The organism is Castellaniella caeni NBRC 101664 (assembly GCF_001592225.1).
In the GTDB taxonomy this organism is placed as follows: Bacteria; Pseudomonadota; Gammaproteobacteria; order Burkholderiales; family Burkholderiaceae_B; genus Castellaniella; species Castellaniella caeni.
On the sequence record NZ_BCWN01000016.1, the window covers coordinates 1 to 56,718 of the forward strand.

Genomic DNA, 56,718 nt, shown 5'->3' on the forward strand with positions numbered 1-56,718 from the left:
TCAACCGAACAGCACACTAGGCGTCCATCTTAACTGAAAGGCCCGGAAACCCCGCCCCCGAAGGGCCTGGATTTCCGGGCCTGAGCCGCATTTCTCGGGAAATCCCCTAGCTTTCAGAGGGCATTTCCCGCCATGGCGTGGGCGACCGCGACAATCAGAATGCCGGGACGATCGCGCCCTTGTACTTGCTCAGGATGAACTCGCGCACCTGCTCGGTGTGCAGGGCATCGACCAGCTTGCGGATGGCCGGATCGTCCTTGCGGTCTGCGCGCGTGACCACCAGGTTGGCATAGGGCGAATCCTTGTCTTCGAGGAACAGGGCGTCCTTGATGGGGTTCAGGCCCGCTTCGAGCGCGTAGTTGGTGTTGATGAGCGCCAGATCGACGTCGGGCAGCACGCGCGGCAGCGTGGCGGCTTCAAGTTCGCGGAACTTCAGGTGCTTGGGGTTCTCGACCACGTCGCGCGAGGTGGCGAGGATGTTGGTCGGGTCTTTCAGCTTCAGCAGGCCCTGCTTTTGCAGCAGCAGCAAGGCGCGCGCACCGTTGGACGGATCGTTGGGCAGGGCCACCAATGCGCCGTCCTTCAGGTCCTTGATGTCTTTGATTTTCTGTGAATACGCGCCGAAGGGTTCGACGTGCACGGCACCGACCGACACCAACTTGGTGTCATGTTCTTTGTTGAACGAATCCAGATAGGGCTTGTGCTGGAAGAAATTGGCATCGATCTGCTTGTCGGCCACCTGCAGGTTGGGCTGCACGTAGTCGGTGAACACCTTGATGTCCAGATCGACGCCTTCCTTGGCCAGCTGCGGCTTGACGAATTCGAGCAGCTCGGCGTGCGGCACCGGCGTGGCGGCCACGCTGAGCTTGACGGCATGCGCCGGGGCGGCAAACGCCAGGGGAAGGGCCAGCGCCAGCACTGGAACAAATTTCTTGAACATGAATGAACTCCTGTGAAATTCTGGAATCGTCGGCGGGCCTTCCCGCCGACGGCACATCATCAACGCCGATTGAGCCGGGCCACCCAGCGGTCGCCCACCACTTGAAACACCTGCACCATGATGACCAGGATGACCACGGTCACCGCCATCACGTCCGCCTGATACCGCTGGTAGCCGTAGCGCACGGCCAGATCGCCCAGGCCGCCGCCGCCGATCACCCCCGACATGGCCGAATAGCCCACCAGCGTGATGGCCGTGACGACCGTGGCCGCCAGAATGCCGGTCGTGGCTTCGGGCAGCAGCGCCCACAGCACCGTCTGGCGCGAGGTGGCCCCCATCGAGCGGCAGGCTTCGCTGACGCCCGGGTCGAGCTCGCGCAGCACGTTTTCCACCAGGCGGGCGAAAAACGGCGCGGCGCTCGCCACCAGCGGCGGGATCGAACCCTGCACGCCCAGCGCCGTGCCGACGATGAGGCGCGACATGGGAATCATGACGATGAGCAGAATGAGAAAGGGCACCGAGCGCAGCACGTTGACGATGAACGCCACGCTTTGGTAGGTGGCCTTGTTTTCCATCACCTGGCCGGGGCTGGTGAGAAACAACAGCACGCCTACCGGCAGGCCGATGAGCAGCGTGAACAGCAGGGAAAAGCCCGTCATCAGCAACGTGTCGATCGTGGCTTCGCCGATCATCCACCAGTCTACATTGGCCATCATGTCCGCAATACCTCGTAATGCACTCCGGCCTGATCCAGCGTGCCGCCCAGCGCGCCCAGGCTGTCTTGCGCGCCCTGCACCGCCACGATCAGCTGCCCGTAGGGCGTGTCCTTGATGCGCCCGACCGTACCCTGCAGGATACTGAGGTCGAGGTTCAGCTCGCGGCTCAGGTGGCTGAGCAAAGGCTTGGCCGTGGTGTCACCCCGGAAGCTCAGGCGCAGCAGGCGCCCCGGCACCCCTTCGGCCATCGCCCGCCAGCCTTCACCGCCGTCCATCCCGCTTTCCGACAGCAGCGAGCGGGTGGCATCGTGCCGCGGGTGCAGAAAGACTTCCAGCACCTGCCCGGCTTCGACGATGCGGCCCGCCTCGATGACGGCCACGCGGTCGCACACGGCGCGGATCACGTCCATGCTGTGCGTGATGAGCACGATGGTGAGCCCCAGGCGCTGGTTGATGTCGCCCAGCAGGCGCAGGATGGATTGTGTGGTTTCGGGGTCGAGCGCCGAAGTGGCCTCGTCGCACAAGAGCAGGCGCGGCTTGCTGGCCAGCGCCCGGGCGATGCCCACGCGCTGCTGCTGGCCACCCGAAAGCTGCCCCGGGTATTTGTGCGCGTGGTCGGCCAGCCCGACCAGGTTCAGCACCTCGCGCGCCCGCGCCATGCGCGCCGCCCGCGCCATGCCCGACAGGCGCAGCGGAAAACAGACGTTGTCCATGACGGTACGCGCGCGCAGCAGGTTGAAGTGCTGGAACACCATGCCCACCGAACGACGGTATTCACGCAGCTGCGCATCGGAATACGCGGTGATGTCGCGGCCATCGACGCGCACGCTGCCCTCGGTGGGGCGTTCGAGCAGGTTGAGCATGCGGATGAGCGTGCTTTTGCCCGCCCCCGAGCGCCCGATGATGCCGAACACCTCGCCTTCGCGGATGTTCAGATTGACATCGGCCAGCGCATTGACCGTGCGGCCCGCCGATGCATAAGTTTTACGGATGTTCTCGAGATCGATCAAGATGTCAAATCACTTAAAAAACACGATCCCGGATCATCAGGATGCAGGGCATGAATTTACCATGCGAATTATCCGGGTTAACCCCGTAGCATATAACGAAAACTTATAAATCACCATGCAGCCGGTCACCCAGGCCCGACTGGCGCTGCGTGCGCACTTGCACGGCCTGCTCGAACAGGCCGGGCCGGCCGTCGAGCAGTACGAACTGCTGGCTGGCGCGGGTGACGGCGGTGTAGACCAGTTCCTTGCTCAGCAGGCCGCCCGCCTGATCCGACAGCCCCCGGTCGGGCATGTGCAGCAGCACCCGGGCAAACTCCGAGCCCTGCGACTGGTGCACGCTCAGGGCGTAGGCCGCCTGACTTTGCGTCTCCAGCTGATCCGGCACGATCCAGCGGATGCCGTCCATGTCGGCAAAGGCCACGCGCAGGCCCTTGCGCGGATGATCCAGCAGCATGCCCAGGTCGCCATTCATGAGCCCGAGGTCGTAGAGGTTGCGCGTGACCAGCACGGGCAGGCCGGCAAAGCGGTTCTCCTGCCCGACCAGCCCCTGGCGCCGCAATTGGCGGATGACGCGCTCGTTCAGACCTTCGATACCGTCCGGCCCCTGGCGCAGGGGGGTGAGCAGCTGCTGGCGCCCCTGGCGCCGCAGCAGGGCGTGCGCCCAGGCGTCGATACCGCCCGCGTCGGCCTGCGCCGCGGGCCGCGTGGCGCGCATCTCGTCCAGCAGCCGGGCGATGCCCGCCTCGCCGTCGATGAGTTCACGCGTGATCCAGCCCGGCGCCTGCGCCACCCGCCGCAGCTGTGCGGGATGCGCCTGAAACGCCTGCCGCACGGCGGGCACGTCCTGCCGGTTGATCGCCTGGGCCAGCGCGGCGATGCCGGGGGCATCTTTGGAGCGCCAGTTTTTGCGCAGCTTGACAGTCTGCTGCGCAAGCGCGGAGCCCGGCTGCGCGGCGGGGGGCAGCGCCAGGCCGGTGGCCGCGCGGATGAAGTCGCAGGTCGGCGCGTCGTAGGCGGCCTGATCCGCCGCGCGGCACAGCTCGGCCATGACGGCGCCCGCCTCGACCGAGGCCAGCTGGTCTTTGTCGCCGACCAGAATCAGGCGACACGCATCGGGCAGCGCGTCGAGCAACGCCACCATCAGATCGATGTCCACCATCGAGGCCTCATCCACCACGATCAGGTCGGCCACCAGCCGATGCCGCGCGTCGTGGCGGAAATGGCGGCTGTCGCGCCGCGTGCCCAGCAGCCGGTGCAAGGTCTTCACCCGCCGGGGCAGCGCCGCCTTCAGCGCATCGGCCAGCGGCAAGTCGTCGATGGCGCGGCCAATGGACGTTTCCAGACGATTGGCGGCCTTGCCCGTCGGGGCGGCCAGCTCGATGAGCAGCGGGCGGCCCGCCGCGCACGCCTGCTGCTGCAGCAGCGCCAGCAGCTTGACCACGGTGGTGGTCTTGCCCGTGCCGGGGCCGCCGGTGACGATGCCAAAGCCGCTGCGCCCGGCCAGCGCGCACGCCACGCGCTGCCAGTCGGGCTGTTCTGTCGAGCGCTCGAACAGGACGTCCAGCCAGGGCAGCAGGCCGTCGGCCCGCAGGTATTCCCGGGCCAGGCGCGCCCGGATGTGCCCGGCCAGCCGCGTTTCCAGGCGCCAGTAGCGCAACAGGTACAGGCGCCGCCCCTCCAGCACCAGCGGGCGGGTGCCGTCGGCGGCCAGCAGCGGGTTGTCCGCCAGCAAGTCGGCCAGCGGCGCGCCGCAGTAGGCCTGCACGAGCGCCGCGCTGTCGGTGGCATCCAGCGCCAGACAGAGATGCCCCTGCGCCAGCTGGCGACTCACCAACCCGGCCAGGCGGCACTGGGCTGGCGTGGCCACGGGAAACTCGCGCTGCAAAAAGGCTTCGAGCGCCCGATCGATGGCCCGCGCCACCGGCGGTGCGTCCTGGGTCGGGCCAAACGGCAATTCGAGTTCGATCATGTGCTTGCTCCATCAAACAGCGCGTCCACGGCGGTCAGCACGTCGAGATCCGCCAGCAGCGGCACGATGCCGCGACTCTCGCTGTCGATGCCGCGCAGAAAAAAGAACAGGCTGCCGCCCAGGTGGCGCGCAGGGTCGTAGCCGGGCAACCGCTCGCGCAGCAAGCGGTGCAACGCCACCTGATACAGCAGGCCCTGCAGATCGTAGCGATGGTCGAGCATGGCGCGCCGCATGGCGGGCAGGTCGTAGGCGGCGGCGTGCTCGCCCAGGTGGTTGGATTTGTAGTCCAGCACGTAATAGCGCTCGCCCACGCGAAACAGCAGATCGATGAAGCCCTTGAGCATGCCATTGAGGCGCTGCGCGGGCAGTTCCTGGCGCGCGCCGGGCAGCAGCCGGGCCGCGCAGGCTTCGAGGGGCTGCAAGGCGGTCTGGCGCAGGCGCAGCCAGAATTCCGTTTCGGCCCGGCTGCCCTGCGCCTGCGCCAGCGCGCACGTCGTCCCGCCCAGCGGCAGGGGCGTGGTCAGCAGCCTGGGCAGCCATGCGGCCAGCGTGTCCTGGTAGGCCGACCAGGGCTCGGCGCGGCACATCCGGCGCGCCAACCGCTCGGCCTCGGGCACCGTGCTCGCGCGCGCAAACCCCAGGGCGCAGGCCTTCTCCAGCAGGCCGTGCAGCAGGTTGCCGGCCTCGGGCCCGCGGGGAAAACGGTGGATCGAGCCGTCGGCGTCGGGCAGCGGCCCCTGGTCGCCGGCATCGCCGCGCTCCAGTAGCCGCTCGCTGGCCGGGGTGAAGCCGCCTCGTTCAGCCTGGCTGATCAGGCGCGAATAGCTGGTGACGATCCAGGTCGGCGGCACGCGCGGCATCCGCGTGCCGGGCGGCGCCAGGGGCGGCAAATCCATCTCGGCGGCGCGGGGCGCGGGGGCCTGCGGGGCCGTCATTTCCAGGCGGATGGCGTCTTCGGCCCCCTGACACAACTGTTCGAGCCGCGCCTGCACGGCGTCCAGCTCGACGTGTTGCGCGCCCAGCAGCAGCCGCCCCAAGGGGCTGGTCTCCAGCTGATGCGCCGCGCTGCGCCCGTGGGCGCAGGGCAGCACGCCCAGCCAGCACGCATGCACGGCCCGCGTCACGCCGACGTAGAGCAGGCGCATTTCCTCGGCGGCCTCGGCCTCCCAGTCCGGGCCTTGCGCCAGGCAGGTGAACGGCAGCATCACCAGGGGGAATTCCAGCCCCTTGGCGCCGTGCAGGGTCATGATGATGACGCGATCCTGCTCGTTTTCCAGGCGCAGCAGCAGTTCGGCGTGATCTTCGCCACCGGGGCGCTGGCTGGCGATGGCCGCCTCGAGATAGGCCAGCAGGGCCTGCATGCCATCGAGCCCCACACTGGCCTGCTGCAGCAGCTCGGCCAGGTGAAAGAGATCGGTGAGCACCCGTTCGTCGCGCTGGCGCCGAGGCAGGTCGAGCCGCTGCACGCAACGGTGCAGCATGGGCAGCACGCCCAGCCGCTGCCAGGTTTCCTGCAACTGGCGGAATGCCAGCAGGTGCTGCTGCCAGCGGTCTTCCTGCGTGACCTCCGCCACGAGCGCCTCCGGCGCATAGGCCATCAGATCGCTTGCCAGGGCCGCCCGCACCCGGCCCGCCTCTTGCGGGTGTGCAATGGCATCGAGCAAGCGAAACAGGTCAATGGCGGTCGGGCTGTCGTAGACGCTGCTTTTCTCGGAGAGAAACACGGCGTCCACCCCGACCCGCTTGAGCGCCGCCTTCAGTTGGTCGGCCTGGGCGCCCGTGCGCACCAGGCAGGCAATCTGGCGCGGCTCCAGCGCGGCCTGTCGGCCATCCGCGTGGCGCAGCAGCGCGCGCCCTGCCCGGGCCTCATCCAGCAAGGCCGCCACGCGGGCGGCAAATTGCCCGGCCAGGGCCGCCTCGGCCTGCGTCTTGGTATAGACCGCGCCGTCCGCTGGATAGCTGATCGTAAGCGCCGCCATGGGCTGACCGTCGGCCAGCAGCTGCCAGTCGCGGCCCCGCGCTTCGATGGGCCGATACTGGATGCTGTCCGTGCCGAACACGCCACCGTCGGCCAGCGCCAGGGGCGACTGCAGGAACAGGTGGTTGCAGGCCCGCACCATGTCGCGCGCCGAGCGGTAGTTGGTCTGCAGGGTATAGCGCGCCGCCGCAGCCTGGCTGGCGGCCGCGTAGGTCTGGATGTCGGCCCCGCGAAAGCCGTAGATGGCCTGCTTGGGGTCGCCGATCATGAGCCAGGCATGCGCATCGGGGTCGCGCTGCCCGTAGATGTGCTGAAAAATCGCATACTGATGCGGGTCGGTGTCCTGAAATTCGTCGATGAGGGCGGCGGGATACGCGTCGAAAAGCTGCTGTGCCAGCACTGGACGGCCCTGGCGCGCCTCGCGCCGCAGGGCGTGCGCCAGGGACACCACCATGGTGTCGTAGGTGATCTGGGCCCGATCCCGCAGGCGCCGCGCTTCTTCGGCGGCAATCCAGCCAGCGGCGTGCCGCAGCAGTTCGTCCAGAGGCAGCTCAGGCACCGCCTCCTGCTTGTCCAGGCAACGCGCCAGGGCGGCCAGGCAGCCCGCCAGCGCCTCGGGGATCGCCTGCGCGCGCCCCTTGAGCCATTTCAGGCCATCCGGCGTGTAGGCTCGCAGGCCCTCCTTGCACTTGCCTTCGTCGAGAAACACCGCCAGCGCCTCGGCGCTTTTCTTGCTGAGCTGTCGGCTGCCCAGGTTGCCAAGCTCGACCTGAGCCGCCAGCCAGTCGGTGAGCCTGCCCTGCTGCTCGGCGAGCAGCGCGCGCGCCTCGTCGAGCGCGGCCTCGGCGGCCTGCAAGGCGGGGTCGATCTGCGTGAGTCGTGCCGGAAACGGCACCGCCACGCCGCTTGCATCCGTATCGGTCACGTCCGCCGCGCCCTCGTCCGCCATGGCCCGCAGGGCTTTGGCCAAGCCTGCGGGACTGCTGATCTGGGCGTGCGCCAATTGGCGGCAAACCGCCGTCGGCAGCGGCTGGATGAAGCAGCGCCAGTAATCTTTGAGCACGGTGTCGCGCAAGGCGGCGGCCTCGGCCTGAAGCTCCTGCTCGAACGCCATGCCCGCCGCGAAGGCAAAGCGCTTGAGTGCCCGCTGGCAGAAACTATGGATGGTGTAGATGGCGGCGAGATCCATCTCCTGGGCGGCCTGGCGGCAGCGCCGGGCGCAGAGAGCCAGGTCGGCCTGCGCGGCGCTGTCGGCCAGCAGCGCCCGCAGAAAACCGTCTTGCACCGTGTCGATCAAGGCCTGCACGGCCTGCGGCCCGGCGTCGAGCTGTTGCTGGCTGGCCTGCTGAAATACGTCGGCGGCCTGCGCCAGGCGTTCGCGGATGCGCTCGCGCAGCTCTTGCGTGGCGGCGCGGGTGAAGGTGAGCACCAGGATGTCGCGCGGGCTGAGGGCCTGGCCGCGCCCGCCAAAGGTGGCGATGCGGCCATGGCCCAGCACCAGGCGCACGTAGAGCGCCGCCAGGGTATAGGTTTTCCCGGTGCCCGCGCTGGCCTCGATGAGGCAGCTGCCCCGCAACGGCAGCCGCAGGGCATCGAGCAAAGTGAAGTCGCTCATGCGGGGTCTCCCTCAAGGGCCTGCGCCATCGGGCGCCACAGGTACTCGGCAAACCAGGCCTGCGCCGCCTGATCGTCCTCGTCGCGCGGCCAGTGCGCCCGCACGGCGGCGGCCAGCGCCGCCGCATCCTCCGGCACCTCCGCGGCATCTTCCGCGGCCAGCCGCAGGGCGGTAGTGTCCAGCCGCAGGGGCTGGCACCACGCCATCCGGTAGAGCAGGCACAGGCGGTTCAGCGATTGCAGCGCCCTGTCGCGGGCGAGCACCTTGAAGACGATCTGCCGGTCGCGGGACACCAGCACCGTGCGCGCGGCGATCCCCGCCGCGTTGGCCAGCAGATGCGGCACCCAGGCCGCCGCCAGCTTGTCATGGCGCAAGGCCTTGGCATCCTGGACATTGCTGGCCGTGGTGTACACCAGCAACGGCTGCCCCGGCGCTTCCCAGAGTTGATCCAGAACGCCGTCGAGCGTCAGCGGCACGCCGTCCGCCTGCGGGCGCAGTGCGACGGCGCGCGCAGCCAGCCGCCGCGCACCCTGCACGTGCTGCCGCCAGCGGCGATGAATGGAGGCCGCCGCGCTTTGCTCGCGCGCGAGAATGGCGGCGGCAAAGCCCCCCGGCGGCAGCGCGCCATTGCGCGCCCAGCGGCTGGCAGCCTGCTCGTCCCCGTGCAACAAGGCGTCGAGCAGGGCATCGCGCAGCTGCCAGCGCTGCAGGGCATCCAGACCGAAGGGCTCATCATTGTCTTCCTGCGCCTGCGGGTCTACCACCAACGCCGCCAGTCGATCCCGATAGAACACATCGGCGGGCGATTTGAGCAGGCGCACCAGCGCGGCGCCCTCCAGGGCCGTTGGCGCGTCAGCGACAGCGGCGGCGGGCACGTCGGCGGCAGCCCCGCCGCGCGTCACCGAAACAGATGCGGGGGCCAACACCGCTGCTGTGGAATCGTCCGCCGCGCGCACCTCGGCGGGCACGTGCAGCTGCCGCCACTCGCGGCCCCAGGTGCGCGGCGGCGGCTCTGTGGCTGTGTGCGCACCATGCGCCTCGTCCCGCCCAGGCTGCTCAAAGTAGCGGCGGCTGAAGGGTGCCAGCGGCCAGGCGCGCGTCAAAGCGGCGCTGGCTGGCAGCGGGCGGCCCTCGTCGTCCGTCCGGCCCGAGACCCAGTGGCGATCCAGGTGATCGCGCAGCTGGCCCACCAGCGTGCAGGCGGGCTTGTCGCTGTTGCGGTTGATGTCGCGCCCCACCCAGCTGATGGTGAGGCTGTCGCGCACGCTCATGAGCGCTTCGAGAAACAGGTATTGGTCGTCGTCCCGCCGGTTGCGGTCGCCCGGGCGATAGTCGGCGGCCATCAGGTCGAAATCGGGGGCCTGCTGCTCGCGCGGATAGTCGCCTTCGTTCATGCCCAGCAGAAAGACGTGGCGAAACGGCAGCGCCCGCATGGGCATGAGCGTGCAGAAGGTGATGCCGCTGAACGACAGTTGCTGCGTCATGCCGCCTTGCGCCACGAGATCGAGCCAGGCTTCGCGCGCCTGGGCGAGCGGCAGCGTCTCGGTGAAACCGGCCAGGGCGCAATCCTCCTGCCACTGCAGCAGCGCCTCGCGCAAGCGGCCCAGCAGCAGGCGGTCGTCATCGCTGACGGCGAGAAACAGGGACTCCAGCCAATGGGCGAAGACCTGCCCCCAGGCGTCCGGCGTGCGCTCGGGCAAGAGCGCGTCGCGGCACTGGCCCAGCGCGTCAATGAAGGCCGCCAGCTGCCCCAGCAGCACGCCCTGGTTGGCGCTGACCTCATCGAGCGCAACGCAGGAGAAGATGTCCGCGTCACCCGCGCAATAGCCCGCCAGCAGCTGATCCAGCCCGGCCTGCCAGGTGTTGTGGCCGCGCCAGGCGTCGTTCGGCGCAGGCGTCAACCGCAGTATCTGGCGCTTGTGTGCCGCATCCCGCCCCCAGCGGACGTGGCTGGCCGTGGCCCAATTGAGCAAGGCATCGAGGTCGTCCTCGGCAAACCCGGCGCACGCGCGAATGGCCGGCAGCTGCAACAGCGCAAAAACCTCGCTCAGGCTCAGGCGCTGGCGGGGCAGATCGAGCAGGTATTCCAGCGCCTGGTACAAAGGCACGTCCCGGTCGTGCCGGTCGCTGATGGAAAAGGCCAGGCGCCGGGCGTCCTGCGCGGGATAGCGGCTGAAGACGGCTTCGATGTGAGGCGCATAGCGGTCGATGTCCGGGGTCATCACCACGATGTCGCCATAGCGCAGGCTGGCGTCGGCGGCGAACAGATCGAGCAATTGGTCGTGCAGCACCTCGACCTCGCGCTGGCGGCTGTAGGCGGGGCAAAAATACAGGCCGGGATGATCCGGCAGCGGCTGACCGGTCAGTGGCGGACGGTTCTCCAGCATCGCCTGCTGCAGCGCGCAGACGAGGGAATCGGCCCGCGTCACCGCGCTGGCGGGCGCATACGGGTTGATTTCCTGCGTATGAGCCAGCTGCAGCTCGGTGGGCTCGAACGTGCTCATGAGCCGAAGAAAATCGCGCCCCCGCGCGCCCCAGTGTTCCAGCAGGGCATTGCCCGCCTCGAAGGCCTCGAGATCGGCCACCCCGCGGTCGGCCCAGTATTCTTCGCAGGGGCTGAGGATCATGAGCAGCACCTGGCAGTGGCGCGACAGCGCGTAGAGGGCTTCCAGCAGCTGGGCCGGCATCGAGTTGATGCCAAAGAGAAACACGCGCTCGGGCAGGCCCGCCGGGGTGTCGCCGTCCAGCCGCCGCAAAAAGGCCCGGTGCAGGTGGGCGCGCGAGCGCGTGCGGTCGGCGGGCGGCAGGCTGGCCACCAGGGCGCGCCACAAGGTGGCCTGCCAGGCTTCGTCGCGCCCCAGCCCCCGGGCCTCGCCGGTTTCCCAGGCCTGTATCCAGTCGGCGCGGTACAGCTGGTACTGATCGTAGAGATCAGCCATTTTGCGCGCCAGCTGGAAGCGCTTGGTGTGATCGGCGTCCTGGCTGAGAAACTGGCGCGGGCGCTCGAAGCCGGCCTCGTCCAACAGCGTGGGCAGCAGGCGCAGCACGCGCCACTGCAGGCTGTCTTTGTCGAAAGGCGAGCGCTCGGCCAGCGACGCGGGATCGAGCACCTGGCGGTAGAGTTCCCACAGAAAACTGGCCGGCATGGGATAGCGCACCCCGGCGCTGACGCCCAGCGCCTGGGCCTGCCGCAGCTTGAGCCAATCGGCCATGCCATTGGATTGCACCAGGATGACGTCGTCTTCCAGCGGCGCCAACGGCACCGCCCGCCGATGCTCGATCATCAGCGTGGCTAAGGTTTCAAGGTGGTTGGCATGGATGATGCAAAAACCGGGCTGCATGGCGGATACGGGAAAGGGAAAAGGCGGAAACCAGCGGGTGCGGGACATAGTACCCAAACCACAGGCTGCGTCGGGCCTCCAGCGGGCTACGCTATACTCAAAAAGGTAGCGCGCCAAGCCCCCCCTTGGCCATCAGCCGCCGTCCCTGGCGGCACCCCTTGCGTCCATAACGGACTCACACTTCGTACCCCGCCCGATCTTCACGCTTCTCGATACGGACTTCTCTATGGAATGGCTTTGGGATCCCACCGTCTGGGCCGGCCTGCTGACCCTGGTGGTGCTGGAAATCGTTCTCGGCATCGACAATCTGATCTTCATCGCGATTCTGGCCGACAAGCTGCCGCCCGCGCAGCGCGACCGCGCCCGTCTCATCGGTCTGTCGCTCGCGCTCGTCATGCGTCTGGGGCTGCTGTCCATCGTCTCGTGGCTGGTGACGCTTACCACGCCCCTGTTTGCCCTGGGCCCGCTGTCCTTCTCGGGCCGCGACCTGATCCTGCTGCTGGGCGGCCTCTTCCTGCTCGTCAAGGCCACGTCCGAGCTGCACGAACGCCTGGAGGGCGGCAGCCACGAAGCGGGCCAGCACAGCGCCTTTGCCAGCTTTGCCGTGGTGGTGACGCAGATCGTGGTGCTGGACGCGGTGTTTTCGCTGGACGCCGTCATCACCGCCGTGGGGATGGTGGACGAGCTGCTCATCATGATGGCCGCCGTGGTGATCTCGATGGGCATGATGATGTGGGCCTCCAGGCCGCTGACGCGCTTCGTGAACGCCCACCCGACGGTCGTCGTGCTGTGCCTGAGCTTTCTGCTGATGATCGGCTTCAGCCTGAGCGCCGAGGGCCTGGGCTTCAAGATACCCAAGGGCTACCTGTACGCCGCCATCGGTTTTTCGATTCTCATCGAGTTCTTCAACCAGGTGGCCAGCCGCAGCCTGCAACGGAAAGAAGCGCACCTGCCGCTGCGCGAGCGCACGGCCCGCACCGTGCTGCGCCTGATGGGCAAAAAGGCGCACGCGCCGGATGCCGCAGCGCCGCTTCCGGCCACGCCCGAGGCGGGCGACATCACGTTCGGCGCGGAAGAGCGCAGCATGGTGAGCGGCGTACTGACGCTGGGCACACGCAGCGTGCAATCGATCATGACGCCGCGCCCGCAGATTTCCTGGGTGAACCTGGACGATACCGCCGAGACCATCCTGCGGCAGCTGCGCACCATGCCGCACAGCTTTCTGCCCGCCTGCCGTGGCCAGCTGGATCAAATCGTGGGCGTGGTGCGCGCCAAAGATCTCATGGCCTGTCTGATGGACGGCAGCGACCTCGCCGGCCCGCTGCTGCGCGAACCGGTGATTCTGCCGGACACGACCAGGGTGCTGGATGTGCTGGACACCCTGCGCAGGCCCGACGGGCAGCTGGTGCTGATCGCCGACGAGTACGGCACCATCGAAGGTCTGATCACGCCCATCGACATTCTCGAAGCCATCGCGGGCGAGTTCCCCGACGAGGACGAGCAAAAGACCATCCAGCAGCTGGCGCCGGGGCACTGGCGCGTGGACGGCGCCGCCGACCTCTACCACCTGGCCCAGGCGCTGGACACCGAGGCGCTGCCCACGGGCGACCCCAACTACACCTCGATTGCCGGGCTGCTGCTGGCGCAGTTTGGTGCCCTGCCCGAGGTGGGGGCCACCATCGAACGATATGGCCTGCGCTTCGAGGTGCTGGAAATCAGCCAGCGGCGCATCTCGATGCTGGACGTGACCCGTGTGGACTGATCACGCCGCACCCGCCCGACGGACGGCGGCGTACGGGTGCCACGGACAGCCAAGCGCCCCGGCGCTCGTTCAGGCATGCGCCAGCGCGTCGGCCACGACGGCGGACAACGGTGTCGTCGGACGGCCAATCAGCCGGGAGAGCTGGTGGCCCTCGTCAAACAGCCCGCCAGCGGCCGCACCGACGTCCCAGGAGGCGATCGCCGCGGCGAACCCCGCGGGCAGGCCGAACTCCCGCAGCTTGGCGGCATACTCGGCCTCGCTCAGGTTCTGATAACGGATGGCCTTGCCCGTCTGGCGGGCAATTTCAGCAGCCAGATCGGCCAGCGTATAGGCCGCGTCGCCGGCCAACTCGTAGGTCTTGCCCTCGTGGCCGGGCTGCGTCAGGACGGCCAGGGCCGCCGCGGCGTAATCCGCCCGCGCCGCCGAGGCGATGCGCCCCTGGCCCGCCGCGCCCAACACGGCGCCTTGCGCCAGCACCCCTTGCAGCGCGCCCAGGTAATTTTCGGTATACCAGCCGTTGCGCAAAACGGTGTGCGCAATGCCGGACGCCCGGAGCATCTGCTCGGTCTGCACGTGCTCGACGGCGAGCGAGGCCAGCGGCGAGGTGTCGGCCCGCAAGAGGCTGGTATAGACGATGCGGCGCACCCCCGCCTGCCGGGCCGCCTCAATGAGGTTGCGGTGCTGCCCGACGCGCTGGCCCACCTCGCTGGCGGAAATCATCATCAGGGTATCGACCCCGGCCAGCGCCGGGCCCAGGGTGTCGGGCCGGGTGTAATCCGCCTCGCGCGCGGCAACGCCCAGGTCGGCCGCCTTGGCCGGTGTGCGTGCCAGGGCGATGATTTCGCTGGCCGGGCGGGCGGCCTTCAGGCCGCCGATCAGGATGCGCCCCAGGTGGCCGGTGGCGCCGCTGACTGCAATGGTCATGATGTGTGTTCCTTATTGAAGGTTGAATGGATCGACGAACACACTATAAAATAGCTGCTTATTAATTGTAAGTACGCACATCAAGGTAAGTATGAAATCAGCCTCTTCCCCGGCGGCGCCCGGCACACCGCTGTCCGAACACCTGCTGCGCGGCAACCTGCTGGCCGCCGCCTGTCCCTCGCGCGACGTGCTGCGCCACGTCACCAGCCGCTGGGGCGTGCTGGTGCTGATGGTGCTGGAAACCGGCACCCACCGCTTCAGCGCGCTGCGCCGCGCCATCGGCGGCGTCAGCGAACGCATGCTGGCTCAGACCCTGCAATGGCTGGAAGAAGACGGCCTGGTGCGGCGCACCGCTTACAATGAAGTGCCGCCGCGCGTGGAATACGCCCTCACGCCCCTGGGGCGCGAGGCCGCCGGGCACGTCCGCCGCCTGGCCGACTGGATCGAGGTCAAGCTGCCCGACATCCTGGCCGCCAGGCCGGACGCCGCCGACACCCAAGCTCACTGATACGACCACACTACCCATGAATCCGACCATCTACCACAACCCGTCGTGCGGCACCTCCCGCAACACCCTGGCCATGATGCGCGCCTCGGGCGAAACGCCCGATGTCGTCGAATACCTGAAAACCCCGCCCAGCCACGCACAGCTGCGCGACCTGATCCAGCGCATGGGCAGCACGCCGCGCGCGCTGCTGCGGCGCAAAGAGGCCATCTACGGCACGCTCGGGCTGGACGACCCCAGCCTCACCGACGCCCAGCTGATCGACGCCATGCTGGCGCACCCCATCCTCATCGAACGCCCCATTGTGGTCACCGACAAGGGCGTGCGGCTGTGCCGCCCCGCCGAGCAAGTACTCGAACTGCTGGCGCAGCCGGTGGCCTCCTTTACCAAAGAAAACGGCGACATCGTGCGGCACACTGCGGCACGCTGACATCCCACCCCGACACAGCCCCCGGTTGCCACGTCCCCTGCGGCCATCCGGGGTGCGGCCGACATCCGCCCCAACACGCACCGTACACCCCCACATGATGGCACTGCTTCTCTTCGTACTCACCCTGACGCTGGTGATCTGGCAACCGCGCGGCCTGGGCATCGGCTGGAGCGCCCTGGGCGGCGCCCTGCTGGCCCTGCTGCTGGGGGTCGTGCAATGGGCGGACGTGGCCGTCGTCTGGCACATCGTCTGGGACGCCACCTTCACCTTCGTGGCGCTCATCATCATTTCGCTGATTCTGGATGAGGCGGGATTTTTTGCCTGGGCCGCCTTGCACGTGGCCCGCTGGGGTCGCGGCCATGGCACCCGGCTCTTCGCCCTCATCATCGTGCTGGGCGCCGTGATTGCGGCATTTTTTGCCAACGACGGCGCGGCGCTGCTGCTCACCCCCATCATGATCGCCATCCTGGCCCGGCTGCACTTCGCACCCAAGACTGTGCTGGCCTTCATCATCGCCAGCGGCTTCGTGGCCGACACCACCAGCCTGCCGCTCATCATCTCCAATCTGGTGAACATCGTCAGCGCCAATTACTTCGGCATCGGCTTCGACCGCTACGCGGCGGTCATGGTGCCGGTGAACCTGATCTCGCTGGCGGCCACCCTGGGGGTGCTCTGGGTGGCCTTCCGGCGCCAGCTGCCACGGCACTACTCGATGAAAACGCTGCAGGCGCCCCGCTCCGCCATCCGCGACGCGCTGGTCTTTCGCGCCGCACCGCCGCTGCTGGCCGTGCTGTTGCTGGCGTATTTCGTGACGGCGCCGCTGGGCGTGCCGGTATCGCTGGTCACGGGCACCGCGGCCCTGCTGCTGATGGCGATTGCCGGGCGCTGGTGGCACGCCGGGCGCGGCGCCGTCGTCTCGGTCGGCACGGCGCTACGCCACGCGCCCTGGCAGATCGTGCTGTTTTCGATCGGCATGTACCTGGTGGTCTACGGGCTGGGCAAGGCCGGGCTCACCGCGCTGGGCGCGGACGCCCTCGTCTGGCTGTCCCGGCAAGGCGATTTCATCGCCACCGTGGGCACGGGCTTTTTGTCGGCCATCGTGGCCTCGGTCATGAACAATATGCCCTCCACCCTGGTGGGAGCGCTGGCCATCCACCACGCCCAGGTGGCGCCGCATACGCAAGAGCTGATGGTCTACGCCAACGTCATCGGCAACGATCTGGGCCCCAAGCTCACCCCCATCGGCAGCCTCGCCACCCTGCTGTGGCTGCACGTGCTGGCCAGCAAGGGTTACCGCATCGGCTGGGGGCAATACATGAAGATCGGCCTGCTCATCACGCCACCCGTGCTGCTGGCAACGCTGGCCGCCCTGTATCTGTGGCTGCCCAGGATGTAGAACAGACGGGTCGCTCAGACCGCGACGGCACCACTATCATTATTTCCCCGCTTGCAGTTGAACAGCAATGGGTGTGTTGGCGGCAACCACTGGTTTCAAGGTCGTTCTCCTACTGTTGTGTGGATCGGGGCTCGCCGGCAAAGACGACCGACTGGCATTTCAGGTGCACCATTTCCAGCCCATCCATCAGGAAAAAACCGGCTTCCCAAGGGTTCTTGAGTACGAAGGCCGTGCGCACTTGCTCATAGAGCGGCAGAGTCGGCGGCACCTGGAAGGCCTGCATTTCAAGGATGGTGTAGTTCCAGTCGATGGCCTGCTCGAAGGTGAACTTGGCGCGCTCATCGATGATGAAGAAACAGTGCGGATCGCGCCTGAGCTGGTGCAGTTTGAACGTGTCTGGCACGGATATCAGAAACACGTCGTCGATTTCGGTGTTGAGAAAAGCCAGCACTGTCGTGTGCGGCTGATTGGCGGCCAGCGTGGTGAGAATGCCTACCTTGTTGTGATGTTCACGCGCTTGCACCGGCCCCAACTGCCGCAACGGCGTGATGGGCAAAGTGCATTCCGGGCGGGCGTCCGGCGGAAACGCATACCCCGGCTCACGGTGCTGCTCGACGACCTGCAGGCCATGGATCAGCATGTACTCTACCGGCTGCAGCGTGACCCAGCCCTCGTCGGTGGCCACGACGCGTCCCTTGTACGAGGTGCGGTAGACCCGCAGCTCGGCATCCAATTCGTCCACCCCGGTGCGGTTGTCCAGATGCAGGGTGACCAGCGACCCCATGGCGAGGGCGTGACCCTTGGGGATGAACACCCGCAGGACGTTGTCCGCGCGAGGATACACCACTCCCACGTGGTGCACGAGCCCTTGCAGCTGGTAGGACGCGAGCACCCCCAGCAGCTGCTCACCCAGGTAATTTTTCAGAGCCATCCGCCCCTCCGGCGCGTTGCACATGTGTGCAGATTCTACAGGCCGACGCCACGGCTCAGGGAAAAGGCAGAAAATGTCTCTTGCGGAGGTACGCATCATGCACCACACCTGGAAAACCGACACCCGGCCATCCGACATCACGCCCGAGGCCGTCTGGCGCGAGCGGCGGCGGTTTCTGCGGCAGGCGGCCCTCGCGCCGCTGGCGCTGGGGGTGATGTCCCGCGCCGGGGCCGCCTCGAACGACGCCCCGTCAGGCCCCGTGCTCGCGGCGCGCAAAAACGCCCGCTGGTCGGTGGACGACCCCCCCAACAGCTGGCGCGACATCACCACCTACAACAATTTCTACGAATTCGGCACCGGCAAGGGCGATCCGGCCCGCTACGCCGACAAGCTGCGCCTGACGCCCTGGACGGTGCGGGTCGATGGCGCCGTGCGTCGGCCGCTTACCCTGGACATCGACGCGCTGCGCAAGCTGGCGCCGCAGGAAGAGCGCATCTACCGCCTGCGCTGCGTCGAGGCATGGTCGATGGTGATCCCCTGGATCGGCTACCCGCTGGCGCAGCTGCTCAAACAGGCCGAGCCCACCGAAGACGCACGCTACGCGGTCTTCACCAGCGTCGTGCAGGCGGATGTGATGCCCGGCGTGCAAGAAGGCATCCTCGACTGGCCTTACGTTGAAGGCCTGCGCCTGGACGAGGCCATGCACCCGCTCACCCTGCTCACCTTCGGGCTCTACGGCCACGAACTGCCCGCGCAGGACGGCGCCCCCATGCGCGTCATCATCCCCTGGAAATACGGCTTCAAATCGGGCAAGTCGCTGGTACGCATCCACTTGCAGGCGACGCAGCCCACCACCAGCTGGATGCGCGCCGCGCCGCAGGAATACGGTTTCTACGCCAACGTCAATCCCGCCGTACCCCACCCGCGCTGGAGTCAGGCCACCGAGCGGCGCATCGGTTCGGGCTTTTTCGCCGCCCGCATCCCCACCCTGCCCTTCAACGGCTACGCACAGGATGTGGCCGGGCTCTACCAGGGCATGGATCTGGTGCGCAACTTCTAAGGCGGCGTTCATGCGCGGTACAGCCCCCGATGCCCCCGCCCACCTGGACAGCCAGGACGACCGCCGCGCGCAACCCAAACCGCCCAGGCCGCCCCAGCCACTCCGCCACGGCCAGCGGCTGCTGGGCCTGGGCTTGCACGCCCTGGGGCTCTTCCCTCTGATCCGCTGGATCGTGCTGGGCTACAGCGCGGGCCTGAGCGCCAACCCGCAAGAATTCCTCACGCGCTCGTCGGGCACCTGGGCGCTGGTGCTGCTCTGGGCCACCCTGTCGATCACTCCCCTGCGACGGATCGGCGGCTGGAACACGCTGGTGCGCCAACGCCGCAAACTGGGCCTGTACGCCTTCTTCTACACCGTGCTGCACGTGATTGCCTGGGGGCTCTGGGATCGCGGCGGCGTGCCGCGGGCGATGTGGGCCGACCTCTGGCAGCGCGACTTCATCGGCATCGGCGCCGTGGCCACGCTGTGCCTCATCCCACTGGCCCTCACCTCGACACACGGCTGGATGCGGCGCCTGGGTCCCTGGTGGGGCCGCCTGCACGCGCTGATCTATCCGGCGGCCATCCTCTCGGTCTGGCACTTTTTCTGGATGCGTGCCGGGAAGAACGACTACTTCGAGCCACGGCTGTACGCCGTGACGCTGGCGCTGTTGCTGGGACTGCGGTTGTGGTGGTGGACCAGTCGCCGCTTCAGGCGGGCACCTGGCCGCACCGCCCGCGGCAGTGGCGGACTGGGCTGACGACCGGTGTACGGACACGGCATCGGGCGCTGGCGCCGCCTTGGCTACAGCAACCGGAACAGGCCACGCGCCAGACCGTAGCCGATGCCGCCCACCAACAGCGCCCAGACGATGGCCCCGATGAAATTGAAGAGGGCAAACCGCCGCCAGGACACGCCGCTTGCGCCCATGGCGATGGGGCCTGCCATGCGCAGTCCATACAAAAAACGGATCACCAGAATCAGCCGTGCATCGTAGCGCCGCAGCAAGGCCTGGGCGCGCGCCACACGCGGCTGCAGCGCCGGAAAACGCGCGACCAGCCGTGTGCCGTAGCGGTGCCCGAGAAAAAAGAAACACTGATCGCCCAGCGAGCCGAACACCGCGGCCAGCGCCACGACGACGGGCAGCTGCAGATAGCCCCGGGCAGCCGCCGCCGACGCGGCCAGCAGCACCGTCTCGCCTTCCAGAAACGTGCCGACGGCCACCGCCCAGTAGCCATAGGCATGGATGAGGTCGGCGACATCCATGGGGCGGGCGGATCAGGCCGCGGCAGCGCGGCAGGAGGCCCCCACCCGCTGGCGGCTGATCAGCAGCGCGATCAGCGCGGCGACCAGACCCGTGACGCCCGACACCACGAAGGCCGTCAGGTAGCTGCCGGTCACGTCGCGCACGACGCCGCCCATCCAGGCCGCCGTGGCGGCGCCGAGTTGATGGCCGGCAACGATCCAGCCGAACACCACCGGCGCCTCGCGCTCGCCAAAGACATCGGTGGCCAGGCGCAGCGTGGGCGGCACGGTGGCGATCCAGTCCAGGCCATAAAACACGGCAAAAATGGCCAGGCTGTAGAACGAAAAATCGGTATAGGGCAGCACGATCAACGAGAGGCCGCGCAGGCCGTAATAAACGAAGAGCAGCTTGCGCGGATCGTAGCGGTCGGTGAGCCAGCCCGAGGCCGTGGTGCCGACCAGGTCGAACACCCCCATCAGCGCGAGCAGGCCCGCCGCCTGGACAGGAAGGATGCCGTGATCGCCGCACAGCGCGATCATGTGCGTGCCGACCAGGCCGTTGGTGGTGAAACCGCAGACCCAGAAGGTGGCAAACAGAAACCAGAAGGCGGGGACGCGGCTGGCGCGCCCGAGCGTACCAAAAGTGGCGGCCAGCAGGCCGACGCCCGGCGCGGCGGCCACGGGCGGCCTGGCCGGGTCGCCGCCATAAGGCAGCAGGCCCATGTCGGCGGGCTGGTCGGGCACCAGCCGCCAGACCAGCGGCACCATGAACACCATGGCGGCGGCCACGACCCAGACGACGCGCCGCCAGTCTCCCGACGACGCCAGGCTGGCGAGCACGGGCAGGAAGACGAGATTGCCGGTGGCCGTGCTGGCCGTGAGGATGCCCATGGCCAGGCCTCGATGCCTGACGAACCAGCGATTGGCGACGGTGGCGGCAAGCACGGCGGCCACGGCCCCCGAGCCGATACCCGAAAAGAACCCCCACAAGGCGATGAGATGCCAGGCCTGGGTCATGTAGGCGCTGGCGGCGGACGAGGCCGCCATGACGGCCAGCGCCGTCAGCAGCACGCGGCGCAGGCCGAAATGATCCATGGCCGCCGCGGCAAAGGGGCCCGCCATCCCGTAGAAGAAGATGCCGATGGCCGCAGCCAGCGAGGTCGTGGCCCGGCTCCAGCCGAAGGATTGCTCCAGCGGATCCAGCAGCACGCTGGGCGTGGCGCGCAGCCCCGCCGAGAACAGCAGGCAGAGAAAGATGACGGCAACCACCACGAAGGCGTAGCGCTGGCCCAGACGGGAAAAAAGAGTCGTACTCGCGAAACGCGCGGAAAATCGCATGATGGGGAACCGCCGATAGACGCAGACAGGTGTCAGGGCCGTGTGTTGAAGGGTGCCGTCTATATTACCCACGAAATGCCCGCGACGAGACACCCGCGCCATCCGCTCGTGCGGCACACGCGCCCAGGCCGCAAGCGCCGCCGCATGCGAACAAACACGGATACCCAAGACGCGTTCTGCGTCTCAGAATAGTCTTCGACCGACGCTTGGCAGATGCGGGGGGCGGAAACGACAATGCCCAGGCAAGCAGCCTGGGCATCTGAAAGGGGCTGGTGGGTCGTGCGCGGCTCGAACGCGCGACCAACGGATTAAAAGTCCGGTGCTCTACCGACTGAGCTAACGACCCAACCTAAGCCCTAAATTCTGACATCATATAGACCAATCGTCAAGCAATACAAGAACGGAGACCGTATCGCCATGCCTGATACTCACGATTCCGCGGCACTGCGGCTGCACATTCTGTCCGATTTGCACCTGAGCGTGCAGGGTCTGGCGCTGCCTGCCATCCAGGCCGACGTCACCATCCTGGCCGGCGACATCGCCCGCCCCCAGGCGGCCATGCAGTGGGCCAGCCAGATCGACCGCCCGGTGCTGTACGTACCGGGCAACCACGAATTCTACGGCGGCAGCATCCCCGGCGTGCGCGCGCAGCTGGCCGATGCCGCCCGCCAGCACGGCATCCGGCTGCTCGACCAGCAGGCCGCCGTCATCCAGGGCGTGCGCTTTCTGGGCACCACACTCTGGACGGACTTTGAACTCTTCGGCACCGAACAACGGCAAAAGGCCATGGAACAGACCGGCGCCTTCATGCGCGACTTCCAGGTCATCAAGAACGGCGACGGCACAGTCTTCTCGCCGCAAGATTCCATCGATCTGTTTCGCGCCCAATACGACTGGCTGGACGCCATGCTCGACGAACCCTTCGACGGCCCCACGGTGGTCATCACCCACCACGCCCCCAGCCTGCGCAGCGTACACCCGCGCTTTGAAGACTCGCTCGTCAGCGCCGGTTTCGTGTCCGACTGCACGGGCCTCATGGGGCGCGCCAGCCTGTGGATACACGGCCACACGCACGACAGCTTCGACTACACCGTGCGCGGCACGCGCGTGCTGTGCAATCCGCGCGGCTACTGCCGCGACGGGGTCAACGAGAACCCGATGTTCAACCCCGGGTTCTGCGTGGACGTGCCCATCGCCGTGTCATCGAGCCCTTGAAATACGCACTTCGGCGCCACGGCGTTTTACTTCAAGGCCCTCGGACGGCAGGATTTTCAGCCCTTCGAGCCCCTTGATGTAGCTGGAACCCTGCATCTGCATGACGCGAATCTTGTTGCGCATCACCACGGGGTTGTGCTCGGGCATGCCGAACATCCAGACTTCTTCGAGGATGCGGGCGGAATTGATCTCGCCCGTGTGCTGGGCCACGGGCCCCAGGCACAGCATGTGGCCTTCGCGGCCAAACACGGGGATGGCGTCCAGCCCCGGCTGCAGCGTCCAACGGGTGCCGCCTTCGTAGCGCCAGCCGGTGGCGAGATCCCACCAGGCATCGCCCTTGGGCAGATAGACCTCGGTGCTGCCGCCCGCCTGCATCACGGGTGCCACCAGCAAGGCGGGGCCCAAGAGATACTGGGTGTCCCAGACATGGGCGTCGGGGTCGGCCGGATACGCCTGGGCCATCGAGCGCTGCACGGGCAGGCCGGTGCGCACGGCGTCGTCGATGATGCCTGCCACGTAGGGCAGCAGGCGATAGCGCCACTGCAGCCAGTGCTTGACCAACGCGCGGGTGGCGTCATCAAAGGCATCGGGCATCAGGTCGGGATGTCCCTGGAAGCTGAAATTGGCCGAAAACACGCACATGGCCAGCCAGCGCAGGTACAGCTCGGGGTTCATGCCACTGGCGGGTTGCCCGGCATTGCCCAGGCGATGCGTCTGCACCGCCACGCCGCTGTTGCCCACCGACAGCGCGGCACGCAGGGTGTCGGCATAGCCTTGCCAGCTGTTTTCCACTGCGGGCCCCTGCTGCCAGGCGAAGCGCTGCACGCCGGGGAACAGATCGCGGCTGAGCATGACGCCCTCTTGGGGCGTACGTGGCGCCGCCACGGCATCGAACAATGCGCGGCGCGCCAGATGCGGATACGCCGTGCGCAGGGTGGCGCCGGTTTCGCCGCCACGCGCCTCGACGTCGTCCGGAAAATCGAACTGAGCCTGACAGATGGGGGCATCGAGCCCTTCTTCGAGCGCCTGCTGATGGCGTTCGGTGAACAGGCGGGCCGCGTCTTTGTGGGTGAGATCGAGCAGGCCGAAAGGCTGGCCGCCCGAGGCCGGGGTGCCGGGACACACCCAGACGTCGCCCTCGGCATCGCACAGCAGCCAGCCGCGGTCTTCCCATTCGTCGAAGAGCGGCGTGCCCTGCAAGACGCCCGGGATGCAGCTGCCCGCCAGGTGCACGTCGAGCGCCTGAGCGGCCTGGCTGAAGGCACGCCAGTTGGGCACACGCGCGGCCCATTCGAAGACCGGCTTGTCGGCCTGAAAGCCGACGATGGCCGGGTCGGCCAGCTGCAGAACGTCGAGCGCCAGGCCCTGCTCGCGCAGACTGCGGATCTGTCGCAGGCTGTCTTCGGTGCTTTGACCCGGCGCCTGGTCGAGCCACACCCCCATGGGCCAGAGGTTGGGCTGCCCGGCGCGCCCGGTGAGGGCCGTGTATTGATTGAGGATTTCGCCGGGCTCGCCCACGAACAGGAACAGGTCGAGCCCCGCGCCGCGCGCCTGCACGACGTAAGCCCCGGCTTCTTCGAGCCCGTGCTCGACCCGATCCAGCGTGTTGACGCAGGCACCCCAGCCACGCGGGCTCCAGGCCAGCGGCAGGCAGCGATCCGCGGGGACGTCGGACACCAGGCGCGCGGCGCGGCGATCGAGGTCGCCCTGCGTTTCACCCAGGCCGAAAATGCCTTCGTCTTCGCCCAGCGACCAGCGCAGCTGCCAGCACGCGTCGTCTTCGGTCGAGGACGCGGGACGCGCCGACAGATGGATCTGCGCGATGCAGTGATCCTGGCGCAGCAAGCGCAAGGTGGGTTCGGGGCCGCCAACGGCCAGACAGGTGTCACCGTGGGTCAGGTGCCAGTGGCCGGGGGCGGGCGACTGGCATTCGAACTCGCCCACGGCCTCGTCGCGCGCCAGCAGCATCTGCGCGTGACGCTGCAGGCGCAGGCTGGGCTTGGCGGGTTGCAGCCACGTGCGTGGGCCGCAGCGCAGGCGAAAGACGCCCGGCGCATGGGCTTCGATGCGCAGGCACCATTCGTCCGAATGGTAGGCCCATTCGACGCAGGACGACGTCGTGGTGACCGGGCCAGTCTCGAAAAGTTGGTCCGCCAATTCGATGGTGGGCGACACAGCGTGATCCTCTGGGCGACTTGCCCACATGAGTCTTGTAAAAGGTATTATTCTGACGGATTTACGCCATAAAATAAAATCGGATTTTCAGCGCAGACGAATCCGTCGCTGCAATTCGCGCTCGATGGGCCAGGGTTCTGCCGCCAAACGGGCGGCAATCAGGTCGCCCGCCAGCGCCGACCACGTCAGGCCGCGCGAACCGTACGCGCAGGCCAGCCACAAGCCAGGGTGCCGCGGCACGGCATCGATCACCGGCAGATGATCCCGGGTGGCCGCGCGCCAGCCCGCCCAGCCGTCGGGGGCCGCCCGCCCCAGCCAGGGCAGCGCCCCGTCCGGCAGCCAGCGCCCCAGCTGCGCCAATATGTCTTGATGCCCCGCCGCGTCGGCCACGCTCTCGGCCACGTGCGGGCGATACGTGCTGCCCGCCACCGCCCAGCCGTGGCGCGGCGGCAGGCAATAGCCCTTGCCCGACAGTACACAACGAGGCACCGCATCCGCGCCGTCCGGCACGGGGTACAGGCTGACCTGCCCGGCCAGTGGCGTCAGACCCACCAGCACGGGCCAGTCTGACAGCAGGCCGCTGGCCGCCAGCAGCGCCGGGGCATGGCGGGCGTTGGCCAGCACCAGTTGATCCGCCTGGCCAAGCTCGCCACCCTGTGCGTCCAGCAGCTGCCACGCCCCAGAGGGCAGCGCCCGCAGCCGTTCGACGCGCGCCGCGCGGCGCACGATGCCGTCGCCCGACAGCAGCGCCGCCACCAGTTCGCCCGGACAGACCCGCAAGGCTTGCGCAAACCACAGGCCGCCGCGCGCCAGCCCCAGGCCGGCCCGGGCACTGGCCTGGGCGGCGTCCAGCCACTGCACCCACCCGGCCGGAAACCGCAATCGCGCCAGAGCCCGCTGTTGCGCATGGGCCTGTGCATCGTCCTGCGCGCAGACCAGGGCGCCGCAGGCCTCGGGGCGGGCGTCGGCCAGCAGATCGCGCCAACGGGCGCGGGCGCGCTGCAGCCCGACCCGGCTCAGGCGCGAACGCGTATCGTCGTCCGGACTCAAGGCGGGCACCAGGGCCGCCGCGCCACGTTGACGAAACGCGCGCGGCACATCCAGCGCGCAGGCCGGGTCCCAGACCTCGATGGCGTGGCCGCGCAAGGCCAGTGCCTGAGCAATGCCCGCCCCGGCCACCCCGCCGCCCACGATGGCGATCCGCTGCGGCTGGCCGGACGGCGGCGGCGTCCCCAACCCCGGGCGCAGCACGGCCACCGTCATGTCCCGCTTGTCGGCGAAGCCCGGCGCCCGGCTGACGAGAAAACCGGCATCGCGCAAGTCGCGGCGCACCTGCCCCGCAGCGCACCAGCTGGCCGCCGTGGCACCCACCGCCGCCAGGCGCCGCAGCTGGCCAAAGAGCGCGGGCGACCACATGTCGGGATTGACGCGCGGCGCAAAGCCATCGAGCAGAAAGGCATCGACGCAGGCCTGGGCCTGGCGCGCCGTACGGCGCACGTCGCCAAACAGCAGCGTCAGGCTCAGGCGCCCGTCGGCCAGATCGAGGCGGTGCACGCCCGGCAGCAGGGGCGGCCAGGCCGCCGCCAGCGCATCGGCCAGGGGCTGCAGCGCGTCGGGCAACCGCCGCCAGCAGCGGCGCAGATCATCCAGCGAAAACGGATGCGCCTCGAACGCCAGATAGTGCAGGTGCTGGCTACGCCGGGGGTCGTCTTGCCAGGCCTGCCAGGCGGCCAGAAAATTCTGTCCCAGGCCAAAGCCGGTTTCGCACAGGGTGAAGGCCGCGCGCCCCCGCCAGCGGGCCGGCAGGCCGTTGCCCTGCAAAAAGACGTGGCGCGCCTGGGCCAGCGCCCCCGCCGCCCCATGGTAGATATCGCCATAGCGCGCGCTGCGGGGCACGCCCCGCGCGTCTTCGCTCCAGACGGCGGGTTCGAGAACTTCATAGGGACCAGACATGCGGGGACACTCGCTAGCAGCTCACGTACAATGAAACAAACGCCGCGCGGGCCGGCTGATGGCCTCATAGGCGCAGCACAGGAACGATACCGTCATGTTGAACCCGCACCTTCTGTCGGCCGACTATCTCGACGCAGCCGTCACAGCCGCCCACGCCGCGGCAGCCATTTTACAAACTCACGCCCTGCACCGTTCCGACCTCGTCATCGACACCAAACAGCGCAACGATCTGGTCTCGCAAGCCGACCGCGAAGCCGAGGCAGCCATCATCGACATCCTGCAGGCGCGCACGCCCAGCGTGGGCATCATCGCCGAAGAATCCGGCGGCCAGGCGGGCGCGCAGGCTACCTGGTGCATCGACCCGCTCGACGGCACCACCAACTTTCTCAGCGGCATCCCGCACTACGCGGTCTCGATCGCCCTCATCGGCCACGCTGGCTGCCAGCCCGATGGCCGCGCGCCGCTGCCACAAGACACGCCGCTCATCGGGGTCATCTACGACCCCAACCGCGAAGAGCTCTTCTCGTCGCTGTACGGCATCGGCGCCTGGCTCAACGGGCGGCGCATCCAGTGCTCGACCACGCGCACCCTCGACGACGCCGTGCTGGCCACGGGGTTTCCCTTCCGCGATTTTTCCTTCGAGCCGCAATACATGCCGGGGTTCCTGGACGCGATGCACCAGACGCGCGGCGTGCGGCGCTTTGGCTCGGCGGCCCTCGATCTGGCCTGGACGGCTTGCGGGCGTTACGATGGCTACTGGGAAATGGGCCTGGCCCCCTGGGACGTCGCCGCAGGCACGGCGCTGGTGCGCGCGGCGGGCGGGGTCTGCGAAGACCTGTACCACCAGGCCCCCTGGCCCCGAGGCGGCTACGTCATCGCAGCCAACGCGCACATCGCCTCGGCCCTCGACGCCATGATCACGAGGCACTTATGAAACAGGCTCTGCTCGATACCCTGGGCCACTGGTTGCCCGACATGACCGACATCCGGCGCTCGATCCACGCCTGGCCAGAACTGGCGTTCCAAGAGGTACGTACCGCCGACACCGTGGCGCGCCTGCTCGAATCCTGGGGCATCGCGGTGCATCGCGGCCTGGGCACGACCGGCGTGGTCGGCAGCATCGTCGGGCGCGGGCCGGGGCGCGCGGTCGGCCTGCGCGCCGACATGGACGCCCTGCCCATGCCCGAAGCCAACACCTTCGCCCACGCCAGCCAGAACCCCGGCGTCATGCATGCCTGCGGCCACGACGGCCACACCACCATGCTGCTGGCCGCCGCCCGCTACCTGGCCGAACAGCGCGATTTCAACGGCACGGTGCACGTGCTCTTCCAGCCCGCCGAAGAAGGCGGCGGCGGGGCCCGGCGCATGATCGAAGACGGCCTCTTCACGCAGTTTCCCATGGATGCCGTCTTCGGCATGCACAACTGGCCGGGGCTGCCGGTGGGCACCTTCGGGCTCACCGAAGGCCCCATCATGGCCTCCAGCAACCGCTTCAACATCACCCTGCAGGGCAAGGGCGCGCACGGCGCCATGCCGCACCTGGGGGTCGATCCGGTCGTGGCGGCCGCGCAGCTCACCCTGGCCTTCCAGACCATTCTCACGCGCAACAAAGACCCGCTGGACGCCGGCGTCATCAGCGTGACGCAAATCCACACGGGCTCGGCCGACAACGTCATCCCCGACCAGGCGGTGCTGCGCGGCACCGTGCGCACACTCGACGACGCCGTGCTCGATCTCATCGAGGCGCGCATGCGCGCACTCAGCACGCAGCTGGCCGCAGCCATGGGCTGCACGGCCGACTTCCACTTCAGCCGCGAATACCCGGCCACGCTCAACCATCCCGCCGAGACCGCGCTGTGCACCGAAGTATTGACGGGGCTGGTGGGGACCGAACACGTACAAACGGCGGTACGCCCCTCGATGGGCGCCGAAGACTTCGCCTTCATGCTGCAGCAGCGGCCCGGCTGCTACGTCTGGATCGGCAACGGCACTGGAGATCACCGCACGCCGGGCCACGGTGCGGGCCCCTGCACGCTGCACAACAGCAGCTACGACTTCAACGACGCACTCATTCCACTGGGCGCGGCCTACTGGGTCTTGCTGGCACAGCGAGCCCTGCAAGCCGACTAAGCCGGCCACGCGCACCGGACAGCGCCGCCGGGGCGGTCGGCCAACAGCCGCCTCGCGCTGACGGGTAAAATACCCGGATTCGCCGGGCGCCCCTCACCAGAGGTGCCCTTGATTTTTAATCGTCCTGCGCCAAGCCTCATGCCCACCACGCTACCCACCCACAATCATCCGGCCGTCCTGCGCGTCATGCCCATGCCCGCCGATGCCAACATCCACGGCGACGTGTTCGGCGGCTGGATCATGTCCCAGGTCGACATCGCCGGCTCGATTCCCGCCGCGCGCCGCGCGGGGGGGCGCGTGGCCACGGTGGCCGTCAACGCCTTCACCTTCAAGCAGCCCGTCTTCGTCGGCGACCTGCTCAGCTTCTACGCCGAAATCATCCAGACGGGGCGCACGTCCATCACGGTGGCGGTCGAGGTCTACGCCGAACGCCAGCGTCTCGAAGCCGACGTCGTGAAAGTGACCGAAGCCACCCTCACCTACGTCGCCACCGACGAAAACCGCCACAGCCGCCCGCTGCCCCCGATCTGAAGAGGCCGTGCCCATGGCTGAACCCACCATCGAGCAGACCAACCCGGACGCGCCCGCCGCCGTGGTCATCCCGCGGCGGCTCGACCCCGAAGACGCACAGCTTGCGCTGCAAGAACTGCAGTCCATCCTGAAGCGCCAAGAAGTTGTCGAAGCGTTGGCCGAACGGCAGAACGAAACCGACGACGAAGACGCGTCCAATCTGCTCGAAGGCATGCTGCAGCGCCAGCACGAAGAAGAAATCCGGCAGATCGTCAACGCGCTGCACCCGGCCGACATCGCCTTCATCCTCGAATCGCTGCCCGTGGCGCACCGGCAGGCCGTCTGGCGGCTGGTCAGCCAGGAATACGACGCCGACGTGCTGCTCGAGGTCGAGGACTGGGTGCGCGAGTCGCTGATCCAGTCGATGGATCACGAAGACCTGATCGCGGCCACCGGCACCATGGATGCCGACGAGATCGCCGATCTGGCGCCCGACCTGCCCGCCGACGTCATCGCCGAGGTGCAGAAGGGCCTCACCGACGCCGAGCGCGCGCAGCTGGTCGCGGCCATGGGCTACCCCGAAGACACGGTCGGGGCCATCATGGATTTCGACATGGTGCGCGTGCGCGAAGACGTCACGCTCGAAGTGGTGCTGCGCTATTTGCGCCGCCTGCACGAACTGCCCGACCACACCGACCAGATTTTCGTGGTGGATCGCGCCGACCAGCTGCGCGGCACGCTGTCGCTGTCGCGCCTGCTGGTCAGCGAGCCCGACACGCTGGTCAACGCGGTGATGGAACCCGACGTCCTCAGCCTCAACCCCATGGATTCCGACGCGGACGCGGCGGGGGCCTTCGAGCGCTACGACCTGGTGTCGGCGCCGGTGGTGGACGAACAGGGCCGCCTGATCGGCCGCGTCACCATCGACGAGGTGGTGGACGTGCTGCAGGAAGACTCGCAAGAGCAAGAGCTGTCGCGCGCGGGCTTGCAGGAAGAAGACATCTTCGCCCCGGTGCTGGCCGCCCTGCGCAACCGCGCCCCATGGCTGCTGGTGAACCTGTGCACGGCCTCGATCGCCTCGCTGGTGGCCTCACGCTTCGAGGACACCGTCAGCCACATCGTGATCCTGGCGTTTCTGATGTCCATCGTCGCCGGGATCGGCGGCAATTCGGGCAACCAGACGATGACGATGATCATCCGCGCCATGGCCACGGGCCGGGTCACCGGCGCCAACATCTGGCAGCTGGTCAAGCGCGAACTGCAGGTGACGTTTCTGGTCGGCGCCTGCGGCAGCCTGGTGGCCGCCACCTTCGCCTGGGTGATTTCCGATTCTTACGCCATCGCCGCCGTGATGATGGCCGCCATGGTGGGCAATATGCTCATCGGCGCCGCCCTGGGTGTGCTCATCCCGCTGCTGCGCGACCGCTTCGGCAAAGACCCGGCGGTCGGCTCGTCGGTGCTGCTGACCTTCGCCACCGATTCGCTGGGCTTTTTCCTTTTCCTGGGGCTGGCAACCGTGTTCCTGCTGTAGATGGCGATCAGCGGTAAGACGCCAGCAACTGATCGATGACCGGATCCATTTTTGACTTCGTGCCGGCCCATTTGTTCAACGCAAAGCCGCCCTTGCCTTTCAAGTGATACTGAGCATACGCCACCTGTCTGCCATCCTGTCGAATCCAGAGCTCGGCATCTACCAGATAGGTTACAAAATCCCAGGAGCGCCGGGCGGTATACGTCATCACATACTCACAGTGCTCCATGACGTCTCCCGAAAAGACCTCTGTAGTGATGCCATGCCGATCAAACCCAGAACGCACAACGTCTACAAAATCGCTCACCTGCACTTTCGGATTCAACTGAATGCAGACGTGCCGCAAATTTGCTGCTCGATCTACCGGCGTGACCGTGATTGCAGTACATGCCGTCAGGCTGGCGACGGCACATCCGGCCACAAGAAGGTGCATATTGGCCATTGAAACTCCTTTTTAGACAATGAGAGAAAGACGGACGATGGGCGTAGCCAACCTGGCCAGGCAGCAGGCGATGGAGAGGCCTTGCGCCAGCTGGTGCTGCACGGCATGAGTGCGGCTATAGGGGGGGTGCGGCTGCACGGCAAGGTTGGCCATGTCCCAGACGCTGTGGCCTTGCCGCTTCAGCAGGGCTTCACGCACCGTCCAGAGCGTCCAGAAGGCATCGGCCTGGGCGGGGGTGCCGTGCAGAGATTCCAGGTGCACAGTCTCCGCCTGCGAAAAGTACTGCCGGGCGATGGTCATGAGGCCCGCGCGCGGACGCAGCAGCTCGATGTCGCAGCCGACGGGCTGCTGGTCGGGGCCCAGCAGCACGGCGATGAAGCCGCCGCTGTGGCTGATGCTGAAAGCGGGCATGGTCGGGCTCGCGGGCAGCGGCTTGCCCGATGGCCCCACAGGCAAAGCGGGCAGCCGACCCTGGCCCAGCAGGCACGCCAGCAGCACGCGACCAGCCAACCAGGCCGCGCGCCGCGCCGCGGGCTGCTGCGGCGCCTGCGCCAGCAACGCCGCGGACAAGTGTTCGCGCGCCAATGCCTCCGACGCGCAGGCGTCGATGCGTGCCAGTACAAGACGGGCTGGCACGCCGGGGCGGCCAGCATGCTCAGACCCCGGCGCAGGCACGATCCCGGCAACGGACAACGAGGGCGCGAACACCGGCATCCGTCTATGCCCCTCGGCGAATGACCAGCGAAGTATTGATGCCGCCAAAGGCAAAGTTGTTGCTCTGAAAAAATTCGGTCTGAACCGGGCGCGCTTCGCTCACGATGTGGTCAAGCGCAGCGCATTCCGGGTCGGGCTGGCGGAGGTTGAGCGTGGGGGCGAACCAGCCCTCGCGCATCATCTCCAGCCCCAGCCAGACTTCCAGCGCACCGCAAGCGCCCAGGGTGTGGCCAAAGTAGCTCTTCAGGGAAGAAATCGGCGTGTCGGCGCCAAAGACATTAGCCGTGGCGCGGCTCTCGGCCACGTCGCCCCGGCTGGTGGCCGTACCATGCGCGCTGATATAGCCGATGTCGGGCGCGGCCAGGCCGCTCATATCCAGCGACTGCTGCAGGCATGCCTGCATGGTTTCCCAATTGGGCTGCGTGATGTGCGTGGCATCGCAGTTGGTGGCGAAACCCAGCACCTCGCCGTAGATGTGCGCGCCGCGCGCCTTGGCGTGATCCATGTTTTCCAGCACCAGCGTGCCCGCACCCTCGCCGATCACCAGGCCGTCGCGCTGCGTATCGAACGGCGCGGGCGTGAGCTGTGGCGCATCGTTGCGCTGGCTGGTGGCAAACAGAGTGTCGAACACCGCCACTTCAGTCGGGCACAGCTCTTCGGCGCCGCCCGCCACCATCACCGTCTGCAGGCCGTGGCGGATGGCCTCGAAGGCATAGCCGATGCCCTGGCTGCCCGAAGTGCAGGCGCTGGACGTGGGAATGACGCGCCCGCGCAGGCCGAAGAACAGGCCGACATTGACCGCTGCCGTATGCGGCATCATCTGCACGTACGTGGTGCCGGTGATGTTGCGCGTGTGCTTTTCCACCAGCATGACGGCAAAGTCGCTGATCGGGCCCGTGCTGCCGGTAGACGAGCCATAGGCGATACCCGTGGCACCGTTGGTGAGCACCGGATCGTCCACCAGGCCAGCCATGGTCAAGGCATGCTCGGTGGCCCGGGTGGCCAACAGGGACACCCGCCCCATCGAGCGGATCTTCTTGCGCGTGTAGTGCCCAGGCAGCGCAAAATCCACCACTGGCGCCCCCAGGCGTGACCCCAGGCCATCGTAGACATCCCACTCAGGCATCCGGCGCACGGCATTGCGGCCCTCGCGGATGCGCGCCGAGATGCTGGCCCAGTCTTCGCCAAACGCGGTCACCCCGCCCATCCCCGTAATCGCCACGCGGTTCATGCCATCCCCCCATTGATTGAAATGACTTGCCGCGTGACGTAGGCGGCAATGTCGGACATCAGATACGCGGCCAGGCCGGCCACTTCGTCAGCCGTGCCCATGCGCTGTGCCGGAATCAGGCCCATAGCCTGCTTGAGCGCCTCAGGTTCGATTTGCACCATGGCCGTGTCGATGAGGCCCGGCGCAATGCAGTTGACGGTGATGCGCCGCTTAGCCAGCTCGATGGCCAGCGCCTTGGTGGCGCCGATGAGCCCCGCCTTGGCCGCGCTGTAGTTGACCTGCCCGCGATTTCCCATCAGGCCGGACACGGACGACAAGGTCAGGATCCGGCCTCCCTGGCGCAGGCCGATCATGGGCATGACGCACGGCTGCACCACGTTGAAAAAGCCATCCAGGTTGGTCTGTATGACCTGATCCCAGTCGCCATCCGTCAACGCCGGAAAAGCGGCATCGCGTGCCAGGCCTGCATTGCAGACCACGCCATACCAGGCGCCGTGCGCATCCATGTCGCGCTCCAGCGCCGCGCGGCAGGCGGCGCGGTCGGCCTGATCAAACTGGATCAGACGCCCCTGCCCACCCGCCTCGCGGAGGCGCGCCAGCGTGACGGTAGCCCCGGCCAGATCACGGTGATAGTGCACGCCCACCCGAAAACCATCGGCTGCCAGACGGCAGGCAATGGCCTGGCCGATCCCCTTGCTGGCCCCCGTGACCAGCACCGAACGCAGTTGCGTCATGATGAACCTCTTTCAAACAGCGCCGCCAGCTCGTGGGCGGCAACCTGACAGGTGCTGAGTCGCGCCTGGGCCAGAAGCACGTCTCCCTGGCGAATATCGGCCTCGAAGCCGCCAATGCGCTCATCGCGCGCCAGCAGCGTGACGTGCACGTCCAGCACGACTCCCGCAGCAAATGCGGGCACCTTGGCGGAAAAGCGCCGCGCCCCCAGCAGCATGCCCAGAGCGATGTCCTGGGCGCCGGCCTGACGCTGATGCCAGCCCGACCACACAGCCACGGCCTGCGCCATGATTTCCAGGCCGAACCAGGCGGGTACGGCACCCGCCGCGTTCAGGAACGGCGCCAGCACCCCGGTGCGGCTGACCGTCACGCGGCAATGGCAGGTCTCGGCATCCACCGCCCGCAGTTCGTCGAGCAGCAGCATGGGCGCCCGGTGCGGCAGGTAATGATGTACCGGCAGAAAATCGCTCATGCGGCCGCCCCCAGAATCAGGCTGGTATTGTTGCCGCCAAAGGCAAAGGCGTTCGACATGACGAGCGGTCGCCGCAGGCGGCCCGGCGCCTGCAACAGGCCAAAGGGCGGCAGGCGCGCATCGAGCGGACTGTGACTGAAGTCCTGCGCGGGCAAGGCCAGCGGCTGCGTCAGCAGCAGCCAGCACAAGGTGGCTTCGCAGGCCCCCGCCGCGCCCAGGGTGTGGCCCAGCAGATGCTTGACCGAGCTGCAGGGCACCTGCTCGCCGAACACCTGCGCCACGGCCTGCGCCTCGACTTGGTCGTTGGCCTGCGTGGCCGTGCCGTGCAGATTAATGTAGGCGACGTCCGCGGCCCGCACGTCGGCATCCTGCAGCGCCATCCGCATGGCCCGCACAGCCCCGGCACCCTCCGGGTGCGGTGCCGACATGTGCCAGGCATCGCTGGATTCACCCACACCCAGCAGCGCCAATGGCTGCGGTTCGCGCGTGAGCAGCAGCAGGGCCGCGCCTTCGCCGATGTTGATGCCCCGGCGGTCGCGGGCAAACGGCTGGCAGCGCTCGGGCGACAACAGCTCCAGGCTGTCGAAGCCGTTGATCGGCATGCGGCTCAAGGTGTCGGCCCCGCCCACGAGGGCGGCATCAGCCAGGCCCGCGGCAATCAGGCGGCGGCCACTGATGATGGCTCGAGCGCTGGACGAACAGGCCGTCGAAACGGTGTACGCCGGGCCCGTGAGTCCCAGAAAACTGGCCAGAAAACGCGCTGGGTCACCCAGTTCCTGTTGTTCGTAGTGATAGCCGTCCGGCCCGGCAGCGGGCCCTTCGCCGCCCGCCGCGCCCTGGACGCGGCTGTAGTGTCGATCGGATTCGTCCAGCCCGGACGTGCTGGTGCCCAGGACGACGGCCACCCGATCCGGGCCAAAACGCAGCACATCGGCATCGACCTGGGCGCGCACCTGTTCCAGCGCCAGCAGCAGCAAGCGGTTGTTGCGCGAGTCGTGGCGGGCCCAGGCCACAGGAGTCGACGGCAGCTCGCCCCCCACTGCGCCCAACATGGCGCGGCGGCCGCCCTGCAGCCAACCGTCACGCAGCTGCATGCCGGGCGCGCGGCCCGCGGCCAGATGGGTGGCGGTTTCTCGCAGATCGCGCCCCAAGGCGCTGCAAAGCCCCGCGGCAGCACAATAAATCATCACAGCATTATCTCAATCAATCGTCCAGGTTCTGGATGTGAATGTCGTAGCCAAAGGCGCGCTGCTGCACCTGTACGGGCCGACGTCCGCCGGGGGCTGCATCATAGTCGATGCGCGTGACAATCTCGCCCCGCTCGTCCAGCAGCCGACGCTGCAGGCCTGCGTCCACCAGCTGCCAGCCCGTCGGCAGGACGGCCTGCCAGGCAGCCACCGGCCAGTAGCTCAACATGATGTCGGAGAGCACCTGCGCCGCGGGCGGCAGGCCCGGCGCCGCAACGTGCTGGCGCGCCTGCAGGCCGTGCGCATCATACTGAAGCGTGAAGAGCCGTATGCCCACCATCGAAAGCCCCACGAGCGACAGGCGGCGGGCATCCGCATCGAGCACGACCGTGAGCGCATGTTCACGCCCGCGATAGCGGCTGGTGAGCAGTTGATGGGCCTGAACGGCGGGTGTCAGCCCCGGCTGCGGCAGGAACACACGCACGCCGGGCCGCAGCCAGGCGCTGGGCCGCGCGCCATCGGGCACGCTGGCGCAAGACGACAGCACCAGCAGACACAGCAGAGCGAGCAGGCGTTTCAACATGAGGGTTCCGTCACGGGAGGGTCTGAATCGGGCAGTGCCAGGGGGGCCAGCAGAAAGGCCGTCAGAATGCCAACGCTGAGCACGATGCCAAAACTGCTGATGGCCCGCGTGCTGCTGAAAACCAGCACGCCCAGCGTCAGCAACGTGGTCAGCATGGCCAGCAGCACGGCAAACAGCGAGGTTCTGGGCGTGCCCCTGGGGTTGCCGAAGAAAATGGTGTAGTTGATGCCGATGCCCAGCACCAGCACCAGGGCCAGTAGCGAGAACAGATTGGCACTGCGCCCGAAAAGCGTCAGGGCGCCCAGCCCCAGAGCCAGCGACAGCAGTGAGGGCACGCTGGTGCGCAGGCCACGGCGCCAGCCCAGCCGGGCCACCGACACGGCACAGACCACGCCCAGGGCCAGGATCAGCAGTCCGCCGAGCATCCGCCGGTAACGGGCAAAGAGCTGATCGAAAGCCGCCTTGCGATCGATCCAGTGGATGCCGTCAGCGGGCTGCGCCAGCGCCGCCAGCGCGGTCGTCTGGCTGACGCCCGCCACAGGCACGAGTACGGCGCTGCGGCCATCGGGCAGACTCAACCACAGCAGGCGCCAACCCTGGCTGGCCGGGCTTGCCAGCCAGGCCTGCGGCTCCAGCGGCACCAGGCGGGTGTCGGCCGGGGGCAGATCCAGGCCAACGGCGGTCAGCGCCTGCCGCACCCCGGCGGCAGCCGCCCGCAGCAGGCGCTGATCCTCCACCTGGCGCTGCAGGGAATGCAGGGGTAAGGCGCGGTACGATCGCAACCAGCCCGCCGCCTGCGCCCGGGCCAGCCGAGGCACGAACGCATCCAGGCGTTCGAGCGCCTGCTGAGGCGAGCGCCCCACGATCAGAAACCACTTCTGATCCATACTCTGCCCCGTCAGCCCGGTGATGCGCCGATCCTGCGCCTGGATGCGGGCGGGCGGTTCCTGCAGCTGGGCGATGTCGTCGCTGAAAGGCAGGCGACCGAGCGCCAAGGCTGCCAGCCCGGCTAGCAGCAGGGGGACGCCCACGCGCACCAAGCGCCGGGTGCGCCAGAGCCGCAGCCAAGCGTCCAGCTGTGACAGGCAGGGCACTGGCGCGGCGCGCAGGGAATGAGTCAGCAGCGGATGCCAGAGCACGACCGTGAGACAGGCCGCACACAGCCCCGCCGCCGCGAAGATCGCCAGCTGGCGGATGCCGGGGAACGGTGCCAGGGTCAGCAGCAGGTACGCCACGGCGCTGGTGCCCAGCGCCATGAACAGCGCCGGGCGCACGCGCCCCATGCTGCGCCAGGGCGATTCCTCATAAGGCCGCGCGCGGCGCTCGACCAGGTAATACAGGGCGTAGTCCACCGAAATCCCCACCACGCTCAGACTCATCGCCAGGGTCATCAGGTGTACTTCGCCAAACAGGGCCACCGTGAGCGCCGTCCCCCACAGGGCACCCATGCCCACCGACAGGACGCACAGCAGCAGCGGCAAGAGGCTGCGAAAGGCCACCAAGATCAGCAGCACCACGCCGAGTATCGTCACACTGCCGATCACCGTCACGTCGTGCCCGGCCTGACGCGCCGCGTGCGCGCTGTAGAACAAGCTGCCACGCGAGAGCACGCTGGCCTGGGGATGGGCCGCCAGGAAGGCGGCTTCTTCCCGGCGAAACACCGCCACCAGCGCGCGCGTGCGGCTCATGTCGAAACTGGAAGCCTGCAACTGGGCGGGCAGAAAATACCAGAAACGCCCCTGGGCGTCGCGCGTGCTCAACCAGCCATCGTTCAGGCTCAACGCGCCCGCTCCCTGCATGAGCGCCATCTGCGCGCCACGCACCAGCATCAGGGGGTCGTGCGCAAGCTCTTGTTGCCCCACGCCCGCGAAGGCCGAATACAACTGCCCCAGCACCCACTGCGCCTGGACATCGCTGCCCGCCTGCAGGCGGGCACGCGTCTGGGCATCCAGCAGGCTGTTGCGATAAGTATGGAAGAACTGCAGCCACTGCCGCTGCAGCTGCGGGGTCATCGGCCCCTGCACCTCGGCCACGCCTGGCAGCGCCAGCATGCGCGTGCGCCACTGGGCCGCCAACCGCGCATCGGGCTGCGTGCCCGGTGACACCATCCAGACCACCTGGCGATCCAGTCGGCGCGTGAAGGCCCTCTCAAGATCGGCTGCCGTTGCGTCCTGCGACTGTACGGGCAGCAGCGCCAGCACGCTGGCGTTGACGGGCACCGCCGCCCAGCGACTCAGCAGCCAAGCGGCGGCCACCAGGCACGCCACCAGCCAAATCAGCGCCGCCTTAGAATTGAAAGTATCGAGCTTCGGCATCGCTTAAGACATCGGCCCCTGGAAGCGGATCACTGAAATGGATTTCCGTGCGGTCGCCCTGGCGGTCGCGCAAGACGACCGTGCGCAGATGCGCCGCCCCACCCAGATCGATAGACTCGAACAAGCGATCCAGGGGCGAGGTACGCGGCTGCAAATGTAGGCGCCAGCCCGCTTCGACGGTTTGGAAATCCAGCTGAAAATTCTGCTGCAAAGAGGCCTGATCCGCCTGCAGCACCGCCCGTAACAGGCGCACCACGTCAAACATCTGCGGGCTGGAGACTGCTGTCAACACCTCGGGGGCCTGTCCGGCCACCTGCTGCATCATGCGGGTATCGGTCAGCACCAGCGTGAGGCCGAACGGCTGTTCCTGCTGCCACCACAGGCCCTGGTCGCGCACCATCAGCAGCTGCCCGCTGGACTTCAGCGGCTTGGGCAACGCACCGAGCCAGCGCGCCTGCTCGAACCGCGCCCGCACAACCGGATGGCTGGCCAGCTGTTGCTGCACTTGCGCCAGCGTCCAGGCCCGCGCCGACGCGGGCGCGGACGCAAGCCACAGCAGACCGAAGCACAGACCCGCAAGCCAGGCGCGCGCCAGAACCACACTCTCACCCGCGCCCGCGCACCGAACCCGCAATCGCCAGATACGCGCCAACATCACAACCCCACCATCCGGTCGAGCAGCGCCTGGGGGCTGGCCAGGCAGATTTCGCCCGTGGCCATGTCCACCGCCACCTGCCGGGTCTGAGCCGTCGTCAGGCGCTGGTTGCTGGCGGCATCACGGATTTCGTATTCGATGCAAAGGTGGTTCTCGTAGTCGCCGATTCGCGCGCTCACCAGCACCTTCTGCTCGTGGTGCAGGGCGTGCCGGTAGCGCACCTGGAAGTCGATGATAGGCCAGGCGTAGCCCGTGTCACGCATGGTCTTGTAGCCGAAACCGATCTGATTGAGCACCGCCTCGCGCGCCAGCTCGAAATAGCGCGCATAGTGGCCGTGCCAGGCCACGCCCATCATATCGACATCATGAAACGGAATGGTCAGCTCGACCCGAGCCTGTCTGCGATCGCCACTCATGGCGCCTCCTTGACGGCGTCCACCGGGGGCGGCGCCTGCCAGAAATCATAGAAATTGAACCAGTCCAGTGGCGACATCAGCGCATGCTGCTCCAGTCGCCGGGCATATCGATCCACCATGGCCTGCAGGCGCTGTGGGCGCTCGGCGCGCGGCGCCAGGGGCGGGGCCTCGAAGGGCTCACAGTGGATCACGCGCTGCCGCCCAACGCGCAAGGCGAACATCAGCACCACCGGCGCCCGCAAGGTGGCGGCCAGAATGAAGGGGCCCGCTGAAAAGGGGGCCGGACGCCCCATGAACGGGCTGTACACGATGCGCAGGGCCCGATCCCGCGCATGGCCGACGGACAGCCGATCGCCCAGGATCGCCACCCACTCGCCAGCATCCAGCTTCTGCTGCAGCACGAGCGCCGTCTCCGGCCCCAGCTCGCGCACCGACAGCAGGTGTACGGTCGCCCGCGGCGAAAATTCCTGCAATATCTGGTTGTAGCGCCGGGCGTGATCCGTGAAGACCAGGGCCGTGATGACCTGGCCCGCGGACTGCTCGGCCAATGCGCGGCAGACCTCGAGATCCCCCAGGTGCGCGCCCAGGATCAGGGTGCCGCGCCGCGCAACGGGCGACAGCACGGCCTGCGCTCCGGGGGCCAGCACCACATCGCGCCCCAACACCAGGTCGCCGCGCCAGCCGGCAATTTTGTCGAGCATGGCCTGCGCGAAGCGGCGAAAGTGCCGATAACTGTTCAAACCGCGCGGCAACACCGTACCAGTGGCGTCGGCGTGGCGGCGCACCACTGCCAGCCACTGGCGGGACGCCCGCCGCGCCGCCCCGGCGCTGCACCAGTATGCCGCCACCACCGGATACAGGGCCAGCTCGAAGGCGGTGCGTCCCAGGGCCTGGTACAGGCGCATCATGATGCGCATGCCCAGCAGGCCGCGCAGCTCTTCCTGCTGCGCCCAGTGGCGTATCCGGCGTCCGGCCAGCAGTCGCGGCAGGCGGCGCAGCATGCCGAAGAACAGCCGCGCGTGCATCCAGCTGATGCGCACGTTGTCGCGCAAGGCATCAAAATTGGACAACCCACCTTCGGGATAGATCACGCGTGTAGGCACGAAGCGCACCGGTGTGCCCGCCCAGTACAGGCGCACCATCACCTCGGGGTCGAAATCCATGTAGCGCCCCAGAAGGGGCACCTGCCGCGCCAGGCTCAACACCGGCGCCAGCGGATAGACCCGAAAGCCGCACATGGCATCGTGGATCTGCAGGGACAGGGTTTCGATCCACACCCAGATATGCGTGAGGTAGCGGCCATAGCGGCGCACTGCGGGGATGGATGCGTCATACACCGGCCGCCCGGAAATCAGAGCGTCGGGATGGCGTCGGGCTTCGGCCAGCAGCTGCGGGACATCACCGACGTCGTGCTGACCGTCAGCATCGATCTGCAGAGCGTGCCAATAGCCCGCCTGCCGCGCGGCCTGAAACCCTGCCAGCACCGCCCCACCCTTACCCTGATTGCCGGACAGGCGCACAACCGTCACCCAGGCATACTGCTGCGCCAGGGCGTCGATCTGCACGCGGGTGGGCGGCGCGCTGCCGTCATCGACGATGAAGCAGTGCAGGCCAAATGCAGCCAGGCGTTGCAGGACGCCCGACAGGCTGGCGCCGTGGTTGTAGCAGGGGATAACGAGGCAACACTGCAGATCGCCCGCGGCGGCCTGCGCCGCGCCGTTCACAACCCCGGTATTCACGCTCCCTCCGGGTCGAGGAAACGCACGCGCCCCCGGCTGAGCGGGCGGCGCGCGCCGTCGGCTTCCTGCTCATAGGTGAAATCCAGCCGGTGAAGATCGGCCAGCCAGTGCAGAGATAACCACAGCGTGTCACCGGGCCGGGCCGGCGACTGAAACTTCACCTGATCCAGACCACCAAAGGCTGCCGTGATGCCGAACAAGGCCTGCGCGTAACCCAGCGCCCAATCCACCTGCACCACGCCCGGCAGGATCGGACACTGCTCAAAGTGCCCCTGAAACCAGAACGCATCCTCGGGCAGCCGCACGCACAACGCCACCTGGTCGGGCGCCCGCCACTGGCGCTGCAGCTCGGTCGGTTTCATGCGCCTCATGAAAAAAGCTCCCGCAGCTGCGGCTGCACGCACTTGCCCATGCTGTTGCAGGGGATGCTGGCAACGACCCGCCAATGCCGGGGAATCGCCACCGGCTCGAGCCACCGACGCAACTGCTGGCGCCAAGCGGCCTGCAGGCGTGGCAGCCCGTCGGGCGCCGCGGGCGCGGCCAGCGTCAGCACCACCCCCAGCCCCTGCCGCCCGGCCCGGTCGAGATAGACCGCCACGGCGTCCTGTACGCCGTCCAAGGCGCGCACCCGGGCCTCGACTTCATCGAGCGACACCCGCTTCTCTTCGATCTTCACGATACGATCCCGCCGTCCCAGCAGCTGGAACCGGCCATCGGCGTCAAATTCGAGTTGATCGTCCAGCGCCTGGCCCGCGGGGGCATCGATCAGGGGCGAGCGCACTTGCCAGCCGCCCGACACAGCCCGAAAGCGGACATCGGCAAAGGCCTGCCAGCGGGCCCCCGGCGAATCGCGCAGGCGCCAGGCCAGCACGCCGGTTTCCGTGCTGCCGTAGATTTCATGGGCTGCCACACCCAGCCAGGCCGCCGCCTGTCGGGCAGGCGCCTCGGCCAGCGCGCCGCCCGCGGAGAGCAGCCAGCGCACGCTCGGAGCTGACAGGCGCGTATCCAGGCGCTTGAGAAATGCCGGGCTGCTAACGAAGGCCAGCGGCTGGCCCGGCGGCAACGCACCCAATGCCTCCGGATACGGAATCTGCCCGGCATGCAGGGTCAGCCCCAGCGCCATCGGCAGAAAAATGCGGAAAGTGAGCCCATACAGGTGCTGATGCGTCACCGACGCCACGACCATGCAGCCTGCCAGTTGCGCGCCGAACTGAGCGGCTAGCCAGGCGGCTTCGAGATCCATGGCGGCCACGGTCTTCACGACGCGGCGCGGCGTCCCTGTCGAGCCCGAGGTGAACAGCTCCAGCGTGGCCTGCGGCGGCAGCGCGGCCAGGGTAGCCACCGGATCATCCAGGCCCACTGGGGATACTGCGGCGGGCCCGACCTGCGCGGGGCCTGACGCGTTCGCGGCACGCGCGGTCACTGCCAGCACGGTTCGCTCCAGCCCGCCCAGGGCCTGCCGCAAGGCGGGCCGGTCGGTCAGCACGGCATCGAAGCACGCGCCCTGCTCGCGCAAGGCGGCCTCTTGCAAGTTGCCGGGGATGACGGGCGTACGCCCCGCGTGCAAGGTGGCCAGCAAAGCGGCCAGAAACGCGCCGCTGTCGTCAAAACACAGGGCCCAGCGCCGCTCGGGCCGGGCAGCCAGCTGCCGAGCGAGCATGGCTACCCACGCCCGCAGGGCGCCACGCGTCAAGGGCTGCACCCGCTCGCGTGCGATCACTGGGTCGGACGCCCGATCCGGCGCCAGCCAGTCTGCCATAGGCAATGTCCGCATCACGCCCCCGCCCGCCGGATCACCCGTCGGCGCACGGCATATTCAAGCACCATCAGCCCTCCCATCAGGCCATAGGCGATACCGCCGTTCCACAAGGCCCACCAGTCGAGATCGCCCGCCAGGCAACTGTGCAGAGCCACGGCGCCATTGCAGGCAAAAAAGACCGTCCACACCTGCGTGACCCGCCGGGTATAGGCAACCGCAGCCGTCGGCAGATCGGGCGTGCGCAACCGCGCGATGCGCTCTACGAGTGACGGGCCTTGCCACAGCGACAGGCCGAACAGCGCCAGCAGCACCCCATTGATCACCACGGGGTAGTACAGCAGCCAGCCCTGCTGGCGCAGCAACAGGCTGGCCAGCACCAGCGCGGCGGCACCCACCGTGCCGGGCAGCGCCAGTACGCGCAAGGGTGATGCCCCCGCAGCCGCGCCACGCAGGCACCACAGGCGCACGAGCAACAGCAGGCCCAGGGCAGGAGCCAGCCACGACATCTGGCCGCGGGTGATGCCCAGCCAGACGAGGACGGGCCACGCGACCAGCACGACGCCGCTCGCCCACGCAATCGACATGGACTTGATCAAGCTCACGCGGCCCCAGCGGCGGGGGCTTCCTGCAGTAGCGCCTGAACGACCCGCACGACGTCCTGCACCGTGCGCACTGACTTGAACACTTCCGGGCGCACACGGCGGCCCGTCTTTTTCTGCAGGTGCACTACCATATCCACGGCGTCGATGCTGTCGAGCTCGAGGTCTTCATACAACCGGGCCTCGGGGGTGACCTGCTCGGGCGTGAGGTCGAAGAGCTGCACCAGCAGGGCCGACACTTCGTCCAGCAGCGCGGCGGAGTCCAGCGTGCTCAACGTATTCATGCCGTCTGCCCCTCAATGAACTGCGCCAGACTCGCCACCGAATGAAAGTGGCGGCGGGTGTCTTCCGCCTCGGCGGCCAGCACGATGCCGAAGCGGTTCTTCACCGCCAGGCCCAGTTCGAGCGCGTCGATGGAATCGAGCCCCAGCCCGTCCCCGAACAGGGGGGCCTGCGCATCGATGTCGTCGGCAGACATGCCTTCGAGGTTCAAGGTCTCGATGATGAGCATCTTGATTTGTTGAATCAGGTCTTGCATGGAACGATCTCTAAGAGAGACCCTGTAGGCCCTGCGTCAGACGTTCGGCCAGCACGCGTGTCAAACGGCGGGCGGCCACCGAGGGCTCGGGTCGGGTATCGGAAAACAGCACGCCGGGACTCAGGCGGTCGCCGACGGAAACAGTGAAGACGGGCTTGCGGGCGGGCACATCGTACCAGTGGCTGTGTTTAGCCAAAATGGCTTCGCTGCAATGAATCGCAACCAGGCGTACGTCGCTGGGGCAACGCACGGCCACCTGGGCCGCCCCGCGCTGCAGGCTGATCGCTTGTCCGGGGCGAGTGCGCGTGCCTTCGGGAAAAATCAGGATACAGGCGCCTTGCGCCAGCCGCGCCCGGCAGTCATCCAGGAAGGTCTCGGCCCGATTGTTGACCAGATAGCCGGCGGCACGGATGACGCCGCCAAAAAACGGGTTAGACAACACTTCGGCCTTGACGACGCAGTCGAGCGTCGGCACGACCGCCGCCAGCATGACGTAATCGATGAGCGTGGGGTGATTGGCCACCACCAGGCAGCCCCGGTCGGCCCGCAGCTTTTCGGCCCCCCGCAGGCGAAACTCCAGCACCCCCAGGCGTGCGGCGGCCCAGAGGAAAAAACGGAAGGCGCCGGAAATCAGGTGCCGGGCGATCCACTGGCGGCGCGCGCCACGGCGCAGCAACAGTACGGCGGACAGCAGCAGCGTGAGCAGCAGCCCGCCCACGCCGAACATCAGGAAGCAAAACCCGGTCATGATCAGGCGCCAGCACCAGCCAAGAGTCTGTGCGGGCGTCATGGCGTATGACTCCAGTGCCATTCGTGCGACTGGCCTTGCACCGCGTGCGCATCGCGCCCCTGCACCAGGGCCCGTAGCCACTGCAGGCTTTGCGGCAGGACGCCTGGCGTCGATACGCGCACAGCCGACGCCGGGCCCAGGGGCCGGGGCTGGCAGCGCCAATCGGTGCCGGGGACAAGCAACAGGCACACAGCATAGGGCGCCACCGGCAGAACCACGCCAGCCTGCCGCTGGTAGAACGCCGGAATGTGTCCCTCGAAATCAGCCAGGATGACCCGCCGATGGCCCGCCTGAAAGAAACCCATCACCTCGAACAGCGCCTGCTGGAAGGTATCAGCCCCGGCGGACAGGGACGTACTGACCAGCGGCTGGCCCGCCACGATCGTGCAGGTGCCTGCCGCCGCGTTATGCACCGACATGGTGAAATCGGTGGGCGACACCGGTTGGTCGGCGGCCAGCGACTGCAGGATGCGATCGTTGCGCTCGAGCTCGCCGTGCTGGCTACACAGCACCAGGGCGTCCGCCGCCTGATCGGCCAGCAGGCTCAACACCCCATCGACCACCAGCCGGTCGCCCACCCCCAGGCGCCGCGCCGTCATCATGGGCAGGTGCCGCATGGCTGCGGCCGCATCCACGAGGTTGCCAGGCCGGGCCTGCGACGGGGGCAGCCACTTGGCGCAGCTGGCCAACGGCACGCGCGCGTGCCAGGCCAACAGACGAAAGTGAATGCCCTCCATTTCGATCCTCACTCAAAATCAGAAGCCGCCTTGCGGCACACCAGCAACGTATGCCCCACCCCCAAGCCATCGACCTGCGACTCGATCTCGAGCCCCGCCTGTTGCACGAGCGCGACAAACTGCTCGGCACCATAAAAGCGGCTGGTGCCATTGGCCAGACAAGTGAAATACAGGGATGATGCATTCAGGCTGAAGGCACCGGCCTCGTAGGGCTGCCGATCCCAGAACAGTTCCATGATGCACAACCGTGCCTGTGGCTGCATGGCGGCCGCCGTCTTGCACAAGATGGCCACGATCTGTGCCTCGGAAAAGCAGTCCAGAAACTGGCTCATCCACCAGACGTCGGCCTCGCCCGGCAGCGTCGCGTCGCAGAGCAGATCGACGGCGTGCAAGTGGATGCGCCCGGCCATGCCATGCGCGGCGACATTGTCGCGCGCCAGAGCAATCTGCTCGGGCAGATCCAGAATCGTCACCTGGACGTCACTATCGTACTCGCAACAGCGCAAGGCCCACTTGCCGGTATTGCCCCCCACGTCGTACACGTGCTTGGGACCCAGGGCAAAAACCCGAGGCAAGGCCGCCTTGAAGGCGCCGTCCGAATAGAAGTGGTCAAAACCGAACCAGCTGTCCCGGGCCTTTTGCGGCAAGCGGCCGAGCAGCGGGTAAATGGTCTTGCCCTCGCCAAACCCGGACAGGCCTGCGGGGCGCCCTTCGCGCAGCGAGGTCGTCAGCTCGGCCAGCCCCTGGTAGCAGACATCCCGCGTGAAATGCAGGTTGACGCGGGTCATGGGGTCGTGCGTGAGGAAATGGCCGATCTTGCCCAGGTGGTACTGCTCGCCCTGGCGATACAGGATGCGGGCACTGAGCGCCAGATCCAGCAACACCCCTGCGGCGTAGCGATCCAGCGAGCACTGCGCGCAAATTTCATCCTGGGTAGCCCCCTGGCGGCAGCCCGACAGGAAGTCGAGCACGCCTAGCTCGCACAGACTGCTGGCGGCCTGAAACACCATGGGAGCAAAGGCGATCTTCTGCGCTTCGGTAATGGCTTCCAGCGCCGTCAGCGAATCGGCATCGTAGCCGTACCGTGAAGAGTCCGTCATTTCAGTTGGAATTGCTCAAGGCCAGGCGGCGCTGGATGTCGATGTCCAGATTGCGCACCCACTGGCCATACTTGCGGTGGATCTTGCCGTTGGCCGCCTTCATGTTGCGGCTATCCACGTAGTCGATCTGGTAACTGCTCGTACCGTAGGCGATGCGCACCTGCACCTCGTGGTCGCGCGTCAACAGCTTGCCGTCGATGACGCCCGAGGACACCGGCTTCATCATCCAGCCGCGCTCCAGCCCAGCCTGGATAATGGCGTCCTTCACCACCGTGAGGCTGCGCGCATGAATAGTGGCGGTTTGCGTCTGCTGCAGCGGCACAGTCTGCTGGCAAGCGGCCAAACCCAGGGCGCAGACCACCACGGCCAAAATACGATAGATGCGTTTCATGAAATCCCCTCGTAAGACGTAAGAACGCCGTGCGTGCCCTGGATTCAGGGTTGGACACACGGCGTGCGTAATGGCAAAGCGGGGCAATTATAACAACTCGTAAATATCGTGTTATTAATATTTCAAATGTGACGATGCATATGATGCCTATAAGGCTGATAAGACAATGCCCGCCCTGGCGGGACACCAGCCTGCGCCGAACGGCGGTCGAGCCGGTGCCACCCTTGGATCACACCAGCTTCCCGTGGCAGTGCTTGTACTTCTTGCCGCTGCCGCACGGGCACGGATCGTTGCGCCCCACGCGCGGCACCGCGCCAGCGGGCGCCGCACCCGCCGCGGGCGGGTTGCCCGCCTGATCGAGGCCGGGGTCTTCGCCGCGCAGGGCGGCGTCGTAGTCCGCATGGTGGTAGCGCACGTTTTCCAGTGCGGGCGCGGCGGGTTCTTCGACCTCGACCTGCTCGGCGGACTGCACACGCACCGTCATGAGCACGCGCACCGTTTCATTGCGGATGCGGTCGAGCATGTCGGAGAACAGCGTAAAGGCTTCGCGCTTGTAGGCCTGCTTGGGATCGACCTGGGCATAGCCGCGCAGGTGAATGCCCTGGCGCAGGTGGTCGAGCGAGGCCAGGTGCGAGCGCCAGTTGGTGTCCAGCGCCTGCAGCAGCACCGAGCGCTCGAAGGGCTCCCAGCCCTCGCGGCCCACCAGCGCCACCTTCTCGTCGTACAGCCGCTTGGATTCGGCCAGCACGCGTTCGAGCAGGTCGTCGTCGGTGAGGTTGGGCTCTTTTTCGAGCATCTCGGCCAGCGGCATGGGCATGGCCCAATCGGATTCGAGCGCCGTCTGCAGGCTGGGCACGTCCCACTGCTCTTCCATCGTTTCTTCAGGGATGTAGCGCCGGAAGACCGCCGTGATCTCGGCCTCGCGCAGATTGGCGATGGTATCGGCCACCGAGGCGGATTCGAGCACCTCGTTGCGCTGACCGTAGAGCACCTTGCGCTGGTCGTTGGCCACGTCGTCGTATTCGAGCAGCTGCTTGCGGATGTCGAAGTTGCGACCCTCGACCTTGCGCTGGGCCGACTCGATGGAACGCGACACCATGCGCGCCTCGATAGGCTCGCCCTCGGGCAGCTTCAGGCGTTCCATGATGGCGCGCACGCGGTCGCCCGCGAAAATGCGCATCAGGGAATCGTCCAGCGACAGATAGAAGCGCGATGAGCCCGGATCGCCCTGGCGCCCGGCGCGCCCGCGCAGCTGATTGTCGATGCGCCGCGACTCGTGACGCTCGGTGCCGATGATGCGCAGGCCCCCGGCCTTTTTCACGGCCTCGTTGGCCGGCGCCCATTCGGCGCGGATGGCGGCCACGCGCGCTTCTTTTGCCTCGGGGCTGAGGTCGGGGTCGGCACGCACGAGGTCGATCTGTTTGTCGACGCTGCCGCCCAGCACGATGTCGGTGCCGCGGCCCGCCATGTTGGTGGCGATGGTGATGTGGCCCGGCTTGCCCGCCTCGGCCACGATTTCCGCCTCGCGCGCGTGCTGCTTGGCGTTGAGCACGTCGTGCGGCAGGCCGTCGCGGGTCAGCGCCGCCGACAGGCGTTCGGAGTTCTCGATGCTGGTGGTGCCCACCAGCACCGGCTGGCCGCGCTTGTGGCAGTCGATGATGTCGGCCAGGATGGCCTGATATTTTTCGGCGTCGGTCTTGAAGACCTGATCGTTCTGGTCTTTGCGCGCCATGGGCCGGTTGGTCGGGACGATGACCGTTTCAAGCCCGTAGATTTCCTGGAACTCGTAGGCCTCGGTATCGGCCGTGCCCGTCATGCCCGACAGCTTGTCGTACATGCGGAAATAGTTCTGGAACGTGATCGAGGCCAGCGTCTGGTTCTCGTTCTGGATGCGCACGCCTTCCTTGGCCTCGACGGCCTGGTGCAGGCCCTCGGACCAGCGCCGCCCCGCCATGAGGCGCCCCGTGAATTCGTCCACGATGACGACTTCACCGTTTTGCACGACGTACTGCTGGTCGCGGTGGAACAGATTGTGGGCGCGCAAGGCCACCATCAGGTGGTGCATCAGCAGGATGTGGCGCGGATCGTACAGCGACTCGCCCTCGGGCAAAATGCCCTGCTGCACCATGACTTGCTCGGCCTTGATCTGCCCGGCTTCGGACATGTGCACCTGCTGCGCCTTTTCGTCCACCCAGAAGTCGCCTTCGGGTTCGGGCTCGTGCGGCTTGGGTTCTTCGGCCATGCGGCTGAGCAGCGGCGGCACGGCGTTCATGCGCACGTAGAGTTCGGTGTTGTCTTCTGCCTGGCCGGAGATGATGAGCGGTGTGCGCGCCTCGTCGATGAGGATGGAATCGACCTCATCGACGATGGCGTAGGCCAGGCTGCGCTGACGGCGGTCTTCCGGGCGGAATTCCATGTTGTCGCGCAGGTAGTCGAAGCCGTATTCGTTGTTGGTGCCGTAGGTGATGTCGGCCTGATAGGCGGCGCGCTTTTCTTCGTTTTCCTGTTGCGGCACCACGACGCCGGTCGTCATGCCCAGGAAACTGTACAGCCGCCCCATCCACTCGGCGTCGCGCCGGGCGAGGTAATCGTTGACCGTGACCACGTGCACGCCACGCCCCGGTAAAGCGTTGAGATACACCGCCAGCGTGGCCATGAGCGTCTTGCCCTCGCCCGTGCGCATTTCGGCGATCTTGCCGTTGTGCAAGGCAATGGCGCCCAGCATCTGCACGTCGAAGTGGCGCATGCCGAAGACGCGCTTGCTGGCCTCGCGCACCACGGCGAAGGCCTCGGGCAGCAGCGAATTGAGCGATTTGCCATCGGCCAGCCGCTGGCGGAATTCTTGCGTCTTGGCCTGCAGCTCGTCGTCGGACAAGGCCTGTATTGAGGATTCGAGCGCATTGATCTGTGCGACCTGCTTGCGGTACTGCTTCAGCAGCCGGTCGTTACGGCTGCCAATGATTTTTTTGAGCAGAGAAACCATAGTGTGTCGTCGCTGCGGGCCCATCCCGCATCTGGCGGGGTGGACAACCGGGTGATTGATTCAGGCACGGCCACCGAGCGGTGGCCGCAGGTAAACGATGCAGTTTAACGCAGCGCGGCAGGCCCCGCTCTGGCGGGCGCATCGTTCAAGGCCAGCGACGACGAGCCCGCGGCCTGCAAAGAGCCGTCCCGAGCGGGCTGCAGGAACAGCGTGGGGTCGAGCGGATACCCGGCCATGCGGATTTCAAAATGCAGATGCGCCCCGGTGGAGCGGCCCGTGCTGCCCACCTTGGCCACCAGCTGGCCCTGGCGCACCAGGTCGCCCACCTTGACGAGCAGGCTGGAGGCATGAGCGTAGCGGGTATGCAGGCCGTTGCCGTGGTCGATCTCGACCATCTTGCCGTAGCCCGGCTGGAACCCGGCGCTCACCACCAGCCCGCCGGACGCGGCCCGGATCGGCGTGCCGCGCGGCGCGGCGAAATCCAGCCCCTCGTGCATGGCATGGCGCCCACTGACCGGATTGCGCCGCCAGCCGAACGAAGAACTGAGCGCGGGGTAATCGACCGGCGCCAGCGTGGGCAAGCTGGCCTGGAAGCCCGTTTGCCGCGACAAGGCAGCACCCACCAGGGTGTAGGCATCTTCCTGGATGGCCAGGCGCTGCTCGAGCGCATCGATGTGGCGCCCGAGTTGCTCGGCAGAGCCAATGGGGGTGATGGCGGGGGTGCTGGCCGGAATATCATCCATCACCTGATCCGCCTGCCATGCGGCAGAGCGCGAAGCCGTGCCTGGTGTGCTGTGCTGCTGCGCGGCGGCGTCGAGGGCGGGCTCATCGGTGACCAGTTCGGGCGAGGTGTAGCTCAGGCCCGCGGCCTCGGCCACCTGGCGGCGCACGGCCTCCATGGCCAGCACACGGCCCTGCAGCTCGCCCACTTTGTCGGCCAGCCCCGCAAGGCTGCCCTGCAGGCGCGCGGCTTCCTGCCGGGCCTGGCCATCCAGCGCCTGGCGCTGCCCGGCGTCCAGGCCAGGTTTCTGCCAGGCCTGCCACTGGGCGCCACCCCAGGCCGCCAGCCCCAAGGCCAGCAGCAGGCCCAGCCAGCGCACGACCCGCACGTTAGAATGCAAACAGCACGCAGCACCATTCATCCATTTCGTCACTCTTTTCTGCATCCATTCATTCCTGTATGTCAGGGGCATCCCACCGTCGCAGCCGTTCGTCCGCGGTTCCCGCGCTGAACTGGCTCAGCCACACACCCGAAGGCGCGCATCTGCTGCAGACCGTCCACGAACTGCTGGCGGCGCAAGCCGCGCTGAGCGGCGCCCTGCCCCCGGCAGTGGCACGCCAGGTGCGGGTGGCCCGTATCGATGGACAGCGCATGACGGTGTTGGTTCCCGGCCCGGCCCATGCCGCCCGCCTGCGCCAGCTCACCACCCAGGCCGCCCGTCACCTGCAGCAGCAGGGCTGGCCGATCGACAGCATTGTCGTCCGGATCGACGCCGCCATGGGCCGCACCTGGACACAAAAGCCCCACAAAGAAGCCGAACCGCTGGGTACGCAAGCCCTGCAGTCGTTTGCGGAATTGCAGCACCAGGTCAGCCCCGGCCCGCTGGCCGACGCGATCGGCCGACTGCTGCGCCACCACCGGCAGTAGGGGCGGCTGGCCCCGCCGCCAGGCGCGCGGCCATCAGGCCATCTGCCAGTCGCGCGTGAAAGCGGCGGGCGCCGTTTCGCGCGACTCGTAGCTGATGAGTTCCCAGCATTCTTGCTGGGCCAGCAAGGCCCGCACCAGCTGGTTGTTGAGCCCGTGGCCCGATTTGCAGGCCACGTAGCGGGCCACCAGCGGCTTGCCCGCCAGATAAAGGTCGCCGATGGCGTCGAGTATCTTGTGCTTGACGAACTCGTCGTCGTAGCGCAGGCCATCGGCGTTGAGCACGCGATATTCGTCCATGACGATGGCGTTGTCCAGGCTGCCGCCCCGGGCCAGCCCCATCGAGCGCAAGGCCTCGACCTCGCTGGCAAAGCCGAAGGTGCGCGCGCGGGCGATGGTCTTGACGTAGGAGTCGCGGGCGAAATCGACCTCGGCCACGTTGGCGGTGGAATTGATGGCCGGGTGATGAAAGTCGATGGAAAACGACAGCGCAAAGCCGTCGTAGGGTTCGAGCCGGGCCCACTTGGCCCCCGGCCCTTCGCCTTCGCGAACCTCGACGGGCTTGAGCACGCGCAGGAAACGCTTGGGGGCGGCCTGCTCCTGCAGGCCGGCGCTGCGCAGCAGGTACACGAAAGTACCGGCGCTGCCGTCCATGATGGGCACTTCTTCGGCGTCGAGATCGACGTGCAGGTTGTCGATACCCAGGCCCGCCAGGGCCGACATCAGGTGCTCGACGGTGGACACGCGCACCGCGCCCTGCTGCAGCACGGAAGCCATGCGGGTGTCGCCCACGGCATCGGCGCGCGCCGACAGATCGACGATGGGGTTCAGATCGACGCGGTGAAACACGATACCCGTGTTGGGTTCTGCCGGACGCAGGGTGATTTCGACCCGGCGGCCCGAGTGCAGGCCCACGCCCTTGGTGGAAATCGACTGTTTGAGGGTGCGCTGTAAAAGCATGAGTATTCTTCTGTATCGCCAACAGGGGCTGCGCAAAGACTGACGACGCAAAGCCAAACTTCCCTATTGTACCCAGTCTACGGGTTTTCCACGATATTTAATTGCCGACGTCTCTAGTATTGACGTGCGAAGGCGCGCCCACCCCCAGGGGCAGGGGTGAACGCGCCAGGCGCCGCGATCTGCGTCACAGCAGCCGCGATGTGAGGTCAGGCGTACCGATCAGCGCTCGATCAGTCGGCCTGTTTGCGCAGGAAGGCCGGGATGTCGAAGTGATCCATCCCGGCGGTTTCGAGCGCGCGCACCTGGGCCGAGGCATCGGCGCGCGGGCCGCGGCGGATGACCGACGGCACGTCCGTGCTGGAAAAATCGTGCGTCAGGTGCACCGGCTGGTTGTCCGTGCCCGTGCGCTGCGCTTCGACGTTCGTCGCCACCAGCTGCGGGCGCGAGATGTTCGAGCCCAGGCCGGTTGCCACGACCGTGACGCGCAGGTTTTCGCCCATGGATTCATCGTAGGCCGTGCCGAAGATGACGGTCGCGTCTTCAGAGGCATAGCTGCGGATGGTTTCCATGATCTCACGCGTTTCGCGCATCTTCAGCGAGCGGCTGGCGGTGATGTTCACCAGGATGCCGCGCGCGCCATGCAGATCAACGCCTTCGAGCAGCGGGCAGGCGATGGCCTGCTCGGCGGCGATGCGCGCGCGATCCAAGCCCGCGGCCACGGCGGTGCCCATCATGGCCTGACCTTGCTCGCCCATGATGGTCTTCACGTCTTCGAAATCGACGTTCACATTGCCTTCGACGTTGATGATTTCGGCAATGCCCGCGCAGGCATTGTGCAAGACATCGTCGGCGGCGCGGAAGCAGTCTTCCTGCGTGGCATCCTCATCCATCAACTCGTAGAGGTTTTCGTTGAGGACGACCACCAGCGAATGCACGTGGCGCGAGAGTTCGCGGATGCCTTCCTCGGCCAGGCGCATGCGCTTGTTGCCTTCGAAGACGAAGGGCTTGGTGACCACGCCCACGGTCAGGATGCCCAGTTCTTTGGCCACTTCGGCCACGACGGGGCCGGCGCCCGTGCCGGTGCCCCCGCCCATGCCGGCGGTGATGAACACCATGTGCGCGCCGGTGAGGGCCGCGCGGATTTCCTCGCGCGCCGACTCGGCCGCCGTGCGGCCCTGGTCGGGCTTGGCGCCCGCGCCCAGGCCGGTGCGGCCCAGGCGAATCTGCACCGGCGCTTCGCTCGTGGCCAGTGCCTGCGAATCGGTGTTGGCGCAGATGAACTCCACGCCCTGCACCCCCGCGTGGATCATGTGGGCGACGGCGTTGCCACCGGCCCCCCCCACGCCCACGACCTTGATCACGGTTCCATTCCTGCTGGTATCCAGCATTTCGAAATTCATCATGTTTGACTCCCTCACATACGGAATAACAGAACAATCCCCTGAAAATCCACGACTTGCCCGACGGGTCATGAGCCCGGCGGATCAATTCATGAACCACTCCTTCATGCGCGTCAGAACGGACTTGACGGTGCCCTTCTGCTGCGCAACCTTGCGACCGCGGGCACGCTGCGTGCGCGCCTCGGTCAACAAACCCATGACTGTGGCAAAGCGCGGATTGCGCATGACATCAGCCAGACTGCCGTCGTAGACGGGCACGGCCACGCGCACCGGCTTGAGAAACACGTCCTCGGCCAGCTCGACCATGCCCGGCATGAGCGCGGTGCCCCCGGTGAGCACCACGCCGGACGACAGCAATTCTTCATACCCGGATTCGCGCACCACCTGCTGCACGAATCCGAACAACTCTTCCATGCGCGGCTCGATCACCGCGCCCAGGGCCTGGCGCTTGACGCTGCGGTTGGGCCGGTCGCCCAGGCCCGGCACTTCGATCACTTCCTCGGCGTCCACCAGCACCTGCTTGGCCACGCCGTAGCGCAGTTTGATTTCCTCGGCATCCGGCGTGGGCGTGCGCAACATGGCGGCGATATCGCTCGTGACCTGGTCGCCCGCGATGGGAATGACCGAGGTGTGGCGGATGGCCCCGCCGGTGTAGATGGCGATGTCGGTCGTGCCACCGCCGATGTCCACCAGCACCACGCCCAGCTCTTTTTCGTCCGCCGTCAGGCAGGCCAGACTGGAGGCGAGCGGCTGCAGGATGAGATCCTGCACTTCCAGACCGCAGCGGCGCACGCACTTGACGATGTTCTGCGCCGCGCTGATCGCGCCGGTGACGATGTGCACGCGCACTTCCAGGCGCATGCCGCTCATGCCGATCGGCTCGCGGATGTCTTCCTGGGCATCGACGATGAACTCCTGCGTGAGCACGTGCAACACTTTCTGGTCGGTGGGAATGTTCACCGCCTTGGCCGTCTCGATCACGCGCTCGACGTCGGTGGCCGTCACTTCCTTGTCCTTGACCGCCACCATGCCGCTGGAATTGAAGCTGGTGATGTGACTGCCGGCGATGCCGGTGTAGACCTCGCGGATCTTGCAGTCGGCCATCAGTTCGGCTTCTTCAAGCGCGCGCTGGATGGAGTTGACGGTCGATTCGATGTTGACGACCACGCCCTTGCGCATGCCTTCGGACTCATGCTGGCCCAGGCCGATGACCTCGAAGCCGCCATCGGGCAATATCTCGGCCACAACGGCCACCACCTTGCTGGTGCCGATATCGAGTGCAACGATCAGATCTTTGATGTCACGGGTCATGGTTTGGAGGGTCGGGAAGTCGCAGTGGTTTCAGGGGCCAGCGTGATGGCGAATCCGTTGGGATAGCGCAAGTCGGCACTGGCAATCAGTCGGCCGCCCAGGCGCCGGGACAAATCCGGCCAAGCCTGAACGAAGCGTTGGATGCGGGCGGCAAAGGGCAGCGCCCCAGGGCGCCCGTGGGGGTCGGTGGCGTCGGCCGCCGGGTCGCGGCCCAGCGTCAGGTGCACGCCATCGGACAGGGACACCTCCCAGGCGTAGCGCGGCGAAAGCGTCGCCTCGCGCACGCTCAGGCCCAGCGGCGCGAACCAGCGGGCGATCTCGGCATAGCGCTGCACCACCAGCCGCTCGGAGCTGGCCGGGCCGTTGAGCTGCGGCAAATGCAGATCGTCGGGCAGTTCGCCCGGGTTGGCGGTGAACGCCTCGCCCCAGGTATTGATCATCTGGTTCTCGTTCCACAGCGCCAGCGGCTGCTGCTCTTCGATCTTCACCAGCAGGGTCGCGGGCCACACGCGGCGGATGGCGGCGTGGCGCACCCAGGGGGCTGTCTCGATGCGGTGGCGTACCTGGTCGAGGTTGAGCAGGAAGAAATTGCCATGCACCTGCCCGGCCAGCGCCGTCTGCAGGTTCAGCGGCGTGACGTATTGCAGGCTGCTGCCCGCCATGGGTTCGATCTCGATGCGGCTGATGGCGAAATACGGCCGCCGGATCACCCAGCTCACGAGCGCCGCCACCATGGCCAACACCGCCAGCAAAGCCAGCAGGTTGGCAATCAGGTTGGTGAGGCGGGCATCGGCAAACACGTCGGTCTCTCTATCTCAATGGGCCAGGGGCGCGCGCACTTTACACCGGGCGGTGGCCAGAATGGCGACACACAGCTCGGCATAGCTCATGCCGTTGGCCTTGGCGCCCATGGGCACCAGCGAATGGCCGGTCATACCGGGCGACGTGTTCATCTCCAGCAGCCAGGGGCGGTTTTGCGCATCGAGCATGACGTCGGCGCGGCCCCAGCCCTCGCAGCCGAGGATGCGGTACGCCTGCACGCACAGCGCCTGCACCTGCCGCGCCAGGCTGTCGGGCAGCTGGGCGGGGCAGATGTACTGCGTCTCGTCGGAAACGTACTTGTGTTCGTAGTCGTAGTTGCCCTGGGGCGCGATGATCTCGATGACGGGCAAGGCACGCGCGTCGTCCCCTGTGCCCAGGATCGGCACCGTCAGCTCGCGCCCGCGGATGAACTGTTCCGCCAGGGCGCAATCGTCGTGCTGGCAGGCCAGAGCCAGCGCCTGCGGCAGCTGGGCCGCGGACTCGACCCGCGTCAGGCCCAGGGTCGAGCCTTCGTGGGCGGGCTTGACGATGAGCGGCAAGCCCA

Annotated in this window: 51 protein-coding genes and 1 tRNA gene (1 of these 52 only partly in view); 12 read left to right on the forward strand and 40 right to left on the reverse strand. The window is 67.4% G+C overall.

Annotated features, from left to right (window positions below; translation table 11 throughout):
- Positions 1–154: 154 nt before the first annotated feature.
- The 6 genes from CCA01S_RS10550 to recC all read right to left on the reverse strand — a co-directional run bounded on the left by CCA01S_RS10550 (position 155) and on the right by recC (position 11,617).
- Positions 155–940 (reverse strand): MetQ/NlpA family ABC transporter substrate-binding protein, encoded by a 786-nt coding sequence (locus CCA01S_RS10550; RefSeq protein ID WP_066458093.1) that lies wholly within the window; start codon positions 938–940, stop codon positions 155–157.
- 59 nt (positions 941–999) lie between these two features.
- On the reverse strand, positions 1,000–1,656 hold the full coding sequence (locus tag CCA01S_RS10555) for a methionine ABC transporter permease (protein WP_066458095.1): 657 nt from the start codon (positions 1,654–1,656) through the stop codon (positions 1,000–1,002).
- Positions 1,653–2,666, reverse strand: coding sequence for a methionine ABC transporter ATP-binding protein (locus tag CCA01S_RS10560; RefSeq protein ID WP_066458096.1), 1,014 nt, complete (start codon positions 2,664–2,666; stop codon positions 1,653–1,655). The genes CCA01S_RS10555 and CCA01S_RS10560 overlap by 4 nt, the downstream gene beginning before the upstream one ends.
- 103 nt (positions 2,667–2,769) lie before the next feature.
- Entirely contained in the window at positions 2,770–4,635 is a 1,866-nt protein-coding gene (gene recD, locus CCA01S_RS10565; RefSeq protein ID WP_066458097.1) for an exodeoxyribonuclease V subunit alpha, read from the reverse strand.
- On the reverse strand, positions 4,632–8,228 hold the full coding sequence (gene recB, locus CCA01S_RS10570; RefSeq protein WP_066458099.1) for an exodeoxyribonuclease V subunit beta: 3,597 nt from the start codon (positions 8,226–8,228) through the stop codon (positions 4,632–4,634). The genes recD and recB overlap by 4 nt, the downstream gene beginning before the upstream one ends.
- Complete coding sequence (recC, locus tag CCA01S_RS10575) at positions 8,225–11,617, reverse strand: exodeoxyribonuclease V subunit gamma (protein ID WP_066458102.1); 3,393 nt, start codon at positions 11,615–11,617, stop codon at positions 8,225–8,227. Before recC ends, recB begins: the two co-directional genes overlap by 4 nt.
- Positions 11,618–11,795: 178 nt before the next feature.
- Between recC and CCA01S_RS10580 the strand changes: the two genes are divergently transcribed.
- Positions 11,796–13,331 (forward strand): TerC family protein, encoded by a 1,536-nt coding sequence (locus tag CCA01S_RS10580; protein WP_066458105.1) that lies wholly within the window; start codon positions 11,796–11,798, stop codon positions 13,329–13,331.
- Positions 13,332–13,400: 69 nt separating this feature from the next.
- Here CCA01S_RS10580 and CCA01S_RS10585 read toward each other — a convergent pair whose 3' ends face one another.
- Positions 13,401–14,255, reverse strand: coding sequence for an SDR family oxidoreductase (locus tag CCA01S_RS10585; protein ID WP_066458109.1), 855 nt, complete (start codon positions 14,253–14,255; stop codon positions 13,401–13,403).
- Between the two features lie 91 nt (positions 14,256–14,346).
- Between CCA01S_RS10585 and CCA01S_RS10590 the strand changes: the two genes are divergently transcribed.
- From CCA01S_RS10590 to CCA01S_RS10600, 3 genes are all read left to right on the forward strand, one after another.
- Entirely contained in the window at positions 14,347–14,763 is a 417-nt protein-coding gene (locus tag CCA01S_RS10590; protein ID WP_066458111.1) for a winged helix-turn-helix transcriptional regulator, read from the forward strand.
- Positions 14,764–14,779: 16 nt separating this feature from the next.
- Positions 14,780–15,190 (forward strand): arsenate reductase (glutaredoxin), encoded by a 411-nt coding sequence (gene arsC, locus CCA01S_RS10595; RefSeq protein WP_066458114.1) that lies wholly within the window; start codon positions 14,780–14,782, stop codon positions 15,188–15,190.
- A 94-nt stretch (positions 15,191–15,284) separates the two neighbouring features.
- Positions 15,285–16,586, forward strand: coding sequence for an arsenic transporter (locus tag CCA01S_RS10600; RefSeq protein WP_066458116.1), 1,302 nt, complete (start codon positions 15,285–15,287; stop codon positions 16,584–16,586).
- 109 nt (positions 16,587–16,695) lie between these two features.
- On the opposite strand, the gene CCA01S_RS10605 is transcribed toward CCA01S_RS10600, so the two are convergent.
- Complete coding sequence (locus tag CCA01S_RS10605; protein WP_066458118.1) at positions 16,696–17,517, reverse strand: pyridoxamine 5'-phosphate oxidase family protein; 822 nt, start codon at positions 17,515–17,517, stop codon at positions 16,696–16,698.
- 97 nt (positions 17,518–17,614) lie between these two features.
- On the opposite strand from CCA01S_RS10605, the gene msrP reads away from it, so the two are divergent.
- A complete protein-coding gene (msrP, locus tag CCA01S_RS10610; RefSeq protein ID WP_066458125.1) occupies positions 17,615–18,577 on the forward strand; it encodes a protein-methionine-sulfoxide reductase catalytic subunit MsrP in 963 nt (320 codons plus the stop codon).
- A gap of 10 nt (positions 18,578–18,587) precedes the next feature.
- Positions 18,588–19,316 (forward strand): protein-methionine-sulfoxide reductase heme-binding subunit MsrQ, encoded by a 729-nt coding sequence (gene msrQ, locus CCA01S_RS10615; protein WP_084386685.1) that lies wholly within the window; start codon positions 18,588–18,590, stop codon positions 19,314–19,316.
- A gap of 44 nt (positions 19,317–19,360) precedes the next feature.
- Here the strand turns inward: msrQ and CCA01S_RS10620 are convergent, their stop codons facing one another.
- The 3 genes from CCA01S_RS10620 to CCA01S_RS10630 form a co-directional block, all read right to left on the reverse strand.
- Complete coding sequence (locus CCA01S_RS10620) at positions 19,361–19,822, reverse strand: DedA family protein (protein WP_066458127.1); 462 nt, start codon at positions 19,820–19,822, stop codon at positions 19,361–19,363.
- Positions 19,823–19,834: 12 nt separating this feature from the next.
- Positions 19,835–21,139 carry an MFS transporter gene (locus CCA01S_RS10625; protein WP_084386686.1) on the reverse strand — a complete coding sequence of 435 codons (1,305 nt, stop codon included), beginning with the start codon at positions 21,137–21,139 and terminating at the stop codon, positions 19,835–19,837.
- A gap of 270 nt (positions 21,140–21,409) precedes the next feature.
- Positions 21,410–21,485 (reverse strand) — tRNA-Lys (locus CCA01S_RS10630).
- A gap of 71 nt (positions 21,486–21,556) precedes the next feature.
- Here CCA01S_RS10630 and CCA01S_RS10635 point away from each other — a divergent pair.
- On the forward strand, positions 21,557–22,354 hold the full coding sequence (locus tag CCA01S_RS10635; protein ID WP_084386687.1) for a metallophosphoesterase: 798 nt from the start codon (positions 21,557–21,559) through the stop codon (positions 22,352–22,354).
- Here the strand turns inward: CCA01S_RS10635 and CCA01S_RS10640 are convergent.
- Entirely contained in the window at positions 22,340–24,529 is a 2,190-nt protein-coding gene (locus CCA01S_RS10640; protein ID WP_066458129.1) for a glycoside hydrolase family 31 protein, read from the reverse strand. The two genes, CCA01S_RS10635 and CCA01S_RS10640, sit on opposite strands and share 15 nt — an antisense overlap.
- A gap of 87 nt (positions 24,530–24,616) precedes the next feature.
- Entirely contained in the window at positions 24,617–26,482 is a 1,866-nt protein-coding gene (gene mnmC, locus CCA01S_RS10645) for a bifunctional tRNA (5-methylaminomethyl-2-thiouridine)(34)-methyltransferase MnmC2/FAD-dependent 5-carboxymethylaminomethyl-2-thiouridine(34) oxidoreductase MnmC1 (protein ID WP_066458131.1), read from the reverse strand.
- A gap of 94 nt (positions 26,483–26,576) precedes the next feature.
- On the opposite strand from mnmC, the gene CCA01S_RS10650 reads away from it, so the two are divergent.
- The 4 genes from CCA01S_RS10650 (at position 26,577) to mgtE (ending at position 30,653) form a co-directional block, all read left to right on the forward strand.
- Complete coding sequence (locus CCA01S_RS10650; RefSeq protein ID WP_066458133.1) at positions 26,577–27,416, forward strand: inositol monophosphatase family protein; 840 nt, start codon at positions 26,577–26,579, stop codon at positions 27,414–27,416.
- Positions 27,413–28,612, forward strand: a complete 1,200-nt coding sequence (locus CCA01S_RS10655; protein ID WP_066458135.1) for a M20 aminoacylase family protein — start codon at positions 27,413–27,415, stop codon at positions 28,610–28,612. Before CCA01S_RS10650 ends, CCA01S_RS10655 begins: the two co-directional genes overlap by 4 nt.
- 138 nt (positions 28,613–28,750) lie before the next feature.
- Positions 28,751–29,143, forward strand: coding sequence for an acyl-CoA thioesterase (locus CCA01S_RS10660; protein WP_066458137.1), 393 nt, complete (start codon positions 28,751–28,753; stop codon positions 29,141–29,143).
- Between the two features lie 13 nt (positions 29,144–29,156).
- Positions 29,157–30,653 carry a magnesium transporter gene (gene mgtE, locus CCA01S_RS10665; protein ID WP_066458139.1) on the forward strand — a complete coding sequence of 499 codons (1,497 nt, stop codon included), beginning with the start codon at positions 29,157–29,159 and terminating at the stop codon, positions 30,651–30,653.
- A gap of 7 nt (positions 30,654–30,660) precedes the next feature.
- Here mgtE and CCA01S_RS10670 read toward each other — a convergent pair whose 3' ends face one another.
- The 22 genes from CCA01S_RS10670 to CCA01S_RS16235 form a co-directional block, all read right to left on the reverse strand.
- Complete coding sequence (locus CCA01S_RS10670; RefSeq protein WP_066458141.1) at positions 30,661–31,095, reverse strand: Sbal_3080 family lipoprotein; 435 nt, start codon at positions 31,093–31,095, stop codon at positions 30,661–30,663.
- Between the two features lie 12 nt (positions 31,096–31,107).
- Positions 31,108–31,731: a 4'-phosphopantetheinyl transferase superfamily protein gene (locus CCA01S_RS10675; RefSeq protein WP_180984198.1), complete on the reverse strand. Its 624-nt coding sequence runs from the start codon at positions 31,729–31,731 to the stop codon at positions 31,108–31,110.
- Between the two features lie 82 nt (positions 31,732–31,813).
- Positions 31,814–33,040 carry a beta-ketoacyl-ACP synthase gene (locus tag CCA01S_RS10680; protein WP_066458144.1) on the reverse strand — a complete coding sequence of 409 codons (1,227 nt, stop codon included), beginning with the start codon at positions 33,038–33,040 and terminating at the stop codon, positions 31,814–31,816.
- Positions 33,037–33,774: a 3-ketoacyl-ACP reductase FabG2 gene (locus tag CCA01S_RS10685; RefSeq protein WP_066458147.1), complete on the reverse strand. Its 738-nt coding sequence runs from the start codon at positions 33,772–33,774 to the stop codon at positions 33,037–33,039. Before CCA01S_RS10685 ends, CCA01S_RS10680 begins: the two co-directional genes overlap by 4 nt.
- Positions 33,771–34,244, reverse strand: a complete 474-nt coding sequence (locus CCA01S_RS10690; protein ID WP_066458150.1) for a hotdog family protein — start codon at positions 34,242–34,244, stop codon at positions 33,771–33,773. The genes CCA01S_RS10685 and CCA01S_RS10690 overlap by 4 nt, the downstream gene beginning before the upstream one ends.
- Entirely contained in the window at positions 34,241–35,431 is a 1,191-nt protein-coding gene (locus CCA01S_RS10695) for a beta-ketoacyl-[acyl-carrier-protein] synthase family protein (protein ID WP_066458153.1), read from the reverse strand. Before CCA01S_RS10695 ends, CCA01S_RS10690 begins: the two co-directional genes overlap by 4 nt.
- Before the next feature lie 16 nt (positions 35,432–35,447).
- A complete protein-coding gene (locus CCA01S_RS10700; protein WP_066458156.1) occupies positions 35,448–36,014 on the reverse strand; it encodes a DUF3261 domain-containing protein in 567 nt (188 codons plus the stop codon).
- On the reverse strand, positions 36,008–38,329 hold the full coding sequence (locus CCA01S_RS10705; RefSeq protein WP_066458158.1) for an MMPL family transporter: 2,322 nt from the start codon (positions 38,327–38,329) through the stop codon (positions 36,008–36,010). Before CCA01S_RS10705 ends, CCA01S_RS10700 begins: the two co-directional genes overlap by 7 nt.
- Positions 38,301–38,984: an outer membrane lipoprotein carrier protein LolA gene (locus CCA01S_RS10710; RefSeq protein WP_084386690.1), complete on the reverse strand. Its 684-nt coding sequence runs from the start codon at positions 38,982–38,984 to the stop codon at positions 38,301–38,303. The genes CCA01S_RS10705 and CCA01S_RS10710 overlap by 29 nt, the downstream gene beginning before the upstream one ends.
- Complete coding sequence (locus CCA01S_RS10715; RefSeq protein WP_066458160.1) at positions 38,984–39,400, reverse strand: acyl-CoA thioesterase; 417 nt, start codon at positions 39,398–39,400, stop codon at positions 38,984–38,986. Before CCA01S_RS10715 ends, CCA01S_RS10710 begins: the two co-directional genes overlap by 1 nt.
- Positions 39,397–41,139 (reverse strand): glycosyltransferase family 2 protein, encoded by a 1,743-nt coding sequence (locus CCA01S_RS10720; protein ID WP_232305074.1) that lies wholly within the window; start codon positions 41,137–41,139, stop codon positions 39,397–39,399. The genes CCA01S_RS10715 and CCA01S_RS10720 overlap by 4 nt, the downstream gene beginning before the upstream one ends.
- Positions 41,136–41,501, reverse strand: coding sequence for a 3-hydroxyacyl-ACP dehydratase FabZ family protein (locus tag CCA01S_RS10725; protein ID WP_066458163.1), 366 nt, complete (start codon positions 41,499–41,501; stop codon positions 41,136–41,138). The genes CCA01S_RS10720 and CCA01S_RS10725 overlap by 4 nt, the downstream gene beginning before the upstream one ends.
- A gap of 5 nt (positions 41,502–41,506) precedes the next feature.
- Positions 41,507–42,898 carry an AMP-binding protein gene (locus CCA01S_RS10730; RefSeq protein WP_198149979.1) on the reverse strand — a complete coding sequence of 464 codons (1,392 nt, stop codon included), beginning with the start codon at positions 42,896–42,898 and terminating at the stop codon, positions 41,507–41,509.
- Between the two features lie 14 nt (positions 42,899–42,912).
- Positions 42,913–43,482, reverse strand: a complete 570-nt coding sequence (locus tag CCA01S_RS10735; RefSeq protein ID WP_066458269.1) for a COG4648 family protein — start codon at positions 43,480–43,482, stop codon at positions 42,913–42,915.
- A 14-nt stretch (positions 43,483–43,496) separates the two neighbouring features.
- The gene (locus CCA01S_RS10740) at positions 43,497–43,781 is read right to left on the reverse strand and encodes an acyl carrier protein (RefSeq protein ID WP_066458166.1); all 285 of its coding nucleotides are present in this window, start codon (positions 43,779–43,781) and stop codon (positions 43,497–43,499) included.
- Positions 43,778–44,035 (reverse strand): phosphopantetheine-binding protein, encoded by a 258-nt coding sequence (locus tag CCA01S_RS10745; RefSeq protein WP_066458170.1) that lies wholly within the window; start codon positions 44,033–44,035, stop codon positions 43,778–43,780. The genes CCA01S_RS10740 and CCA01S_RS10745 overlap by 4 nt, the downstream gene beginning before the upstream one ends.
- Before the next feature lie 10 nt (positions 44,036–44,045).
- Positions 44,046–44,825, reverse strand: a complete 780-nt coding sequence (locus CCA01S_RS10750) for a lysophospholipid acyltransferase family protein (RefSeq protein WP_066458172.1) — start codon at positions 44,823–44,825, stop codon at positions 44,046–44,048.
- Positions 44,822–45,562 carry a beta-ketoacyl synthase chain length factor gene (locus tag CCA01S_RS10755; protein WP_066458174.1) on the reverse strand — a complete coding sequence of 247 codons (741 nt, stop codon included), beginning with the start codon at positions 45,560–45,562 and terminating at the stop codon, positions 44,822–44,824. The genes CCA01S_RS10750 and CCA01S_RS10755 overlap by 4 nt, the downstream gene beginning before the upstream one ends.
- A gap of 8 nt (positions 45,563–45,570) precedes the next feature.
- A complete protein-coding gene (locus tag CCA01S_RS10760) occupies positions 45,571–46,662 on the reverse strand; it encodes a methyltransferase (protein ID WP_066458183.1) in 1,092 nt (363 codons plus the stop codon).
- Position 46,663: 1 nt separating this feature from the next.
- The gene (locus tag CCA01S_RS10765; RefSeq protein ID WP_066458185.1) at positions 46,664–47,053 is read right to left on the reverse strand and encodes an LptM family lipoprotein; all 390 of its coding nucleotides are present in this window, start codon (positions 47,051–47,053) and stop codon (positions 46,664–46,666) included.
- A 229-nt stretch (positions 47,054–47,282) separates the two neighbouring features.
- Entirely contained in the window at positions 47,283–50,036 is a 2,754-nt protein-coding gene (gene secA / locus CCA01S_RS10770; RefSeq protein WP_066458188.1) for a preprotein translocase subunit SecA, read from the reverse strand.
- 104 nt (positions 50,037–50,140) lie between these two features.
- Positions 50,141–51,157 carry a M23 family metallopeptidase gene (locus CCA01S_RS16235; protein ID WP_269747421.1) on the reverse strand — a complete coding sequence of 339 codons (1,017 nt, stop codon included), beginning with the start codon at positions 51,155–51,157 and terminating at the stop codon, positions 50,141–50,143.
- Positions 51,158–51,216: 59 nt separating this feature from the next.
- Here CCA01S_RS16235 and CCA01S_RS10780 point away from each other — a divergent pair, with 59 nt between their 5' ends.
- Positions 51,217–51,684, forward strand: a complete 468-nt coding sequence (locus CCA01S_RS10780) for a DciA family protein (protein WP_066458195.1) — start codon at positions 51,217–51,219, stop codon at positions 51,682–51,684.
- A gap of 33 nt (positions 51,685–51,717) precedes the next feature.
- Here the strand turns inward: CCA01S_RS10780 and lpxC are convergent, their stop codons facing one another.
- The 5 genes from lpxC to CCA01S_RS10805 form a co-directional block, all read right to left on the reverse strand.
- Positions 51,718–52,641 carry a UDP-3-O-acyl-N-acetylglucosamine deacetylase gene (gene lpxC, locus CCA01S_RS10785; protein WP_066458203.1) on the reverse strand — a complete coding sequence of 308 codons (924 nt, stop codon included), beginning with the start codon at positions 52,639–52,641 and terminating at the stop codon, positions 51,718–51,720.
- 230 nt (positions 52,642–52,871) lie between these two features.
- A complete protein-coding gene (gene ftsZ / locus CCA01S_RS10790) occupies positions 52,872–54,044 on the reverse strand; it encodes a cell division protein FtsZ (protein WP_066458206.1) in 1,173 nt (390 codons plus the stop codon).
- Positions 54,045–54,125: 81 nt separating this feature from the next.
- On the reverse strand, positions 54,126–55,352 hold the full coding sequence (ftsA, locus tag CCA01S_RS10795) for a cell division protein FtsA (protein WP_066458208.1): 1,227 nt from the start codon (positions 55,350–55,352) through the stop codon (positions 54,126–54,128).
- On the reverse strand, positions 55,349–56,152 hold the full coding sequence (locus CCA01S_RS10800) for a cell division protein FtsQ/DivIB (protein ID WP_066458210.1): 804 nt from the start codon (positions 56,150–56,152) through the stop codon (positions 55,349–55,351). Before CCA01S_RS10800 ends, ftsA begins: the two co-directional genes overlap by 4 nt.
- Positions 56,153–56,167: 15 nt before the next feature.
- Positions 56,168–56,718, reverse strand: the 3' portion of a protein-coding gene (locus CCA01S_RS10805; RefSeq protein ID WP_066458213.1) for a D-alanine--D-alanine ligase. The gene runs 397 nt beyond the window's last position; the window shows 551 of its 948 coding nt (coding positions 398–948); the start codon falls outside the window, past its right edge; it ends in the stop codon at positions 56,168–56,170.

Bases quoted from the DNA above. Each gene is read 5' to 3' on its own strand.
- CCA01S_RS10550 (WP_066458093.1), bottom strand. From the start codon at position 940: ATGTTCAAGAAATTTGTTCCAGTGCTGGCGCTGGCCCTTCCCCTGGCG.
- CCA01S_RS10555 (WP_066458095.1), bottom strand. From the start codon at position 1,656: ATGATGGCCAATGTAGACTGGTGGATGATCGGCGAAGCCACGATCGAC.
- recD (WP_066458097.1), bottom strand. From the start codon at position 4,635: ATGATCGAACTCGAATTGCCGTTTGGCCCGACCCAGGACGCACCGCCG.
- recB (WP_066458099.1), bottom strand. From the start codon at position 8,228: ATGAGCGACTTCACTTTGCTCGATGCCCTGCGGCTGCCGTTGCGGGGC.
- recC (WP_066458102.1), bottom strand. From the start codon at position 11,617: ATGTCCCGCACCCGCTGGTTTCCGCCTTTTCCCTTTCCCGTATCCGCC.
- CCA01S_RS10580 (WP_066458105.1), top strand. From the start codon at position 11,796: ATGGAATGGCTTTGGGATCCCACCGTCTGGGCCGGCCTGCTGACCCTG.
- CCA01S_RS10585 (WP_066458109.1), bottom strand. From the start codon at position 14,255: ATGACCATTGCAGTCAGCGGCGCCACCGGCCACCTGGGGCGCATCCTG.
- CCA01S_RS10590 (WP_066458111.1), top strand. From the start codon at position 14,347: ATGAAATCAGCCTCTTCCCCGGCGGCGCCCGGCACACCGCTGTCCGAA.
- arsC (WP_066458114.1), top strand. From the start codon at position 14,780: ATGAATCCGACCATCTACCACAACCCGTCGTGCGGCACCTCCCGCAAC.
- CCA01S_RS10600 (WP_066458116.1), top strand. From the start codon at position 15,285: ATGATGGCACTGCTTCTCTTCGTACTCACCCTGACGCTGGTGATCTGG.
- CCA01S_RS10605 (WP_066458118.1), bottom strand. From the start codon at position 17,517: ATGGCTCTGAAAAATTACCTGGGTGAGCAGCTGCTGGGGGTGCTCGCG.
- msrP (WP_066458125.1), top strand. From the start codon at position 17,615: ATGCACCACACCTGGAAAACCGACACCCGGCCATCCGACATCACGCCC.
- msrQ (WP_084386685.1), top strand. From the start codon at position 18,588: ATGCGCGGTACAGCCCCCGATGCCCCCGCCCACCTGGACAGCCAGGAC.
- CCA01S_RS10620 (WP_066458127.1), bottom strand. From the start codon at position 19,822: ATGGATGTCGCCGACCTCATCCATGCCTATGGCTACTGGGCGGTGGCC.
- CCA01S_RS10625 (WP_084386686.1), bottom strand. From the start codon at position 21,139: ATGCGATTTTCCGCGCGTTTCGCGAGTACGACTCTTTTTTCCCGTCTG.
- CCA01S_RS10635 (WP_084386687.1), top strand. From the start codon at position 21,557: ATGCCTGATACTCACGATTCCGCGGCACTGCGGCTGCACATTCTGTCC.
- mnmC (WP_066458131.1), bottom strand. From the start codon at position 26,482: ATGTCTGGTCCCTATGAAGTTCTCGAACCCGCCGTCTGGAGCGAAGAC.
- CCA01S_RS10650 (WP_066458133.1), top strand. From the start codon at position 26,577: ATGTTGAACCCGCACCTTCTGTCGGCCGACTATCTCGACGCAGCCGTC.
- CCA01S_RS10655 (WP_066458135.1), top strand. From the start codon at position 27,413: ATGAAACAGGCTCTGCTCGATACCCTGGGCCACTGGTTGCCCGACATG.
- CCA01S_RS10660 (WP_066458137.1), top strand. From the start codon at position 28,751: ATGCCCACCACGCTACCCACCCACAATCATCCGGCCGTCCTGCGCGTC.
- mgtE (WP_066458139.1), top strand. From the start codon at position 29,157: ATGGCTGAACCCACCATCGAGCAGACCAACCCGGACGCGCCCGCCGCC.
- CCA01S_RS10670 (WP_066458141.1), bottom strand. From the start codon at position 31,095: ATGGCCAATATGCACCTTCTTGTGGCCGGATGTGCCGTCGCCAGCCTG.
- CCA01S_RS10680 (WP_066458144.1), bottom strand. From the start codon at position 33,040: ATGAACCGCGTGGCGATTACGGGGATGGGCGGGGTGACCGCGTTTGGC.
- CCA01S_RS10685 (WP_066458147.1), bottom strand. From the start codon at position 33,774: ATGACGCAACTGCGTTCGGTGCTGGTCACGGGGGCCAGCAAGGGGATC.
- CCA01S_RS10690 (WP_066458150.1), bottom strand. From the start codon at position 34,244: ATGAGCGATTTTCTGCCGGTACATCATTACCTGCCGCACCGGGCGCCC.
- CCA01S_RS10695 (WP_066458153.1), bottom strand. From the start codon at position 35,431: ATGATTTATTGTGCTGCCGCGGGGCTTTGCAGCGCCTTGGGGCGCGAT.
- CCA01S_RS10700 (WP_066458156.1), bottom strand. From the start codon at position 36,014: ATGTTGAAACGCCTGCTCGCTCTGCTGTGTCTGCTGGTGCTGTCGTCT.
- CCA01S_RS10705 (WP_066458158.1), bottom strand. From the start codon at position 38,329: ATGCCGAAGCTCGATACTTTCAATTCTAAGGCGGCGCTGATTTGGCTG.
- CCA01S_RS10710 (WP_084386690.1), bottom strand. From the start codon at position 38,984: ATGTTGGCGCGTATCTGGCGATTGCGGGTTCGGTGCGCGGGCGCGGGT.
- CCA01S_RS10715 (WP_066458160.1), bottom strand. From the start codon at position 39,400: ATGAGTGGCGATCGCAGACAGGCTCGGGTCGAGCTGACCATTCCGTTT.
- CCA01S_RS10725 (WP_066458163.1), bottom strand. From the start codon at position 41,501: ATGAAACCGACCGAGCTGCAGCGCCAGTGGCGGGCGCCCGACCAGGTG.
- CCA01S_RS10730 (WP_198149979.1), bottom strand. From the start codon at position 42,898: ATGGCAGACTGGCTGGCGCCGGATCGGGCGTCCGACCCAGTGATCGCA.
- CCA01S_RS10735 (WP_066458269.1), bottom strand. From the start codon at position 43,482: ATGTCGATTGCGTGGGCGAGCGGCGTCGTGCTGGTCGCGTGGCCCGTC.
- CCA01S_RS10740 (WP_066458166.1), bottom strand. From the start codon at position 43,781: ATGAATACGTTGAGCACGCTGGACTCCGCCGCGCTGCTGGACGAAGTG.
- CCA01S_RS10745 (WP_066458170.1), bottom strand. From the start codon at position 44,035: ATGCAAGACCTGATTCAACAAATCAAGATGCTCATCATCGAGACCTTG.
- CCA01S_RS10750 (WP_066458172.1), bottom strand. From the start codon at position 44,825: ATGACGCCCGCACAGACTCTTGGCTGGTGCTGGCGCCTGATCATGACC.
- CCA01S_RS10755 (WP_066458174.1), bottom strand. From the start codon at position 45,562: ATGGAGGGCATTCACTTTCGTCTGTTGGCCTGGCACGCGCGCGTGCCG.
- CCA01S_RS10760 (WP_066458183.1), bottom strand. From the start codon at position 46,662: ATGACGGACTCTTCACGGTACGGCTACGATGCCGATTCGCTGACGGCG.
- CCA01S_RS10765 (WP_066458185.1), bottom strand. From the start codon at position 47,053: ATGAAACGCATCTATCGTATTTTGGCCGTGGTGGTCTGCGCCCTGGGT.
- secA (WP_066458188.1), bottom strand. From the start codon at position 50,036: ATGGTTTCTCTGCTCAAAAAAATCATTGGCAGCCGTAACGACCGGCTG.
- CCA01S_RS10780 (WP_066458195.1), top strand. From the start codon at position 51,217: ATGTCAGGGGCATCCCACCGTCGCAGCCGTTCGTCCGCGGTTCCCGCG.
- lpxC (WP_066458203.1), bottom strand. From the start codon at position 52,641: ATGCTTTTACAGCGCACCCTCAAACAGTCGATTTCCACCAAGGGCGTG.
- ftsZ (WP_066458206.1), bottom strand. From the start codon at position 54,044: ATGATGAATTTCGAAATGCTGGATACCAGCAGGAATGGAACCGTGATC.
- ftsA (WP_066458208.1), bottom strand. From the start codon at position 55,352: ATGACCCGTGACATCAAAGATCTGATCGTTGCACTCGATATCGGCACC.